Consider the following 56,906-nt stretch of genomic DNA (forward strand, 5'->3'; position numbering starts at 1 on the left):
ACCAGAGGATCACCGGCTTCGACGCCGAGTTCGTTCAGTTGGCTCGTGACGACGTGGCTGTGCGACGTTTGACCAAAATCCCAGGAATTGGAACGATAAACGCTACGGCGCTGGCGGCGGCGGTCGGCGAGGCGCAGGCATTCAAACGTGGGCGAGACATGGCGGCGTGGCTGGGGCTCGTTCCACGGCAAATGACAACGGGAGGAAAACCGCGCCTGCTCGGCATCAGCAAACGCGGCAATCGTTATTTGCGGAAGAACTTGATCCATGGCGCACGAGCGGCGCTGCCTTATCTTGTCGAACGCGATACGCCGTTGGGCCGCTGGGCGCGGGGATTGCTCGATCGAGCTCATAAGAACGTGGTCGTAGTCGCGCTGGCCGCGAAGCTGGCTCGGATCGCATGGGCCGTTTTGGCGCACGGTTGCAATTACGACGCCCAATTCGAAGCGGCGGCTGCGGCCGCATGACGGAATCGCCCGAACAGCGCTCACAGTTGGGCGCGAAAGGGCAGTCGATGTCTGCGTGAGGTGAAAGGAAGATGGCCTGACAGTCGAACGGCGGCTTGAAAACCTGACTCATTGAACGGCCTCCGAGGCCGGCGTGATTATGAGGATCAGGCCGCGCGGATCTCCATCTTGGCCGGGTTCGAAACCCGAGACCGGATACGTTGAAGCAGACTGATTAGAGCCAGATGAAAATCACCCCTTGCGGACGGGGCGGGCCATACGTTCACTGAGGCCCGCCGGCATCGAATGTGCCAAGGTAGGGTCGAATAACCAATCCGATGAAAGGGCCGCCAGATGGAATGCAAGCGGATTTCGATCGACACGTCCAAGCATGCTTTCACGATCCACGCGGTGGACGAGAAAGAACGACCGGTTTTGCGCCACGACCTCCGGCGCGCGCAGATCGAGCGGTTCTTCGCCCGGCTGGCGCCGACCGAGGTGGCGCTCGAAGCCTGTGCCGGGGCGCACCACTGGCGCCGGCGGCTTATCGCCTTGGGCCACCTGGTGAAGCTGATCCCGCCGCAATACGTGAAGCCTTTCGTCAAACGCGGCAAGAATGATCGCAACGATGCTGAGGCCATCAGCGAGGCGGCGTCTCGGCCGACGATGCCGTTGGTGCCGGTGAAGACGGTGGCGGAGCAAGCCGCGGCGGTCATAGTCAAGCATCGAGAAATGCTGGTTGGGCAGCGGACCCAGACGATCAACGTGCTCCGCGGGCACGCGGCGGAGTTCGGTATCGTCGCGGCCAAAGGCAAAGGAAATGTCGAAGCGCTGCTCGCTGCCCTGGCGGCCGAGCCGACGATCCCGGAGATTGCGAAGGCGATGTTCGCTGAAATGGGTCGGCACGTCGCCGATCTTGATGCGAAGATCGTGGCAGTCGACCGACAACTCCTCGAGCAGCACAAGGGAAGTCCGGTCAGCCAGCGACTTTGGGCGATCCCCGGTGTCGGACCGATCACCGCGATCACCATGGCGCTGTCGGTCAACCCGGCGAACTTCGAGAGCGGGCGGCATTTCGCGGCCTGGCTCGGGTTGACGCCACGGGAGCATTCCACGGGGGGCAAACATCGCCTGGGGCGGATTAGTAAAGCCGGCAATGAGAGGTTCCGACAGCTGCTAGTGGTGGGGGCAACGGCATTGATCCGCGTCGCCAAGCCAGGGCGGCGGTCGGCCACCGCTTGGCTGCTGGGACTGCTGGAGCGCAGGCCACGGAAAGTCGCGGCGGTCGCTCTGGCCAACAAAGTCGCCCGGATCATCTGGGCGATGATGGCGCGTGGTGAGGCTTACCGGCATCAGCCGGCCTCGGCCTGATCCACGCACCGGTGCCGGGGTTCAAGGGCGTTAGGAGAAGATGACGATCGGTCGATCCGACGAATGGCACACATCCAGTGCGCGACAAAGGCATCTCAAATGCCGGTTGATTGTTTTGGAATGCCATTCGCGGAACCCATCTGGGCCGGCGGCCGTGATGCCGCATCAAGAGGCCGGACACATTACCGCAGTCGAACCGCCCCCAAATCTTCCCGCCGTCCACTTGAACCCCGCGGGCCGTCCACACATGTCGCGCGACAGAGGCGGTCGTGACTTGGGGCGGGTGGATGGAGGCGTGGTCGCTATTCGGGCTTTCGGAGCATATTGAGCGTCTGAGCAAGACTGGGGACCCGCTGGAGGTTCTGGAGGCGCAGGTCGATTTCTAGCATTTCCGTGGCTGGCTGGTTGAATGGCTGGGTTACGGCGCCGGAGCCACGTGCGGCCGTCCTCCCTTCAATCCTGTTTCGATGTTCAAGGCGCCGATCCTTCGGGACCAGCACAATCTGAGCGATGCCAGGATGGAGTTCATGATCCGTGACCGCCTGTCCTGGACGCGCTTCCTGCGCTTTGATCTTGGCGTACCGACGCCGGATGAGAACACGATCCGGCTGTTCCGTAACAAACTGACCGAGACCGGCACGCTGGAGCGAGTGATGAGGGCGTTCGACTGGCGGTTGCAGAACAAGGGCTACATCCCGATGTCGGGCCAGATCGTCAATGCGTCGCTGGTGCCGATGCAACGGAACACGGACGCGGAGAAGGAAGCGATCAAGGCTGGCAAGACGGCCCGTGAGATCTGGCCGAATGAGCAGAACAAGGCGGCCCAGAAGGACACGGATGCCCGGTGGACGCTGAAAATTGGTGGCAAGATCCGGTATCGGCCGGACGGCACGCCACTGCCCCAGATTGCGCTGCCGGTGTTCGGCTACAAATCCCACATCGCCATCGACCGGCGCTTCGGCTTCATCCACGAGAGTGCTGTGACCTCGGCCGCGCAGCCGGATGGGAGGATGCTGTCATGACTGGTGAGCACACAGAATTCCTCTTCGGAGGTTTGGGCGGACAGTGCCTATCACTACTTTGGCAGAAGTTTGTTGTGATGTCCGATGAGGCTACATCCGCAATGAGGGCAATGCCGCGGCGGTGAGCGAGAAAGACGGTCAAGGATGGCTTGGCGCACTGCTGGCAGGGTGGGTTGGGGAGGCGGACCGGGGACTCTTTTTTTTCCGTCCCGCCTGAGCGAGCCTTCGGGATTGCAAGAAGGCGTAGGCCATCATCGTCATCAGGGCATGGCGGTGGAGGCCAGTCCAGGATCGGCCCTCGAAGTGGTCCAAGCCGAGTTCCTCTTTGAGTTGCTGATGGGCCTGCTCGCAGATCCAGCGCGCCTTGATGGCGCCAGCCAGAGCTCTGATCGGGGTGTCGGCAGGCAGGTTCGAGAGATAGTATTTTCGTTCGCCATTCGAGCGATGCTCACCCACCAGCCAGGCTTCCTCTCCCGGCATGTGCTGGGCACCGGCAGAACCGATTCGCTGGGGCGCGCCATCAGCAATGCGTACCCTCATGGCGGCAAAGCGGGCTGTCAGACGCCCCTTTGTTCCCTTGCGCCAACCGAGCTGCCGCCACTTCGCGCCTTCGAGCATCGCTTGTGCCGCCATGGATTTGACGTCGGGCACATGACGCACCCGTGGGCGACCGCGGCCTGCGACCGGGAAGATCAGCTGCACATCCGCCGGATAGACCTTCTGGTGCCGGGGGATGCCGACAGCCCAGCAAAGGCCGCGTGTACTCAGCGCCTGCCGGAACGGAGCCGACAGCCCGTAACCGGCATCGGCCAGCACACAGCCGAAGCGCACGCCGGCAGCGATGACGCGATCGATCTCCTCGATCGCGATCTCGGGCTTTGTGCGGTATTCCTGGAAACAGGCAGGCACGCCCGCCTTGTCCATGCGCGCGATATCGCTCGTCCAGCTTTCCGGCAGAAATAACCGCAAGCTCAGCATGAGCGGAACTGCGCCCGAAGCCAGCGTCACCGACACCAGCGTCTGACAGTTGGCATTCTTGCCGAGCGCCGTAGCATATTGCGGCGCGACGCCAACCGAGGCCTTACCCTTCTTGGGCAAGGCGGTGTCGTCGATGATCAGCCAGGCTTCATTGCCACCAACCAATTTATCCGCTTGGTCCCACAAGGTCGCTTCCAGTGGCGCGCTGTCCCACAGACCAGCCCCGATGAAATGATGCAGCCGGTCATAGGAAATGGCGTCCGACCGGGCCGCCATGGGCTGGATGCTTTTGCGATCACCCGGCCCGATCAAGCCGGCGATATAAGCCGGGCACATCCGTCGTCGCGTCTTGTTGCCCAGACCTTTCAGATAAGGGGCAAGCCACCGCTCCAGATCTCCCTGCCAGTCCTCGTCCATCGCCAGCCTCCATCAAAGCTGGCTCCCCATGAATCACGCAATCCGTGCCATGGGAATCCTAAAAATCAGATTTCTGCCAAAGTAGTGCTATCGCCCGCAGACAAACGAGAAATGGCTGCCATCACCGATGTTGGGCAGCCGCATTCACCGGCGCAAGCCGGCCGGCAAGCCGATGCCGCGACATGTCGCGCGGGCCAATGGCGCGAAATCGTCGATCCGCGCCCATGTCGAACACGTCTTCGCCCATCAGAAGAACAGATTCGGCCGGTTCATCCGTACCATCACCATCGAAGAAGGGCCGCCACGCCTCGCTTACGAATCACAAGTGATTCAGACGACGCAAGACCCTGCGGCGCATAACCGACTCTGCCGACTCAGTTTGTTTGCGGACGGACACTAAGTAATTTCCGATACTATCAGTGTCGGCGCGAATCATCTATTCTATAAAATTGAACACGCGAGCGATCGCCTTCGAAACGGTGTTTCGGGAGTATCCGCCATGATGACGACGTCGCTTGCGGAATCGGCAGTGTCGACGCTGATGATCAGTCATACAGACGTTGCGGAAACGACCACATCGTAAGCCAGTTGTCCGGCGATCCAACCGCGCACAATCCCGCCAGTGGACCCACCAGGAATTAGACAAGATGCAGCCAAATCTTCAGATTTGTTCCGGTAGGCTACACGGGCCCACAAAGCACATACTGCGATGGCTAAGTGCCCCCGGGACAACCGATCGACACCGTCGAGTAGACCACGCCTACCGCGATCCGCCTGCCTTGTTGCCCCTGATCTGAATTGCGACAAACCCACGCAGCGGTCGACAATTTTTTTGGCACTGAAGCCGAAACAATCGGCGCTACATCTGCGTGCCCACTAGTGCGCTGTCGGCTTAAAACCAGACCGACGAGTAAGTTTTTGTTCCTCAGAACTGGGTGCATACCACCCGCCGACTATCGCAGATACACTTGTGCGTTCGGGGCGGGCATTACGTCAAACAGTGGTTTCGGGGAACCGTCCAATTGCACATCGGGATCCACTCGTCATCTTACGACGGAAAACGGAAAGGATGATCACCATGCAAAAGAGTTTCAGGATTGCACTGGCGCTACTCGTCTTGATAGCCGTAGCGCCCCTGCTTGACGGCTGCCATACGACTGCCGGTGTCGGTAGGGACATCTCTTCGGGAGGCAATGCGCTCACAAGCAGCGCGGTAAAGCACACGCCATGACGGCCCGCACCAAATCAATCCAAATCAAGGCCATAACGCAGATCCTGACCCTGGCAACGATGATCTGCGTGTGTGTAAAGGATCCGCATAACATATAACGCCAAGACGTCGGCCAAAATCTCGATAACGGCGACCGTGTTGCTCGACGACAAGCGAACGTCGGCGTATAGCAATCACGTCCGCAGCGAGACCCATCGGCCTAGCTGCTACCCATTACGAAGAATCCCGATCCATTGCATCGATCATTCTGATACTTCCAATCGTCCTCTTGTAGGGTGGCGACTGTTACTACGGTTACTTTTGCATCTATTATAGCGGTCGTAGCTTTTGAGGGCTACTCGGCCTAACCATCATCGCCTTGGTTCTGATAATGCTATTCGGCGGCATTCATCGCTGGGTCTAATACTGACCGCAGCTAGGTGCCTTTTGGCTTGTGCGAGCACGCTCTGGCAGTGTCCCTGTAGACGTCTCTTTCGAGGGGTGCGCCGTTATTCGTACTTTGCAGTATCAGATCGCTAGGGAGATCATGGGGTAACGGTTGCTGAGATGCCAGGCGGGCCGCTGGCTCCTTAATTGGCTATCAAGCCTACAGCCAACGCGGACGCTCCACCCCGTACTGGCAAGATTGCAATGCGTTTCCTGTAGGATAGGAAAATCGACTGGAGGAGCGCCGTGGTCTCAAATTGAAGGAATGAACTCATGTTAGCCAACGAACAAATGATTGCGCCATTTCCGCCAGGATCAGTGGAAAGAGTCGCCTTGCAATCACAGCAGTATCCGATGCCCAAAGGCTATTATGATCGCAGCCGTAATATGACATGGTTGCAACTTCTCTCGAAGGAATTCGGAAAGGCGGGGATTGATTGGTCAGTAACCCATTCGGATAGAAACGTTACGGTGCGTTTTCGCTCTGATGCCGAGGGTATTCTTTGGACGACGCGCACCTCGTCGGGCGGCTAGCGCGCTCACGGATACACTTAATCCAAACGGCGTACCTCGAACTACCTCGTCCGTGGCGGCACCAGTGCTGCCAGTGCAAGGCACCACGACCACGCAGATCTTACGTTCGACAACAACTCAGTAAGGTCGGGAAGTTAGGTATCAATTGGCTGCATCAACATTTGCTGATTGATCTCGCACCGATCCGGTGCAGCCGGGCATCGGTCACGGTGTAGGCAACACTTGACCAGATTGACCTGCAAAATAGTTTGGAACGGATACGCTCATGGGCCTCATCCTGCTTATATTGGTGCTGATTTTTCTCTTTGGCGGTGGAGGATACTACGGTTACCGGTCGGGTTATTATGGAGGACGCGGCTATGGGGGAATCCTGACCCTGCTCATCGTCATCCTCGTGCTATTCCTGTTGTTTGGTGGCAGCTTTCACGGCCCGATGTCCCATTGATCGGTGTGGTCCGACCCCGTTCGGGTGGATTCCGGACGCCGGATCCGCATCCTGCGAGAGTGCTGGCTACGGCATATTCCGACACGCACTGCCCGCATTCAGCCTGATGCCGGGAAAAATTGGGCTTGCCGGGACGGGTAACCGCCTCGACACCCCGGGCGGGGTGGGTTTTCTCGAGATATAAGGGGAGATGGCCGATTTGATTACGGACCAGAACAGTAAGCCGCAGCAAGGCGAACTGCCGACCACACACATCGACGCGCTGACCAACTCGTTTTCGCAGTTCCTGCGCATCGAAGCCACGAGTGGTGCCGTTCTCCTGTTGGCCACCGTCGTTGCATTGACGCTTTCCAACTCACCCTGGTCCGATGGCTTCAGATCTCTTTGGGAGACACCAATCGGCATTCAGATCGGTGCGTTCCAGTTTCTGCGCTCTTTGCGGGATCTGATCAACGACGGTCTAATGACGCTGTTCTTCTTCATCGTCGCGCTCGAGATCAAGCGCGAAGTGGTGCTTGGTGAACTTCGGAACCCGCGCATGGTGGCTCTCTCGGTCGTAGCTGCGGCAGGAGGCATGCTTGTGCCCATGGGCTTGTATCTGGCGCTGCAGCATGGCCAACCTGGGCAGCATGGTTGGGGCGTCGTGATGCCGACCGACACAGCTTTCGTCATCGGCTGCCTGGCGCTCCTTGGTTCGCGTGTGCCTCCGGGCCTACGCGTCTTCCTGCTATCGCTTGCGGTCGTCGACGACCTTGCCGCCATCCTCGTGGTCGCCGTCGGTTACAGTCGATCAATCGACTGGACTGCCCTTGCGCTCGGCGCCGTCGGACTGGTGATAATTCGGGGGATGGCATTACTCGGCGTTCGTAACATCCGCGTCTACTTTCTGGCTGGGGCAATAATCTGGCTCGCCGTCAATGCGTCCGGCATCCACGCGACGATTGTTGGTGTTATCCTCGGGCTCATGACACCGACGGCTGGCTGGGTGAGCGACCAGCGTCTGGGGGAAATCTTGCGAAAGGTGCTCTCCTATCCCCCGGGAGATCATTGGAGTGGCGATACCGAGGATAACCGGGCGCTGCAGGTTGCCGGTATCGCGGTGCGCGAGACCCGAGTTGGACAGTGGGGTGAGAACGGATGGGGAACGAATGGATATAAGTCATTGATATATAATGGGTGACATTTGGGCGCGAAAAATGTGTAGTAACAACAGTTTTGGCTGAATGGCAGTTTTTTGTTGAATTCGGCATGGCATTGCCGTCACAACATCAGCATGTTCGTCGTCGAGAGAGTCGCCCGCGGCCACAGCTATCTCTACCTCGTCGAAAGCGTGCGCGTGGGCAAATCCGTCCGCCAGCGCACCATCAAACCCCTCGGTCGCAAGGATGTCCTCGCCGCATCCGGCGAACTCGACAGGCTCGTCGCCTCCATCGCACGGCACGCCGAACGTTCCATCATCCTCTCCGATATCGATGCCGGCCGGATCGCCGCCCACAGGATCGGTGGCCCCCTGCTGTTCGGCCGCCTCTGGGACCGGCTCGGCATCGGCGAGGTGCTCAACAACCTCCTCGAGGGCCGCCAGTTCGGCTTTGCCGTCGAGCGCGCCGTCTTCGTCGCCACACTGCACCGGCTGTTCGTCTCGGGCTCCGACCGCTCCTGTGTCGACTGGATGCAGAGCTACGCCATCGATGGCGCGGAGGATCTGGCGCTGCACCACTTCTATCGCGCGATGGCCTGGCTGGGCGAGGAACTCGGCGACAGGCAAGCGGGCGCCCTCGCGCCACGTTGCGTCAAGGACGTGATCGAGGAGCAACTCTTCGAACGCCGGCGCGACCTGTTCACCGATCTCAGCCTGGTGTTCATGGATACGACCTCGCTCTCCTTCTACGGCGAGGGCGGCGAGACGCTGGGCCGGCGTGGCCATTCGAAGGATTATCGCCCCGACCTCGCGCAGATGATCCTGGCCCTGGTGATCGATGCCGAAGGGCGGCCGATCTGCACCGAGATGGTGCCGGGCAACACCGCCGACGTGAAGATCCTGATGCCGGTGGTCACGCGCCTGCGCGAGCGCTTCGGCATCACCCGCGCCTGCGTGGTCGCCGACCGCGGCATGATCAGCGCCGATACCATCGCGGCACTGGAAGCGCTGGGGGTGGAATACATCCTCGGCGCGCGCGAGCGCACCAGCCGGGTGATCCGCGACGTCGTGCTGAAGGACAAGGCCGCGATGGTCCCGCTCGTGCTCGATCGCCAGCATGGCGAGACCCAGCTGTGGGTGAAGGAGGTCCGGATTGGCAAGGGCAAGGCGGCCCAGCGCTACATCGTCACGGTCAATGAGGCCGAGGCGAGAAAGGACAGGGAGGACCGCCAGGCCATCATCGACGGGCTGCAGGCCCAGCTGAAGAAGGGCGACAAGGCGCTGGTCGGCAACTCGGCCTACCGACGTTATCTCCGCAGCCGCGGCAACGCCTTCGAGATCGATCCGGGCAAGCTGGCCGAGGAGGCCCGCTTCGATGGCCTCAGCGTGCTCAGGACCAACGCAAGGGTCACGCCCCTGCAGGCCGTGATCCGGTATCGCGACCTGCTCGAGGTCGAGGCCCTGTTCCGCGCCGCCAAGGCCAGCTTCGATACAAGGCCGATCTTTCACCAGGCTGACGCCGCGATCCGCGGCCACGTTTTCTGTTCCTTCCTGGCCCTGACACTCGCCAAGGAACTGAACCGCCTGTGCGGCGCCAGGGGCTTCCAGCCCGAATGGCAGAAGTTGCTGAACGATCTCGACAGGCTCCAGCAGGCAACCATCGAAAAGGGCGGCAAGGTCATCACCACGAGGACCCACGTCACCGGCCAGGTCGGCAATGTCTTCAAGGCCGCCGGCATCGCGCTGCCCCACAACATCAGCGAGCACCCCGCAGACTGAAGCCGCGGCCACGCACCGCCGACCCAACGCCCCAAAAATGTAGTGGCAACACCCGCACGCGGGCAAATAAACTATTGATATCACCAGACTTTATAAAACCAACTGTCCAAGTGGGGCGAGACGTTGTCGCCCGTCGAGAGGCTCGAGGCCATGCTCCATCCCTGGGTCGCCTTCGGCGTTATGCCGCTTTTCGCGCTTGCAAACGCGGGGGTACCGATCACGATCAAGGGACTTATCAACCCAGTCTCGCTGGCGGTGATGGCGGGCTTCGTCCTCGGCAAGCCGATCGGCGTCACAGCATTCGCATGGCTGGGGGTGCGCACGGGTGTCGCCATTCGGCCGGCGGGGCTCACCTGGGGGGGACTTGTCGGTGGGGCTCTTCTTACCGGTATCGGATTCACCATGGCGCTGTTTATCGCCGGCCAGGCATTTCAAGATGCCACGCTCAACGCAGCGAAGCTGGGTATCCTTGCTGCCTCAGTCGTCTCTTCTGTTGCTGGTCTCACGCTGCTGTGCGCGTTGCCTCGGAGTGACGGAACGCTCGATGCCGATTTCCACTGAACCGGTCGTTGAGCGCCCGGGTCAGCGTCAGACGTTCAGCGCTGCGTCGGCCGTCAACGCCAAGGGCGGGTTCTGGTACTGCACCTATGAGGGCGGCCTGACCGCCGAACTGTTCGTGCATTTGCTGCGTCAGTTGGTGCGCCATCGCGTGCGCCCGGTGCGTAAGCGCTATCTGAATGACGGCCTTGCTTTTGCGAGCAAGCGCTACACGGCGGCTGGCAGAGCAGCCTGAGTTTTCCAGTTCCACGGCATCAGGCTGCCGATTTCGTTGGCCTTGGTGCGTCCGGCGACGATGCGTTGGATTACGTCGGTGAGCCGGGCGAGCGGTTCGACGCCGCTGAGCCTGGCGGACCTGATCAGCGTCGCCATCAGCGCACAGTGCTCTTCGCCGGTGTCCGGTGCGACCTCATGATGCCCGGTCCTTCGAAGCACTCCTACGAGTGCTCGCAGGAGCGGCTCCTATCGCCTCAACCGGCTCCACTTTGAAAATAACAGGAACACAGACGTCGCTCATGCCCACAAACATCAGCCTCAGACGACATTACAGCAATAAAGTCGTCCCCACTGTCGCGCGACGATCAACGTGAGAATCCGGCGTCATATGTGGACGGCCTCGTTGGCAAGACATTTTTTGTGCTGAACAAACTGGTCGGCAGCGGTCATATGTCCGGCCTTCCGGTGCGGTGCATTTGACCGCTGGCCTGTTGATTTCCACCGAGATCTGACCCGGGATTTTCATCGAGAATTGATCCGGGTTGAAGGTATGTCCCGCGTTGCGAGGGACGGTCAAGCTGCTGGTGATTTATCCTTTCTGGCTTTGGGTTTGGTGGCGCTGTCCTTGAAGCGGAAGCTGTCATTGCCGGTCTCGATGATGTGGCAATGATGGGTCAGGCGGTCGAGCAGGGCTGTGGTCATCTTGGCATCCCCGAACACGCCGGCCCATTCGCTGAAGCTGAGGTTGGTGGTGATGATGACGCTGGTGCGTTCGTAAAGCTTGGAGAGCAGGTGGAAGAGCAGTGCACCGCCTGACGGGCTGAACGGCAGGTAGCCGAGTTCATCGAGGATAGCGAGGTCGAGGCGCAGCAGGCGCTCGGCGAGCTGGCCTGCTCTGTTCATTGCCTTTTCCTGTTCAAGAGCATTGACCAGATCGACGGTGGCAAATAACCTGATCTTTTTGCGGTGATGTTCGACCGCCTGGACGCCCAAGGCAGTGGCCATATGGCTTTTGCCAGTTCCGGGGCCGCCGATGAGCACAACATTATCGGCTCCATCCATGAAGTCGCCGCGGTGCAGTTGCCGGATCAGGGCTTCGTTCACCTCGCTGGCGGCAAAATCGAAGCCGGCCAGGTCCTTGTAGGCGGGGAACCGGGCTGCTTTGATCTGGCAGGAGATGGACCTGACCTCGCGCTCGGCCACCTCCGCCTTCAGCAGCTGGGAGAGAATGGGCACAGCCGCATCGAAGGCGGGGGCGCCTTGTTCGATCAGCTCGCCAACGGCCTGGGCCATGCCGAACATATTGAGGCCGCGCAGCATCACCACCACGGCGGCGCTTGCAGGATCATGACGCATGGCGCTGGTCCCTGTCGCGCAGGGCGTCATAGCGCTCGACATTGGCAACCGGCTCGCGTGTCAGACGCAGGACCTGAGGTGCGTCGATGGGGGCTGCCGGCGGTGTCTTCCCGTCCGTCAGCCGGTGCAGAACGTTGATGACATGGATCTTGGTGGCAACGCCCGCCTCGAGCGCCAGTTCCACGGCGCACAGCGCCGCCTGCTCGTCATGCTGAAGCACAAGGGCGAGGATCTCGACCACCTCACGGTCGCCGCCGGGGCGCTTGAGAAGCTGGGTCTGCAATTGCCTGAAGGCTTCCGGCAGCTCAGCGAAGGGCGCGCCATTGCGCAAAGCCCCAGGCTTGCGCTGAAGGACGGCGAGATAATGCCGCCAGTCATAAACCGTTTGCCCGGCAGGTGATGACCGCGCTCTATAATCCGCGGATGCTCGCACAGAATCTGCCCCTCCGCGGCGACAACGATCCGTTCCGGATAGACCCGCAGGCTCACCGGCCGGTTCGCAAAGGATGCCGGCACGCTGTAGCGGTTGCGCTCAAAATGCACGAGGCAGGTCGGTGACACACGTTTGGTGTGCTCAACAAAGCCATCGAAGGAACGCCCCAGCGGCATCAGGCTAGCGCGCTCGGTCTCATGCACGTCGGCGATGGTGCCAGGCAGAGTGCCGTGCTGGATTTGCCCCCATTGCTCGATGCAACATGCCTCAAGCCAGGCGTTGAGCGCAGCCAGGTCAGGGAAGCTGGGCAGAGACTGCCATAGCCGGCGCCGTGCATCCTGCACGTTCTTCTCAACCTGTCCCTTCTCCCACCCCGATGCCGGGTTGCAAAAATCCGTCTCGAACAGATAATGGCTGGCCATGGCGGCAAAGCGTGTAGCGCGACAATCAGGATGAGAAGCGCGACGATCAGGATGAGAAAGTGATCGCGACCTCGGAACGTTAATCGGATTGGTTTGATGCTGGCAAGCGGGTTTCGGCGACTTGATTGTCGTGGCGCGACAATCTGCCGTTTTCGGTGATTGTCGCTCGTGTGGGTGGGCGTCCTGGTCCGGTTCGTCGTTGGATGGCGGTTTTGCGGCGATAGCTTTCGACGTTCATCTCGAAGATGGTGGCGTGGTGGACGAGGCGGTCAACGGCGGCGAGTGTCATGGCGGGATCGGGGAACACCTTTCCCCACTCGCCGAAGGGCTGGTTGGCGGTGATCATCAGGGACCGGCGCTCGTAGCGTGTGCTGATGAGTTCGAAGAGGACTGAGGTTTCGGCCTGATCCTTGGTGACGTAAGCGAGGTCGTCGAGGATCAGCAGGTGGAATTTGTCGAGCTTGGCGATGGTGGCCTCGAGGGCGAGTTCGCGACGTGCGATCTGGAGCTTCTGGACGAGGTCGGAGGTGCGGGTGAACAGCACGCGCCAGCCATTCTCGACGAGGGCGAGGCCGATGGCTGCGGCGAGATGGGACTTTCCTCCGCCGGGTGGGCCGAAGGCGAGGAGATTGGCGCCGGTATCGAGCCATCCGTCGCCGGAGCAGAGGGCGAGGACCTGGGCCTTGGAGATCATCGGCACGGCCTCGAAGGCGAAAGTGGCGATGGTCTTTCCGGGCGGCAGCCTGGCTTCGAGGAGGTGGCGCTCGATGCGCCTGCGGTCGCGCTCGGCGACCTCGTGCTCGGCGAGCGTGGCGAGGAGGCGTGCGGCGGGCCATGCTTCCTTGTCGGCGCGGGCGGCGAAGTCGGGCCAGACCTGCTTGATGGCGGGGAGCCTGAGCTCGTTGAGCAGCAGGGTAAGGCGCTGGGCGTCGACGGTGCGTGCGGTCTCGCTCATGCGGCTGCTCCCTGGAGCAGGATGTCATAGCTGGCGAGCGGCATGGTCGGGATGGTGAGTGCGGGCAGGCTGGCGGGATCGGGTGCGAAGCGCTGGCGGATGGCATTGAGGTCGGGCTGTCGGCCGGCGTTGCTATCGGCGGCGAGGACGCTGGCGAGTTCAGCCTCGCAGGCACGCTCATGGGCGATGGCGAGGAGTTCGACCATGATCCTGCACGCGTCCCTGGGCGGTGTCTGCTCGAGCAGGTGCTCGAAGGTCTGGCGATAGGCATCGCGCGGGAAGAGCTGGTGGCGATAGACGAGATTGAGCAGCGCCATCGGTTTGCGGCGCAGGCTGTGGATGACGTGGCGGTAGTCGACGACGTGGCCGTGTCTGCCATCCGGTTGTGGCCGGCCGCGGGGGAGTGTCATCAGCGGGGTGGCGGCGAGGAACAGCTCGAGCCGGTTGTCATAGAGGCGGACGCGGAGCCGCTGGCCGATCAGGCGGGAGGGGACGGTGTAGAAGACCTTCCTGAGGGTGAAGCCGCCGGAGGAGGTGATGGTGACGACGGTCTCCTCGTAATCGGCGGTGCGCTGCTCGGGGAGTTTCTGCAGGGCGGCGCGCTCGGCGTCGATGCGCTCGGCGTGGCGCCGGTTCTGGCGGCCGACGATCTCGGCGATGAAGCGGCGATAGGCTTCGAGATCGACGAAGACTGTGCTGCCACGCAGGAGAAGGGCGTCGCGGACCACGCGCTTGAGATGGCCGTGGGGGCTTTCGATGGCGCCGTTCTCATGAGCGACACCGCGATTGTTGCGCGACGGGGTCATGCCGTAATGGGCGCAGAGCGCGTCATATCGGCGGGTCAGGTCGGCGACGTTCTCGGCGGCCAGGTTGCGGAAGGCGGCGGAGAGGCTGTCGCTGCGATGTTCGCGCGGGGCGCCGCCCAGAAGCCAGAGGGCGTTCTGCAGCCCCTCGGCGAGGGCGACGTAGCTCTCGCCGCCCAGGATGACATGGGCGTGCTCGAAGCCGGACCAGACCAGGCGGAAGTGATAGAGCCGGTGGTCGAGCGGGGCGCCGGCGACGATGATGCCGAGCTCGTTCATGTCGGTGAAGTCGGACAGGCCCATCGCGCCCGGCTCATGGGTCTGGCGAAAGATGACCTCCTGCTCCGGCCCGTGCAGCGCGCGCCAGGTGCGGATACGCCGCTCGAGCGTCCGCCGGACACCCGGGGCGAGATCGGGATGCCGCCGGCACATCTCCTCGAAGATCGCCACGGCCCTGAGGCCGGGCGCGGCTTCCAGCAGCGGCACCACCTCAGCGTCGAAGATCGCCGCCAGCGGATCCGGGCGGCGCCGGCCGCGTGGCGGCTTCGCCGATGATGGCAGGTGCCGCTTCTGCTCCAGCCGGTAGCCCGCGGCCGTGCTGAAGCCGGCCCTGGCGGCCGCCAGGGCAACGCCGTCTGTCTGTCGATATCTCATGAAAAGCCTCTTCTGGTGGTCGTTGATGTGGCGGCCGGGCACGAAGGTCTCCCCGTTGCGAGGAGGCATCCTCCGCGACCCGGCCGGCCGCGACCACGGCGGCGCCCTGGCAAGGACGCCGCCCGGCTGGGGAGGCACCGGCTCCGGGCTACGCCCTTCGCCGGTGCCTCCCCAGCCGTCTTCTCATCCTGATTGACGCCGGATTCTCACGTTGATCGTCGCGCGACACCGGGGTGCATAACCCCGCCGTGAAAGCGGCGATGACCGACAACGTGAACATGCGGCTGCCAGTGCCGGTGCGGATCGTTCATGCGGCGATTTATCAGCGCGACTATAATGACCTCGGCTTCGTGTGCGGGCAGGTAAAGCACGGGCAGTGGCAGTTTTACGTGGTGGATATGAGCCTAGTGCAGGTAGGAAAATATGCCCAAACGGTGCGCCGGCTGCCATGAGACTTGTGCGCGGATAGGCGACGATACTGGAAAATGTGAGGAGTGCGCCGGGCTCCGTCAGGTTGCCGAGTCTTGGTGTGGCACCTACCCCGGGTCTTGATGATCGACATCGAAGCCCCGCCGCTCAAAGGGTACCGCTTCCCGGGGTCATGTGTGGAACGGCCCTGGATTCAAGATCGACGGTGCGAGAATTTGGCGGCGGCACGAATGCGGTCATGTGTCCGGCCTGTTGGCGCGGCATCATGGCCGCTGGCCCAGATGGGTTCCGCGAATGACGTCCAAACACTTCTGCGGCACGAGGGCGTAGAAGCCGATAATCACCGCGTCAGCCTGATCGAACTGGGCTTCGAGGAGGGACAGGGCGGCTTGTTCGCGACGCCGATGAGTGGTGACGCACTGCACGACTGGCTTCGGGGTGAGGGCGATGCGTGAGGACGGCGATGATCAGGGTCTCGGGGTTGGAGCCGACCGAGCGTCCTCAGCCGGGATCGAATTGCTGCGACGGATCCGGAAGGAGCAATCCCACCTCGCTCGGCTACGTCTTCGGGGTCGACCGGCGCCTGCCGTCTTGGAGGCCGTCCTCACAGCCCAATAAAGCGACAACATCGCAGCCTCGCGGCCACAACAACCTTTGGCTCGTCAGGCTATTTGCACCAAAGCCACCTAAATTTCAGTTACGGGCAAAGTCAAGGCAATTCACATCCGATGCCGTGGGCCGTCCCACCTCAATACTTTTCAGTGGCAATCAGAAGACGATCATCAACACGCGATCAATGTCCCCTTATGTCAGCAGTATATGGCGCAATTGAGCAAGTCCGGAGTCCTGCCACAAAAATGGTGCCGCCCATCCGAAGGATGTTCCGGCCAGCGAGAGCAATACCCAGGCTGCTCGTTCGCCGTGTCGCAGGCTCGCTGTGGCGGTCCAACTGGCGACCGCAGCCAGGCTGCATGCAACGACGACCATTGGTGCGTTGAGGTGCCAGAAATATGTCGCCAAGGCGCCCGAAATCGGTGGCAGCAACAGGGCCGCAAGCGCCGTGGCCGGTTGGGTTTGTTCCCGCTGGTTGAGCCCGAGGCGCCAGATGATCAGCCAGCTTCTTGGCGCGATAGTTGCGCACATCAGCGCCAGCGCAACAAACGCTGCCGCGAACTGGCCGCCAAACGAGGCCAGCCAGGCGCTGTGAAGGACTTCCTGTGGAGCCGCCCCGTGCAGGATCGCGTTCCATACAGCGATCGCTTCGGCGGGCGGGCGCCCAAACATCGCACCGCTTAATATCATCGATGATACAACAATGAAGCCTGGTAGAAGTACAATTGTGAATAGTGCGACTGCAGCGGAAATGCTGTTCATTTCACGAGAGGCAAGTGGCAAGACGATTAATGTGGGCGCTACCCAGTAGATTGCATTTGGCCAAAGGACGAACATCGCGGCGACGCCAACTCCGAGCAGTATAAGTGCCCGCGTATCGGCGATCGCTTCGACGCGATCGATCGCCAGAATCAGGAGGCCCACCACGATCGTGTAAAATATCATTGTGCCTGCGCGGTCGCCGGCACCGACTGGCATCCCCATGTCGCCGCCATCATTCAGGTCGAGCGCGCAATCGCCACCCGCAATCCCGAAACCGGCCTGCTCAAGCTGACACACGACACCGCCTTCTACGTCGCCAACACATCCCTCACCGCCGCCATCGCCGCCAAGGCCATCCGCGCACATTGGGGCATCGAAAATTCCTCCCACTATGTCCGAGACGTCACCTTCGCAGAGGATCGATCCCGGATCCGAACCAACCCTGGCGTCATCGCCCGATTGCGCAGCTTCGCCTTCAACATCCTGATGAACAGCAAACCCAGCGCCAGCACCCTCAGCCAGGACCGCTACCGCGCCGCGCTTGCCGACCTCTACCACATCCTCGCTCTCAATCACTATCCCAAAGCGTTGAACAGCCATGGAGTCTATTATGGGCCAAAGGTATACTTGGCAGCTTCGGATCAATTCGTTGTTATTTTGGTTGAGACAGCGTATTGGTTGAGTAATTGATCCGGAACAGGAGTATCGGCGCCATGAAACCGCCGCAGCCTGCCGCCCGGCAAACGCGCCATCAGGCGGTAACAGATATAGCAGCCATGACAACGCCGGGGCGATTCCTTGTCGTGGGCATTGGCGCGTCCGCAGGCGGACTCGATGCATGCCGCAAGTTGCTCGACGCGATGCCCGATGGGTCCGGGATGGCGCTGATCGTCGTCCAGCATCTCGATCCCAACCATCCGAGCATGATGGCCGATCTGCTGTCGGGGCATACCGGCATGATGGTGCGCGAGGCGGCGGACGGATTGCCGGTCGAGTCTGAAACCGTCTATCTCATACCACCCGGCACGTATTTGGCGGTTGACAGCGGTGTGCTGCGCCTGTCGCAACCTCTGGCCCACCACGGGGCACGCCTGCCGTTTGATTTCCTGTTGCCCTCGCTGGCCACCTGCTATGGGACGCAGGCGGCGGCGGTCGTGCTCTCGGGCACCGGCGCGGATGGCAGCATCGGCATCCGTTCGATCCGCGAACATGCCGGGCTCGTCATCGCCCAGCATCCGGGCGAGGCCGCGTATGATGGCATGCCGTCCAATGCGATCGCGACCGGCATGGTCGACGCCGTATTGTCGCTTGCCGAAATCCCCGCCCGCCTGATCAGCTACGCTCGTTCCCTCGATAGATCGTCCGAACGTGAACCCACCCCCGATCAGCCGCCGTTCGAGGCCATCATCGCGATGGTGCTTGGCAGCACCGGGCATGATTTCACGCCCTACAAGAGGGGCACCCTGCAGCGACGGATCGAGCGGCGGATGGCGCTCGCCGCCATAGATCCCGGCAACTTGCAGGCCTATCTCGACATGCTGCGCGGCAATGCGGCCGAACTCGACCTGCTGGCAAAGGACTTGCTGATCAACGTCACCAGTTTTTTCCGCGATCCGGAGATCTTCAAGACCCTGGAGGAGCAGGTGATCCCGGATCTGATCGCCCGCCACCCCCAAGACCTGCCGATCCGCATCTGGGTCGCCGGGTGCAGCACGGGCGAGGAAGCCTATTCCCTGGCAATGCTGTTTCGTGAGGCGCTGGACCGCGCGAAATCGCAAAGCCAGATTCAGGTCTTCGCCTCCGACATCGATGCCGAAGCCGTTGCTGCTGCGCGCGAGGGTCTTTATCCGCCGAGGATCGAAGCCGAGGTCACGGCAGATCGGCTCGGCCGCTTCTTCATCCGCGAAGGCGACAGCTATCGCATCGTGCCCGAGTTGCGTTCGCTCGTGGTGTTCACCGTCCAGGACCTGCTGACCGACCCGCCGTTCTCCCGGCTGGATTTTGTTTCGTGCCGCAACCTGCTGATCTATCTGCGGCCGGAGGCACAGGCGAAGGTCATGTCCCTGTGCCGCTTCGCACTGCGTAATGGCGGCATCCTCCTGCTAGGCACTTCGGAGACGACCGGCCGCGCCGACCACGGTTTCTCGGTCATCTCCAAGAAGGAGCGAATCTATCAGCGCGACGGCCCGCTCATGCCGGGCGATCTGGGGTTCTCGATCGGGATCGGCGATACGCTACGGCTACCGCCGCTGCGCCGCCCTCCTGACGGTCCGCCACGCCCGGCGAGCCTCGCCGAACTTTGCGGCAGACTCGTGCTCCACCTTTATGCGCCGGCCGCTGTGCTGATCAATGCGCGTCGCGAAACCCTGTTCTCACTGGGGCCGACCGAGCGCTTTCTCAAGGTGCCGCCAGGTCCTCCATCCCATGACCTGTTGGCTATGGTCGACCCCGGGGTCCGTGCCAGGCTGCGCGGGGCGATCCAGCGCGCCACAGAGGGCGGTGGGCGCGTCGTGGTCGCGGGCGGCACCGTGGAGACCCTGAGTAGCAGCATGGCGTTCGACATCGAGGTCTGGCCGGTTCCGGAGACCGGGGAAGCGGCGCTGCTGGTCTGTTTCATCGAACGCCAGCCGGACAAACCGCGCGCGCAAGGCAAGACCGGCGAGGAGAATGCCCCGCGGGTTGTCGAACTGGAGGGCGAACTTGCCGCCACCAAGACCGAGCTGCTCGGGGTGATTCGCGAACTGGAGAGAGCCGGCGAAGATCAGCGCGCGGTCAACGAGGAAGCGCTGTCGATCAACGAGGAGTTCCAGTCTACCAATGAGGAGTTGCTTATCTCCAAGGAGGAGCTGCAATCGCTGAACGAGGAACTGATCGCACTGAACGGCCAGCTGCAGGAAACCCTCGAACGCGAGCGAAACGCCTCCAATGACCTTGAGAACGTGCTTTACAGCACCAACGTGGCAACGCTGTTCCTCGACCCGGCGCTCAATATAAGGCTGTTCACACCGGCCACGCGGGAACTGTTCAATATCCTTCGCGGCGATATTGGTCGGCCGCTCGCCGATCTGACCGGGGTTGCAGGCATCGAAACCCTGGCTGACGATGCTGCTGCGGTCTTGCAGACTGCAATTCCGGCGGCGCGCGAGATCGAGGCGCCAGCAGGCCGCTGGCTGACACGTCGAATCCTGCCGTATCGCAACCATGACGGCGGGGTTGACGGCATCGTTGTCACCTTCGCCGACGTCACCGAACAGAAGCTTGCGGCAAGCGCCCTGGAGGCCGCCCGACAGCAGGCTGAGCAGGCGACGCTCGCGAAATCGCGATTCCTCGCTGCGGTAAGCCACGATCTGCGCCAGCCTCTGCAAACGATAGCGCTCCTGCAGGAACTACTGACGGAAACGACAAGTGGCAAAGCCGCGCTGGGGCTGATCCAGCAGATCAAGCAGACCACCTCAGTGATGGCCGGCATGTTGAACACCCTGCTCGACATCAATCAGATCGAGGCCGGCACCGTGAAGGTTACGGTTTCGACGTTCGCAGTCGACGAGATCCTGCGCGATCTTCACGATGAATTTCATTTTCAGGCGGAGGAGCGGAACGTCCAACTGCGCGTCGTAGACAGCACCGTGGTGATCGCGAGCGACCGTGCGCTGCTCAAGCAGATGCTGCGCAACCTGCTGTCGAACGCCATCAAGTACACGCAATCCGGCAGGATCCTGCTCGGCTGTCGGCGTCGGCACGGCGGACTCAGCATAGAGGTCTGGGACACCGGCGTCGGCATTCCCGAACCCGAATGGACTGCTATTTTCGACGAACATTATCAGATCGACAATCCGGCCCGCGAACGTGGCCGCGGCCTCGGGCTCGGGCTTGCGATCGTCCGGCGCGTTGGTGAGTTGCTCGGACACCCGATCGAACTGCGTTCGCGCATGGGCAGGGGGTCGATGTTCGCGGTCCAGGTGCCGTTGGCCCCAGCTGTGTCGGCCGCGGCACAGGCGGAAGCCCAGACCTCCCGAGCCGTCGCACTGGCGTGGCGTCCCAAGGCAATTCTCTTGATCGAAGACGATCCCGATCTGCGCCGACTCCTCGTGCAGTTTCTCGAAGGCATGGGGCACCGGATTGAGGCAGTGCCAGACGGACCAGCAGCAATGGCGCGGGTCGCTACCAGCGACTTCCGACCCGACCTCATTCTTACTGACTACAATTTGCCGAGTGGCATGTCGGGCACCGAGGCGGTGACGGCGTTGCGCAAGCGGCTGGACGCGCCGGTCGCCAGCCTGATCCTGACCGGCGAAATTTCCAGTGAGACGTTGGCCGAGATCGAGCAACACGGGGCCGTCCGGCTCAATAAGCCGATCCTGCCCGGCGAATTGGCCGCGGCGATCAGGAAGATAGAAACCGGCGAGCGGTCGCCGACGAATCCCATGCACGGCGAGGCGTGCGTCGGCATCATCGATGACGACAAGCCTATTCGTGACAGCCTGTCCGCCCTGCTCGGCAAACACGGATGGCAGGTTGCCGCTTACGTCAGCGCTGAGGATTTCCTGCGCGACGGCTGCCAGCTTTCCCATGCCTGTCTGCTACTCGACGCGCGCCTGCCCGGCATGTCGGGCATCGACCTTCTGAAACTGTTGCGCAAGGAAGCGAACGAGACGCCGGTCATTATCATGACCGGCCAGGGTAATGTCCAGCAGGCAGTCATGGCGCTTCATGCGGGCGCTGCGGATTTCATCGAAAAGCCCATTGCGGTTGCAGATCTACTGGCGGGTATAGACGCCGCGATCGAACTGAACTCGAACCAGGTCCGCCGGGCCCAGGCGCGCGACGATGCGCGGCAGCGCCTGGGCATGCTGACAGACCGGCAACGCGAAATCATGATGCGTGTGCTTGCCGGCCACCCGAGCAAGAACATCGCTTCCGATCTTGGCATCAGCCAGCGGACCGTCGAGGCGCATCGCGCCGCGATCATGAAGAGGACTGGTGTAAGGTCACTCCCTGCCCTGACACGGCTGGTGCTGTTGACGGACATGTTCCATGATAAACAGGCATAGATCGATCCTGATCGGAAAACGCTTGCTGATTCCGGGCTCAATTCGCCCGGGATTCCGAGATTAACTCGCCCGGGATTTCGGGAATTATTCGCCCACCTGTTCCGACTTTTATTCGCCCAGGCGGGCGGGGTTGGCCGGATCGGATTGAGGTCTCTGCTGGCTGGTTCAGGTTCCCTCCCTTTGGCTGATCGAGGGAGCGGACGAATGCCAGTGGAGCGGATTGCGATGCGCGATGTGCGCCAAATATTCTGACGACGGACAGGAAATGTCTTCAAGGCCGCCGGTATCGCGCTGCCCCACAACATTAGCGAACACCCCGCAGACTGAAGCCGCGGCCACGCACCGCCGACCCAACACTCCAAAAATTTATTGATGGGGTGGACGCCCCCCGACGGCATCTATGTGCCAAGGTAGGTGTCAACACACCTGCAGGAGGAGGCGTCCGTGGCCGAGGTTACTACAATTGGACTCGATATCGCAAAGCACGTTTTCCAGGCGCATGGCGTTGATGCCGATGGCCACAAGGTCTTCAGCCGGCGGCTCACGCGGGCAAAAGTGCTGGAGTTCTTCTCTGCGCAGCCTCGCAGCCTGGTGGCGCTGGAGGCCTGCGGCGGCGCACACCACTGGGTTCGCGAACTTGCGAAACTGGGGCATGATGTCCGTTTAATCCCGCCAGCTTACGTCAAGCCGTTTGTCAAGCGCAACCAGAAGAACGACGCAAATGATGCCGAAGCAATCAGCGAAGCCGCGCAGCGGCCGAACATGCGTTTTGTCGCGGTCAAGAGCGAGGAGCAGCAGGCCTCGGCGCTGGTTTTCCGTACCCGAGATCTTCTGGTGCGGCAGCGCACGCAACTGATCAACGCGATCCGCGGTCACATGGCCGAATACGGCTGGGTTGCTCCGAAGGGCCGGATGTGGATGGCGTCGCTGCGCGAGGTGATCGATAGCGACAACTCGCTGCCGGTAGCAGCCCGCGACATGCTCCGGGTCATGCTGGTCATGCTCGATGGGCTCGATGGGCTCGATGGGCTCGATTTTCAGATCGCTGATCTCGACAAGGAAATCGCCCGGCGAGCTCGCGAGGACGAGGATGTGCGGCGCCTAATGACGATCCCGGGCATCGGCCCGATCGCGGCGACGGCTATTTGCGCTCTGGCGCCACCCGCGGAGACTTTCGCGCGAGGGCGGGACTTTGCCGCCTGGGTAGGGCTCACACCATTGCAAAAATCGACTGGCGGCAAGCCCAGGCAGCGGCGGACAACGAAGATGGGCGAGCGAACCTTGCGGCGTTTGCTGATTATCGGCGCGAGTACCTTGATCCGACACGCTAGCAAGAAAGGCCCGACCGAAGGAGGCTGGCTTGCTTCGATGCTGACACGCAAGCCGCGAATGTTGGTCACGGTTGCACAGGCCAACAAGACCGCACGCATTGTGTGGGCCGTGCTCACAAAGAAAGAGGATTATCGAGCTTCGGTAGCTGCAGCAGTATAAACTGCCAAGCTACTGAGGCTGGCGGAGAAGGTAGGCGATCGAAGGAGAGTATGACACAACCGTCGGCGAGACGGGGTCGGAAAACCAGTTGTTACCAATGTGCGCGAGCACGCTGTAGTGTTTTGGATCCGATCCGCGAACTCCCATACAGGCCCGCAGAACATCTCTGCACCCAGAGGCCGGACAGATGGCAGCATCCGACACCTGTGCACCCTCAAATTTGCGCTTGCTTTCCGCGGGGCGTCCACAGATGCCGCCTCGATGTCGCGGTGGCGGGCGATCATCGCATCCGCCGCCTCGGTGAGGGCGGCGCTGCCGGCGCGGGGCATGCGCGCGAGGGCGGCCATTTCGATCAGTTCGCGCATGTCGGCCACCTCGGCGGCGAAACCGTCATGGAATTCCCGCAGGATCCAGCCGCCGCGCGGCTGCTTGGCGATGAGCCCGAAGCGGGAGAAGCCGATCAGGAATTCGCGGACGGAAACGGTGCTGGCATTGCTGTCGCGCGCCAGTTCGGCTTCGGAGAAGGTGTGCCCGGGCCGCCAGTCGCCAAGGAGGACGCGCTGCATGAAGACGCGTTCGATATGCTCTTGCGGCCCGTCGGTTTCCGACTCGGTGTAATAATCCGTGCGTTTGGGGCGGCGCATGACGCGGGGGCGGGCCGGCCCGCGCTCGAGAATCCCGCTCGCGATCATGGTTTCGATGGCGGCGCGCACCGTAGTGCGGCTCACCCCGAACTGACGGGCAAGCACGCTCTCCGACCCGAATGCGCCTGGCTCTGCCGAAAGGCCCCTGATGTAGTCGAGCAGGGCGTTATTCGTTCGCTTCAGCAACGTGTTCGGCTTTGCCATTCCTTCTGCTCGGCGCGGTTCAGGGGACAAGAAAAAGGCGGCCACATGTCGAGAACCGCCAGGAAAGGGAAATGTTTTTCACGGGTGTATGACAGAAAAGCGTAACCAAGGCCCCTTCTCCCAATATCGACATTGCGCCTGACTCGCCGCGCCTTCAAGGGCCAAAGAGCTACCTCGTCCACAATACCTCTGGATCGTGCCCCGGCACGCTCGTCTGGGGCAGACCTGAGGGGCAGGAGGGGGACGAGAAAAAGGCGACCCGGGTCCGATCCGCCTTATCAGGTTCTATTGCGCAAGAATGGATAAGGCAGATCCCATGACGCCTTCGTCCAAGAGGGTCACATTGTGACCGCCCCGTCGGGTCTTCAAGCGGGATCGATGTTTTGTGTTGTGCTGGGGGGAGGTTGCGGGAGGGAGCGGGATCTCCCCATGTCCTTTTCCGAATTTTCGGTAGTGTCCGGGGTCGTGGTGGACTTTTGGGCCCTGTAACGGTGTAGTTTGAGGTGGCCATCGGATCAGTCGGCTATGGTGGAGTTGCGAGACTTCAACCTGAAGCCTGGAGAACCCGATGACCGAAGATAGATTACCACTGGCTGAGCTACTGGCCAAAGCCGGGGACGGCGATTTTCTGCGCAGCGTTGCGGAGGCGGTGGTTCAACTGCTGATGGAGACGGATGTGGATGGGCTGATCGGCGCCAGCCGCTACGAGCGCAGCGGCGAGCGCGCGACCTATCGCAACGGCTACCGGGAACGCGCATTGGACACGCGGCTTGGCAGCTTGCAGCTTCGGATCCCGAAGCTGCGGCAGGGGAGCTACTTCCCGCCGTTCCTGGAAGCTCGCCGGACCTCGGAGAAGGCGCTGGCCGCGGTCATCCAGGAAGCCTGGATTGGCGGCGTCTCGACCCGGCGGGTAGACGAGCTGGTGCAGGCCATGGGGCTGACGGGGATCAGCAAGAGCACGGTCTCGAAACTGTGCAAGGACATCGATGAGAGGGTGAACGCCTTCCTCGACCGGCCACTTGCCGGCGAGTGGCCGTATCTGTGGTTGGATGCGACCTATCTCAAGCAGCGCGAAGGTGGGCGGATCGTCTCAGTTGCAGCGATAATCGCAGTGGCGGTGAACACCGACGGTCGGCGCGAGATCGTCGGCCTGCACATCGGCCCGTCCGAGGCGGAGACCTTCTGGTCGACCTTTCTCAAGAGCTTGGTCCGCCGTGGGTTGCGTGAGGTGAAACTGGTGATCTCCGATGCTCATGAAGGGTTGAAGGCGGCGATCCGCCGGGTGATGGGGGCATCCTGGCAAAGATGCCGCGTTCACTGGATGCGCAACGCCTTGTCCTATGTGCCGAAGGGGCAGCAGAGCATGGTGTCTGCAGCGTTGCGTCAGGCGTTTATCCAGCCGGATCGCGTCAGTGCCAGCCAGACCCTGCGCCATGTGGCCGACCAGCTCCGGGGCAAATGGCCAAAACTTGGCGCGTTCATCGACGACAGTGAAACCGACGTGCTGGCGCACATGGACTTTCCCGCCCAGCACCGAACCAAAATTCACTCGACGAACCCGCTCGAACGCCTGAACAAGGAGGTCAAGCGCCGCGCCGATGTCGTCGGCATCTTTCCCAATGAAGGTTCGATCATCCGCCTGATCGGGGCCGTGCTGCTCGAGGCCAACGACGAATGGCAGACACAGAACCGCTATATGCAGATCGAGGGAATGGTCGAACTCATGGCACCCGCCATCGATGCCGATACACCACGAATTTCCACCGTCGCCGCGTGACCATTGGCCGCTTCAGCTACACCAGAATTTCCACCACATTGACGGACGCTATCTGGTATCGGGACCGCCGGTCGGTAACCCCTATATCCCCAAATAATCAGTTCGCACCGCGGTGTTTCGCATCGGACTCACCCCGGCTCAGAAAATAGCGTTGAACAGCCCCGGGGAATCTCCCGCGAGTCAGTATCATTGCGCAAGATTATTATATGACACGCAATACGAGAACGATAATCACAACCAGCACTACCAGTCCCAGAAGTCCACCGCCGATATACATGGCTTCAATCCCTTTCTGATATCCCATAGTGATTTTTCGACAATGCAACACGGGTGCCGGGTGTGCCCCGCATTTGCTGGATCGTGGCCGCCCCTTCCACAGGCCGTTGGCCACAATTATTTTGAAACGCAGAGAATAGAGTGGAACATTTATCGGGCATGTATGGCGGCGCGGGGAGAGTCGGAAACTACTCAATGGCGGCGGTACTCGGGATGATGCGCAAGCTTGAGCTTCCCCGCCTGCTGGGCCGGAGGGCGTCGCGCGAGCGCAATCTCGCCCTGGCGCTGATTGCGGGCCGTGGGGATTGTCAGGTTGATCGAACGAGGTGTGATTTGACCGAGACGCGATCGATCAGGCGGCGAGATTGGCGGCGTAGTCGGTCCAGAGCAAAAATGCATCGGCTCTTGCGTGGCGGTAGGATCTGGCGGAGAGGCGATGGCGTTTTGGGCGGAACAGGGTGGTGATCTGGTCGTGGGTGGCGAGAAATCTCTGGGCATGACCTGGGGATTTGAACCGACCCATGATCTTTTCTCGTCGCCTGGTGTGACGATGGGATGCTTCGATCCGGTTGTTCAGCCGCTTGTGCGATCGGTGATCGGCGCTGCGGCAATCCGTGCGAAGGGCAACGTCGTAGCTCCGTAGCTTATCGGTCACCACGACGCGCGGCTGACCCCATCGGCGCATCAGCTTGCGGAGAAAACGCCGGGCGGCTCGGGCATCTCGCCGCTTCTGGACCAGGATTTCCAGCACGTCACCGCGATGATCAACTGCCCGCCAAAGCCAATGCTTCTCGCCGCCAATGGTGATCACCATTTCATCGAGGTGCCATTTGTCGCCGGCCGGCAGCCGATCGCGACGGATTTGCGCGGCGATCTGCGGGCCAAACCGATCGACCCAGACGCGGATCGTCTCGTAGCATACTATCACGCCGCGAGCGGCCAGAAGATCCTCAACGTCCCGCAGGCTGAGATTGAACCGGTAATAGCTCCAGACCGCATACGCGATCACCGATCGAGGGAAGCGATATCCCTTCAAACGTGCAGGCAGAGTCAAAGCCATCATCCGAAATCGCTACGGGCACACGATCACCACGTCAACCTGACAATGCTCGCCAAGCCATCCTTGACCGTCTTGCTGCAACAATGGCGACCCGTTGGCGGAGCCCAATCCTTGTCCATGTCAACATCGACTATGCCCTATCGTAAAGATGCTTTTGACGCCTGCGCTTACGTCAGGGATGAACTTGTCTATCATCTTTATATGAAGATATTCATAATATCTAAAATCTTGTCACGAAATCGAAAATCTACGGCTGATGGTCCTGCGATCTACCTGAAGCGTGTCCCTAAGGAATGATTGGCTCCCAGAACCGGCATTACGGCCCGTCCCGGAAGTAGCAGGGGGTGGCGTCAGATAGTCACCGCACAGGCCGCCGGCGAACCCCAGAGCCCGCCCCATAGACTGTCAAAACACCCCGCCACAAGCTCGCCAGGATGGCAGGCACGAATCCTTTCTCACGGCTCTTTCGCCGGCCGCGTGATTGATGGCCCCTGATCGCCTTTCGCCGCGGGGAGTGTCGCGTCTGGTGTGGTGCAGACAAGAAAAAGGGGACCCCATGGCCGGGGTCGCCGAGTGGCAGATCGCTAAACGCTGAGACGATTGGAAAGGCAACCCAAAAGCCTTGTCCAAGCTTGGAGGTGCGTTTTCCAGCCTTGGTTTCAAGGCGAGATTACGCTCTCGTGTCATGGCGGCAGACTGACCGGCGTGCCACATCACATCTTAAAACACGCATATTGCGGCCCCGCCAAACCGGGCCATATCTGACCGTGAAGCGGAAAGCGATCTCCGCTGAGGTTCCCTCCCAATCTCTTAACTTGGCGGCCTCTAAGGCCGCCATTTTCCTTTTTGGCATTCGTCACGGTCGGTCCTGGGCTTCGTGCCAGATACGGAGAATCCGCACCGTATCGGATGACGTATCGACCTCATACACGATCAGATACGGCCACACCGCCACCAGTTCCCGGGTGCCGGCGGCCAAGCCCACGCGGCCCCGGGTGGGAAACAGCGCCAGGCTGTCGCCGGCGAGAACCAGTCCACGCAGAACGCTTGAGGCTGCGTTCGGGTTGAGCAGTTCGAGATAAGCAACAATGACATCACGATCTTCCAGGGCAAGCTGATGCCATTCGACCTGCATGCTCAGTGACCGGCGATCGCCAGGTTCAGCCGCTTGATCTCGCGCAGGAGATCGGCGCGCACCTGCTCATGCGGCACAGCCGGGCGGAGATCGGTCCGGGCTTCAGCGACGGCAGCTTCGAGGAGCCGCCGCTCGGCCTCGAGTTCAAGATCGATCTGGGGAACGGTCCGGTTCATAACGATAGTGTGATAACCTATCCTGGAACTTCAGGGGCAACTCCTTTGTTCGTTTTATGTTCTGATCTTGTCTGTGTCGATACTTTCCTAATGGAGAGGGAAGGTTACACCAAAGGATAGTGAAGGCGGCCCGAAGTATACAGGTGGTGGCGCATATACCACCGGCGGCGGAGGAGGAGGCGGTGGCGGCGGCACATATACGACTGGCGGGGGAGCATAATACACAACAGGCGGTGGAGGGGGCGGTGGTGGCCCTGGAGACCACCATCCCCAAGGCCTGTGCGGGCCGTGCGCCCAGGGTGGTGGTCCGGGTGGGTGGCCCCAGCCTGGAGGTGGAGGACCATGAGGACCGCCGGCCCATGGTGGCGGTCCTGCTATCGCGATGCATGTAGAACCAGCGATGGCTAGGGTGAAGAGGCCGACAATGAGTCCAAGGTGCTTGGCTTTCATGATTTTCATCCCCTGCTGGAGGCAGCTTGCACATGAATTATGGCGTGTTTTTGGTGGGCATAAACGCCCGATCCGATGGTGCTGGCGTCGGCGCTCGCGGACGCCGCCGCCGCCATCGCCCGGCTCGACCAGGCCCTCGCCAGTCATTCCCTGGCCCAGGCTTTTCTCCACCGTGCCCGCCTCGAGGCGGTCCGCCGGCAGGCCGCGGTCGACGGCCAACTCATCAACCCCTGGCATCTTGCCGCGACGATAGAAGACCTGCGCCTGCGCATGGATCCTTACTTGCGCATCATCGACCGCGGCGACATCCTCGACAAAGCAAAGTTCGCCCTCACCCTGTACCAGTGGCTCGTCGCGCCTGATTTCGATCAAGAGGGCGAGGTCCAACGCGCTGAGGCGATGCTGGCAATGCAGCCGACTGCCCTGCCGCCGCTGATCGCCGCGGCGCGGGGTTTGCGGGACTGGATCGAGACGGGCGAAACCCGTCCGGCTATGCGCGCGGCGATGATCCGCTTCTGGCGCCAGCGCGGCCTACTACGCCTGCCCGTCCCACTCACCGGCGCCGCAGCGCTCAGGGCCGAACAAAGCTGGGACCGCGACGTTTGGTTGCCGGCTTTCCTGAAGGCGATCGCGCGTGAAGTGGCGGATGGTCTCGACTTGCTCTACACCATGGAGCGTGCCTGGTTCGATGCCCGGCGCAGCATCGCCGGTCGCCGCAAGGACTCTTACATCGCTCCCGCCGTTGATCTGCTGGCGGCGGCGGCGCCGGTGCTCTCCGCGACCACGCTCGCCCGCGCCCTCGGCATCGCAGTGAGGAACGCCATACGCATCCTCACCGAACTGATTGCGGCCGAAATCGCGGTCGAGGACACGCACCGCACCAAGCGGCGCCTGTTCGGGCTCAAGGGCCTGGCGCCGCTGCGCGAGGTGGTGCGCCCACCCTATCGGTCGGATCCGACCCGTAGCCGCGGCCGTCCCCGCCAACCCATCGAGGAGGAGGAGGCCGAGGTTGCGCCGCCTCCATTATCGCCCCTCACGCCAATCGAGCGCCACGAATTCGATTACACCGCGCTCGAGGAAGCGATGGCTGAACTCGATACCGCGATCCGCCATGCCCGCCTGGCGCTTCAGGCCCGGCCGGAGCCAAACCCGCCGGCGCCGTCCCGCCCCGTTTTACCCGAGGGTGGGGCTGCTCAATAATGCACCGCGGTTTGGCAAACGCCGGTCGGACCTTCTGGCGGCAGGGTCGCCGAGCTGATAGATTCGCTTGATTGTTTGCCGATACCACGGGAGCGCGCCGATGCCCGAGCCAGTTCAGCTTTCGCTTTTCCCCGAACGGGCGAGCCTGGTGCGCATCCGCCCCGAGCGCAATGAATGGCGCTTCTACCGCCTCGAAATCCTCCCCGATCTCTTTGGCTACACCCTGCTCGCCCGGCACTGGGGCAGGATCGGCACCAAGGGCCGCATCCGCCTCGACCCGCATCTGGATTTTGGCGCCGCCCTCAACGCCCTCGCCGCTTTGACCCGCCGCAAGCGCCGCCGCGGCTATCACGAGCGGGCAGGGTGGTAACTTCCGCCTGAAAGAAAGCATGGAGAGTGACTTCACCCGGCGAAACGCCAGGGCGGTTCACTTCATGCCGGACAGGCGAACGGAATTTCCCCGACCCGGTCGCCGGGAGTTTCGGCTGGCCGTCACCTGCCAAGCGTGGGAGAGTGTCGGCGAGATATCGCGGAGGTGCCCGTCATTGCCGGAATTGAGAGCATGAACAGCCGACCTGTGATGGCGCGTGACAGGGCTGGCGCCGCAGCCCGCGCTTGTCAGGCCGCGTGCCACTGGTGCGCGCCATGACGGTAATCGCAACCGATCTTGCCGCCCTGCTCGGCACGGTGCGGCGCCCCGGCGATTTCTACGTGGCCGGCGAGATCGCGTTTTCGCCCCCGTCGCTGGATGTCGCGAGTGTCGGCCCGGTTGCCCTGCCGCTGCTGCCCATCCAGGCCCGGCAACTGATCGACGCCGCGGAACCGGCGCCCTTTGGCCGCGGCGAACAGACCATCATCGACCCGACGGTGCGGCGCTGTGGCCAGATCGGCCCGGATCGCGTGCGGCTCGGCGGCCGACATTGGGCCAGGACGCTGGAAGATATACTGGCCCGGGTCAGCGACGGCCTCGGCGTGGACGAGCCGATCGACGCCGAATTCTACAAGCTGCTGATCTACGACCAAGGCGGCTTCTTCGTCAGCCACCGCGATACCGAGAAGGTGGCCGGCATGTTCGCCACCCTCACGGTGGTATTGCCGTCGCATTTCAGCGGCGGCGACCTGATCATCCGACACAAGGGGCGGGAAGCGTGCCTTGCTCTGCACACCGGCGACCCAGGAGATGTGGCATTCGCTGCCTTCTATGCCGACTGCGTACACGAGATTCTGCCGGTCAGCGAAGGCTGCCGCCTGGCCCTGATCTACAACCTCCTGCGCCGGAGTCGCTCTGGCCGCGGTCGCGCGCTGCACCCCCCGGACTACACGGCGGAACAGGCCCGCATCGCGGCCCTGCTGCGGCGCTGGACGGACACCGCCGGCCCCGACGCTGCCCTGCCGGCCAAGCTGGTCTATCCGCTGGAACATGCCTACACGCCGGCCGAACTCGGTTTCGCGTCGCTGAAAGGTGCTGATGCGGCGGTTGGCGGTGTGCTGACGGGCGCGGCGCGGGACGCCGGGTGCGATCTGCACCTGGCGTTGCTGACCATCGAGGAAAGCGGTGCGGCGGAGTATGCTGATACCTATGGATCGCGACGCGGCCGGTGGGACACGGCGGATGCCTTCGAGGCCGGCGAGGTTTTCGAGCGCAGCGTGGCGCTGTCCGACTGGCGACGGCCTGACGGCACGAGGTCCGATCTGGGCGAAATTCCCGTTGAGGAGGACGAGATTGCGCCACCCGGCGCCTGCGACGATCTAGCGCCGGACGAGGAGCAGTTCCACGAGGCGACCGGCAACGAAGGTGCTTCCTTCGAGCGCAGCTACCGCCGTGCCGCCCTGGTGCTCTGGCCGCGGGCTCGTCTGTTCGCCGTGTTGAGCCAGGCTGGACTGGGTGCGACACTGCCATATCTCGGCGATCTCGTCCGGCGCTGGGCCGCTGCCGATCCCGATTGTCGCGCCGCGCTCTGGCGCGATGCGCAAGACCTCGCCGAACACATGGTCGGACGCTGGCCAAAGCATGATTGGCGGGACACCGAGCGCAAGGAACCGAGCGAAGCCGGACAAATACTCGGCCTGCTCGCCGAGCTCGGCGACACGGCCACGATCGAAACCGTTCTGACCGGGATCATCGCCGGGGGCTTCGGCAAGGCGGACACGGACGCGATCATGGCGGCGCTCGGCCAACTCGCGCCGCTCCGGCGCGTGGCGCTGATCGAGTTGATCGTCGCGGAGTCGGCAGCCGGCTCCCTCGGCGCCTGCGCCAATCTGCTGGCCCGCGCGGCAGTCGCCTGGGCCACATCGGGTAATTGCGATCTGACCGGCGCCGCAACGCGCCTGCTGACGGCACTGCCGTCAGGTGCGGCGCGCGCGACGCCATCGTCGGGATGGCAACAGAGCGGTCGCGCCGTGGTTGCCGGCGTCGTCGCCGACCTGGTGCTTGGCTTCGGCGCGATCGATCCGGTTCTGGCCGAGCGGGCGATCGACCATGTCCTGGCTTGGCCGAAGGTCTACGGAATGGACGCCGTGCTGGTCCCCGCAGCCCGGTGCTTGTGCCAGCGGCAGTTGGTGCGGGGGACGGCGGCGCTGGCGCGGCTGCGAACCGCCTGCCTCGCCCATCTGCGACGCCGGATGGCCGAAAAGCTGGCCGCCCCGACGGACTGGCGCCGTGACAGCAAGATCCCGTGCCGCTGCCCACGCTGTGCCGATCTCGCGAGATTTCTGGCGAATCCGGACGCCAGTACCTGGGTTCTGAAGGCCGCCGAAGCCGAGCGCGCGCATGTCCAGCACAGCATACGACAGGCGGGCAGCGACGTGGACACGACGATCGACCGCTCCGGCCGCCCCTATCGGCTGGTCTGCACCAAGAACCAGGCCAGCCATGAGCGCCGCCTGCGTCAGCGCCAGCGCGATCTGGAGGCCGTGGCCGAGCTTACGTTATGAAGACGCGTGCAGCCCCGACATACGCCATGTAGCGGAAGCTGGCCCACGAGGTCCGGCTGGTTTTTACACCGCCACCCCGGCCTGGTTTTGATCCGCCGTTGACAAGCCGCCTATCCGGCGGGGAGGGCCTATCAGGCGGGCGCGGGTTGTTCGTCGCAGCCAGCCGGCTTGCTCGCCCTCATTGGCGATCAGAGCTGGCACCAAATGGATTTCGTCGAGAGAGGGACCAGAGCACCTGAGGGGATGATCGCGGGAAGCTGCGCGGACATGTCAAGCACCTTTGCTCGGCGTGCGCGCGCCCCTGAAGGTGATTGTCACAGGATTGCGCGACATGCCTCATGAAACAGCCCAAGGGTTGATGAGAGTGAGGCCGCAATCCTCAAAGCCGCCTGTGTCGCGCGTCACCACGCTCGCGCCATGGGAGCGTGCGACCGCAGCAATCATTAGATCGAGTGCCGCTGTCGGTCGGCCTCCGCGCCTTCGGGCCGCGAAGATATCGGCGTAAGCAGCGGCGGCCTCCATGTCGAAGGGCAGGACACGTCCTTCGAAGTCCTCCGAAAACATTGCCGCTGCTGCCGCTTCAAGATCATGACGACGGCGGCCGTCTGGCATGATCGCGAGGCCCGACAAAATTTCGGCCTGAGTGATCGATGTCGTGAAAAGAAGCTCTTCTGGCTGGCCCTCTATCCAAGCCGTCACCTCTGGCGACGGCCGAAGGCTCATCATGGCGGACAGGATGTTGGTATCGAGGACGAACATCACTCGAAGCTCGGCGGCTCGCGTGCGTTGTCTCGCGGCGGCAACTCAAGATCAACGCCGCCAAGCGCGGCGAAGCGCGCGTGGATCCGCTCGGCCAGACTACGTCCCGAGCGCGACGCGTCCTTGGTGAGCGCCGTCTGAAGGATGCGCCTGGCTTCAGCCTCCATGGAGTGCCCGTGTTCCGCTGCGCGAACGCGAAGACGCTCCTTCACCGCCGCATCAATGTTGCGGATGGTCAGGGTAGCCATTGGTGTCAATGTCCCAGTGCGCTGCATGCCTGCATCGTAATCGATGCGTTCATTGAATGCAACGCATAATGCCCACCCCGTTCTCTGATATCAAACATGATAAAGGACGTTATCATGCGCGACCGTCAACTCGCAGCGTTCCGTAATTGAAGATTTCCGGCTGGTTTTTACACCGCCACCCTGGCCTGGGGTTACGCATGAAAGATGCTGATCGCAGCTTGAGTATGGAAAACGGTAGTCGGTCGAATATTTCCAATTCTGTCCGTTTGCTTGAATGGGAGTGGTTTTGGCCCGGGCCGCCGGCTCATCAACGTCCTCAATCCGCTCTTCAAAAATGCCGCTATCGAGCATATCATTGAAAAATATAGATAAAATTTCATGCGTAGCCCCTGCGCGGTTCAAGGAGGCGTTCGAGCCTTCGAATGTTTCAGAACCACGATGCCAAGCGGCGAAGAAAGCCTCGCGCGCCGCTTATGATGACTGGCGTCTTGCCGTCCGTCACCGGCTTGCCTAGCGCTGCATCTTCCTGGATACGCCGCCACTCGGCTGGGGCATTGACGATCACAGGGGGTCCGGAAACGCGATTGAGTCCGGCTTGCAGGTCGTGTGGCACGGGACCCGCCGCCTGCAGGAGCGCTTTCGGCCCGGGCGTCATGCGTGGATCCTGGCTGTCGAGAACGGATTGTGGATCGAGCAAGGCTTCCGCTGCTTGAGCACTCTCGGTCCGCTGGGTTGGGGGGGCACCCCAGGGCTGTTCAACGCTGATTTCCGAGCTGGTGTCATCAGGCAATACCGAGGAAAACGGCCAAGCTGCGGGTCACTGACATCATGGTTTCGTCATCCAGATGACCGAACGTGGAGCCGATCTTGTCCCGCTGGGTTGTGCTGGCCTTGTCGATCATGATCTGAGACCGTTTCCGCAAGCCATTGGTCTCGGAGGGGGCCACCGGCAACCTCAGTAGGGGGGGCCTCCGCGAGGGCACCTGTGATGGGTAAAATCGTCACTGTGGCGGTTTCATCAAAGCGGTCTGCATGTATGACCAGGGCTGGGCGCGGTTTGCCGAAATCGCCTTGCAGGGCGACGGTCACGAGATCTCCGCGCTTCACTCCCAGCCATCCAGATCCGCGATGGCGGCATCGAGGAAGGCGGCAAGCTTGGCATCCTGCCGGTCAGCTTCAGCAACAAGGCGCGCCTGGCGGCGGCATTCTTCGTCAAATCCCCTGGCGCGGGTATCCGGTACCCAGATTTGAACGGGCCGTAAGCCAGCTCGTCGCAGGGCATCGCGGCGCTTTTGAACACGCACGGCAACAGGTGTCATGATCTGTCTCCTTTGTGTTACATGTGACATGTAGGAGCCAAAAAGTCCTGTAGAATGGGGGCGTCAATTCGGGAGGCCGCTGGCTTTGGCCAGCGCCGGAAGATATGCAACCTTTCGGTGGCGATATGTGCCATGATTAGCTATGGCCAAGAACAGCAGGGACGGGAATCGATTGCGTGCTGCCCGGCGCCGGGCGGCGCTCGCCGAGCGCGGTATCAAGCAAGTTCTGCTTATGGCCCCGGAGCAGGCGCACCCGTTGCTGAAGCAGGCGGCGACTCTGATGACCCGCGACGATGACCCCCTGGAGCCACTGGCGGCGCTGCGTCGGGCTGGTGGGGCGAATGAGCCGGAGCCCGTCGGGGCATCACCCGACCTGGGTGCGGAACTGGAAGCCACCAAAGCCAGGATCGCGGAAATCGAGCGTCAGGCAGAGGCGCGACTGGCGATGGTGATTGAGGCAGCGGAGCGCCGGAGGCGAGCGCTGGAGGCTGAGCAGGAGAAAGCGCGGGCGAACGCCGTGGAGGCACAGAAGGCCGCCAAGTCCGCCCAGGTAGCCGCAGGACGGGCGGAAGAGGCGCTACGGCGCGCGGAGAAGGCGGAGGCCACGGATCCAGCAGGCCAAGGCGATGCCGGGCCTCAAAGGCCGGCTGGTGCGCTTTCTGGCCGGCGATGTGCTGAAATAGCAGGAGGCCGCTGCGCCGGACTTCTGCAATGGAAAGCCCCGTTTGCGCCCTGTGAGGCGAGTATGGCGCGAAAATTCGATAGCGTCCGTCAATGTGGTGGAAATTCTGGTGTAGCTGAAGCGGCCAATGGTCACGCGGCGACGGTGGAAATTCGTGGTGTATCGGCATCGATGGCGGGTGCCATGAGTTCGACCATTCCCTCGATCTGCATATAGCGGTTCTGTGTCTGCCATTCGTCGTTGGCCTCGAGCAGCACGGCCCCGATCAGGCGGATGATCGAACCTTCATTGGGAAAGATGCCGACGACATCGGCGCGGCGCTTGACCTCCTTGTTCAGGCGTTCGAGCGGGTTCGTCGAGTGAATTTTGGTTCGGTGCTGGGCGGGAAAGTCCATGTGCGCCAGCACGTCGGTTTCACTGTCGTCGATGAACGCGCCAAGTTTTGGCCATTTGCCCCGGAGCTGGTCGGCCACATGGCGCAGGGTCTGGCTGGCACTGACGCGATCCGGCTGGATAAACGCCTGACGCAACGCTGCAGACACCATGCTCTGCTGCCCCTTCGGCACATAGGACAAGGCGTTGCGCATCCAGTGAACGCGGCATCTTTGCCAGGATGCCCCCATCACCCGGCGGATCGCCGCCTTCAACCCTTCATGAGCATCGGAGATCACCAGTTTCACCTCACGCAACCCACGGCGGACCAAGCTCTTGAGAAAGGTCGACCAGAAGGTCTCCGCCTCGGACGGGCCGATGTGCAGGCCGACGATCTCGCGCCGACCGTCGGTGTTCACCGCCACTGCGATTATCGCTGCAACTGAGACGATCCGCCCACCTTCGCGCTGCTTGAGATAGGTCGCATCCAACCACAGATACGGCCACTCGCCGGCAAGTGGCCGGTCGAGGAAGGCGTTCACCCTCTCATCGATGTCCTTGCACAGTTTCGAGACCGTGCTCTTGCTGATCCCCGTCAGCCCCATGGCCTGCACCAGCTCGTCTACCCGCCGGGTCGAGACGCCGCCAATCCAGGCTTCCTGGATGACCGCGGCCAGCGCCTTCTCCGAGGTCCGGCGAGCTTCCAGGAACGGCGGGAAGTAGCTCCCCTGCCGCAGCTTCGGGATCCGAAGCTGCAAGCTGCCAAGCCGCGTGTCCAATGCGCGTTCCCGGTAGCCGTTGCGATAGGTCGCGCGCTCGCCGCTGCGCTCGTAGCGGCTGGCGCCGATCAGCCCATCCACATCCGTCTCCATCAGCAGTTGAACCACCGCCTCCGCAACGCTGCGCAGAAAATCGCCGTCCCCGGCTTTGGCCAGTAGCTCAGCCAGTGGTAATCTATCTTCGGTCATCGGGTTCTCCAGGCTTCAGGTTGAAGTCTCGCAACTCCACCATAGCCGACTGATCCGATGGCCACCTCAAACTACACCGTTACAGGGCCCAAAAGTCCACCACGACCCCGGACACTACCGGACGAACTGCGCCAAAGTTTCGGCTTCGTGTGCGTCAGTCTTGTTCCGCTGCAACGCTGTCGCCACGCGTGCATGGCGCGCATCGAGGCAGATCACCGGAAAACCGAGGTCCTTGAGCGAATGGTAGAGCCACGGCGCCAACTGTCCGGTCTCGAGCCCGACCCGAACGAGTTCGGGCGCATGCCGGCGCAGGGCCGCGGCGAGCACCTCCGGCTCGCTGGCCCTCTTGCCCCGCCAGACCAGCTTCCCGTTGTCGTCCACAACGTGAATGGCGGTGTCTTTGTCCGAAATGTCCAGTCCTGCGTAGTGCGCCATGATTGCCTCCCTCGGCTCCAACAAGCGGACCACCCGCTCGCTTCGCGCCCCCGGTTTGACAGATCAAACCGCTGGATCGCGATCACCGCATGGGGAACGCATCATTGCCTGGTCGAACCGATGCCGGGCCTGAGCATGGATTGGGAGGGCCTCAACCGAACCAACGCCCTGGCATTCATCCTCTGGGCCTCAATTCGGCTGATGCTACGAAGGCACTGTAAGAATAGAATATCATCTTGGACCGAATCTAAGTGTGACGTCGGATAGTTGGCGATGTAAGTATTTCCCGATCCTACCGGGCAATGCGATGGTCTGATATCTTGAGTTTGTTCTTGGGCAAGCTATCATATGCCTCCCATGAACGGTAACCTTGGACCATTTCTGGAGAAATCACATGACAATAGCGAATCCCGCCGCGGTCAGCCCCGGCACCCACCAATCGGCCCCCAATCATCCGGCGGCCGCCGTGCATATCGCTGCGGCATCGCATCACGCCGTAGCAGAACACCATCACCTCGAGGCCGCACACCATCTCAACATGGGTGAGCACGAACCCGCCAGGCTGCATGCTGCCGCGGCCATGGCGCATTCCGAGAAGGCCCATTCCAAGACGGTTGAAGCGGCCAAACCACCTGCCAGATAGGTCTTGGTATAGCTTAAGACTTTTCCGAGTGGCCGGTCTTTCCTGAATTACCTGATCTGGCAATTCTCGGTATCATGTTTTTCGGAGCGGGCTTGCGGTGCTGGGACAGTCGATGCGGACAATAACAGGAACGATCGGCACAGGAACTTGGGATTGCATAGAGGGTGTCTGTCTAACACATGCATATCGCATATTCACACAGGTCGTGAATATGCGGCTGCGGATGCAACGTGACGATCAACTGGGTAGGCAGCCTCAACCGGACTCTTACTTAACAGTCTGTAATAGGCTACACTGGCGGTAGGGCTGTTCAACGCTGGTTTCTGAGTTGGGGTGGGTCGGATGCGCAACACTGTGGGGGCGAACTGACTTTCTGGGTGGGGGCGAACTGACTTTCTGGGGAATATGGGGATTCCCGACCGGCGGGATTTGGGATTCTTGGGAAGGCAACCGATACGGAGGTTGTCATGGCCGCGTTCAGCTCGTTGCTCGATATCCTGGCAGAGGTTCCCGATCCGCGGCGCGCGGAAGGCAAGCTCTACAAGCTGCCGCATGTCCTGCTGTTCTCGATCCTGGCGATCATCAGCGGCAGCAACTCGTATCGCGGCATCGTCACCTTCATCGACGTCCATCGCCGCCGGTTGAACCGCAGCTTCGGCCTGAAATGGCGCCGGGCGCCCTCGCACACGGCGATCCGCTACATCCTCCAGGGGCTCGATCCGGGCGCGGTGGAGGCCGCGTTCCGACGCCACGCGGCACTGCTGCAGGCGGCCAGGACCAAGCCCGGCACGGCCAGCATTGCGCTCGACGGCAAGACCCTGCGCGGCAGTTTCGACAGGTTCCATGACCGCACCGCGGCTCATGTGCTCAGCGCCTTCGCCACCGACACCAAGCTGGTGCTCGCTCATGTCGAGATCGGCGAGAAATCCAGCGAGATCCCCGCCGCCCAGGCGCTGCTCGCCGAACTGGGCATCGCCAAGGACACACTCGTCACCCTGGATGCCCTGCACTGCCAAAAAAAGCCTTCAACGTCGCCCAGGCGGGCAACATCAGCCTCATCGTCCAGGTCAAGGACAATCAACCGACGCTGAAGCAGGCGATCCACCATATCGCCACATCGAGCGCCCCATACGACGTCTTCCGGACCCGCGACCGCGGCCGCAATCGTGACGAAACCCGCACCGTCTCCGCCTTCAATCCCGCCTGCGCGCTCGCCGGCACCGACTGGCATCCCCATGTCACCGCCATCATTCAGGTCGAGCGCGCAATCGCCACCCGCAATCCCGAAACCGGCCTGCTCAAGCTGACACACGACACCGCCTTCTACGTCGCCAACACATCCCTCACCGCCGCCATCGCCGCCAAGGCCATCCGCGCACATTGGGGCATCGAAAATTCCTCCCACTATGTCCGAGACGTCACCTTCGCAGAGGATCGATCCCGGATCCGAACCAACCCTGGCGTCATCGCCCGATTGCGCAGCTTCGCCTTCAACATCCTGATGAACAGCAAACCCAGCGCCAGCACCCTCAGCCAGGACCGCTACCGCGCCGCGCTTGCCGACCTCTACCACATCCTCGCTCTCAATCACTATCCCAAAGCGTTGAACAGCCATGACACTGGGGGCGAGGAAGAATGAGCGCACGAGTGCAGGTACTCGCTTGATGGCGGCGAGTTGGGCGTCGATCTTATCACGCAGCTTCTCACCCTTGCGCAGCGGATTCCTGGCCACGCCGGTGCGCTTCACATGGCTCCAGACCAACTTGTCCGGGTTCAGTTCCGGCGCGCAGCCTGGAAGGAAATGCAGCGTCAGACGCCCCGCGGTCGAGGCCACGTAGTCCTTGACCAGGCGCGTCTTGTGGGCAGAGCCTCGGAGAACCTCCTGCCTCAATGCATCTTAATCTCGTCGCCTGACCTCGTCAGGCTCCCCAAACCAGAGACGCCGCCACAGGCAATTTCCACACAATCCAAGACGCCAACGTTCTCGGCGAAGGTGACGTCTTGGACATAGTGGGAGGAATTTTCGACTGCGCCCACGGCGCACGCTGAGAAGGGCCCACTCCAAGACCGTCGAGGTGGACAAGACTCCGGCCAAATAGCCCACAATGCCGCGCCCCGGCTTTGCAAGGCTCGGTATCGCGCGCGCTCGGAAGCCTCGGCCACATTGGCGAGATCGGATTTCTTCCACTGGGAACTACGTAGATTCCGGTCCTGCATGATCGTTTCGCGGGTCGCCATGTTGAGCAGTGCGACTATCTCGGCATGCGCGTCAAACACCCGCCTACCGGCCAACACAGAGGTGCTGCGGACCCGACGCGCGACCATGGCGCGTCCATCAGGAGCTTTAGCATGAGATCGTATAGACTGGCTTGGTTCACCGTTGCCGCCGGAGCCGGGTTGCTACTCGGCGGCTGCGGCTATTCGCCGGGAGGCCGTGCCCTGTCCGGTGCTGCGATCGGCGCAGGGACGGGCGCGGTTGTCGGTTCGGTGACCGGCATCGGGCCGGGTGGTGGCGCGCTGATCGGCGGTGGCGTGGGTGCAGCCGTCGGCGGTCTCACCAGTCCGAGCACGATCAACCTCTCGCCCCGTTAACCGGAACCCGCCCAGGTGACGTTTAAACACCCTGAAAGCAGGAAAGAATCCATGAACCGCATTCAGGTTATCACGCCGCTCGGCGCCGGCCTCGCTCTGGCGACGGCTGGCGCGAACGCGCAGACGACGACCACAACATCCACCGCCCATACGCTACAGCCTACCGCGATGACGTGGACGCCGGTCATGCCGTCGCCGAGCGGCACGCTGAGCACGACCGAAACCAGCCGCAGCGTCGATGCGGCCGGGAATACGTCGCAATCGCGGAAGACGACCTATGGCAGCGAAGACGGTGCGGTCAGCCAGTCCACCAGCACCACCACGATTACACCTGTGCCACACACTAGCACCACGACCGACACAACGTCTCCATACTCGACCACGAAATGAACCGGAGGACATCATGCGATCGAACAAGACCACCGCGGCACGCATTCTGCTTGCCACGTGGATGAGCGGGGCCGTCCTGGTCCTCGCCGGCTGCGGTGGCGGTTCGCCGGACACCGCGACGACGACGACGACGCAACATACGAGCACCTCGACCACAGCGACCGCGGCGGCGCCGCCAATGCTGGGCGCGCCCGTGACCACGACCACGCAGACCACGCGCTCGACGACGATGGAGTAGCGCGATGGCGTGCGCCGCCACCGCGCTGCATGAGTAATTTCCGAGGCTGTCCGGCGAGCGGTCGGGTCTGCCAGATTGTAGGCTCGACCGCTCGCTTCGCGCGTGCCGTCAATAGGTGGGGTATGGAACATGGATGACAGAACAGGCCGTCCGCGCAACATAGTGTCATTGCAGGTCGCATCTCTCGACGCCCATATCGGCGGTCAGATCACGGCACGGCGCGCGGAAATTGGACTCTCTCGCCGGCAACTGGCGATGACACTGCGCGTGCCAGTGAGAGGGATCGCCGCCTACGAGCGCGGCATACAGCATGTCGCACCAGCGGACCTGTTCCGGTTAGCGCAGGCGCTCGGCGTGGACCTCGCCTATTTCTACACGGATTCGGCGTCCTCGCCGCAGGCGCCAAAGGCCGAAACCGGGTGTCCGGTCGGCGGTCGCGCCGCGGGCGGCGTCGGGCAGGCCGCCGTGGACATGCGCCAATATGACGATATCGACCAGATCGCCGATAGATTCAGTCGGATTCGGAATCCGGCAATTCGGCGATGCGTTACCCGGATGCTGGACAGCCTTGCCGAGCATGAGGTATCGAGTGTCACGGTCGGAGATGTCCGGACCGAGCCACTGATCTCCGCGTTCGAAGAGCTCGCCGAGTTGGCATATGCGCCGCCCTCGGCATCGCGCGGATGAGCGCGTCGCGCCGGCGCGCGTGCGCGTGAAGGCATGCCGAACCGGACGCCCGCCACGCGCCCTTCGCGGAACGCTCGGGCCGTGGCCTGGCGGGCCTCTCGCGGGCGTCGGAGCGTATATGTGTGCCCTACATTGGAGCCGCAGGTGGCGGCTGAGCTGGTCGCCGCGCCGGGGTATGCCGCGACCGCATCGTCGAACGCTTTGATGAAGTGTGATAAGCCTCCTCGAGACGCCCGCCCTGGCGCGGCCTCCACGGGGCGAGTACGCAGAGCCGGAGATGCGTAGTTTCCGAGCCTTCTATGGGAAGTGAGGCCCTGCTAATTATTGAGGCCTCGGCAGGCCGGATCACACGATCCAGTATAGCGATCGACAGCGAACGAGCCGCACCGGGTTTCGTGCAAAGCCTTAGCAGAGATCGTAACGGGAGCCGGCTGATGGACAAGGATCGCGTAGCTGGATTGGCGAAAGAGATCAAGGGCGCCGTGAAAGAGGCCGTCGGTAAACTCGTCGGCGATGCCAAGCTGCAAGCCGAAGGACGTGCCGGCAAGACCGAGGGCAGGGTGCAGAATACGGTCGGCGGTCTGAAGGATTCCGTCCGGAAATAGCATTCCGCACGCGCGCTACTATGTGGGACGGCTGCGTTCACATCCGCAGCGCGCGCTTGAGTGCCCCACCCGATGTCTGGCGCGACGCCAAGGCAGATCCATCGGCGCTCGGCGGTGGTTGATCGCAACCTGCCCAAGCGTGCCCATGTCTGAGAACATCACAGATACATTCGCTTCAAGAGCAACAGCCGATCGGATTGAAGCATATGATCGGATGATAGTCACGCTATCAGACAGCTCACGCGGTGAGACAGACAGTGCACCAAGCCGGCCGTTGGTGCGGACAAGAAGGTGTTGCAGACGTGAGGTGAGTGTCTTGTCGAAAAGGTTGACTGGAAAGACCCCATTCATGCGCATGTGGCTGGGTGGGGCGAACGCTATCGCACGCCACTCCCGCGCCACCAAAGTCGCGCGGCGGCAGGCCGCGGCGCTGGTAAAGGATGCCGCCCGCGTCTGGAAGCGGGCGTTGGTGGATCGGCCGGTGTCGGCGGCTCGCATGTCGGCAGGTTGCGTGTCGGAAGTCGTCGGGTTCGGCTCCAATCCCGGCGCATTGAGGATGCTGGTTCATGCCCGCGCCCGGCTGCCCGCGGGCCGGCCGCTGGTCGTCGTCCTGCACGGCTGCGGCCAGGATGCCGCAGCCTTTGCCAACGCGTCCGGCTGGCTCGCGCTGGCGGACGAGTTGGGGTTCGCGCTGCTGGTGCCCGAACAGGTTCACGCGAACAACCGTGGCCGCTGCTTCAACTGGTTCCGCCCTGATGACGTCCGCCGGAGCGGCGGCGAGGCGATGTCGATTCGCCAGATGCTGAGAGTCGCGGTCGCACGCTATGGGTCCGACCCAAGACGAATCTACATTGTCGGATTTTCTGCCGGCGGCGGCATGGCCGCTGCGATGCTCGCCGCATACCCTGCGGTGTTCGCTGCGGGGGGCATTGTCGCGGGCATGCCGGTCGGCTGCGCGCAAACCCAGGTCGCAGCGATGCTTCACATGCGACGGGCAAACATGTCGCGGTCGCGGCAGGCGCTCGCTGGCGACGTCCGTGCAGTGACGCAGGCCCGTTCACGACGGTCGTGGCCACGCGTCTCGATCTGGCAAGGCGGCCGAGATCGCACGGTTGATCCGGCGAACGCCGAAATACTCGCGGCGCAATGGGGCGAGTTGCATGGCCAGGATACGGCGCCGAGGACCGACAACGTGGCATCGGGGCATCGGCATCGGACCTGGGGCCGGCCCGATCGACCGCCCGCCGTCGAGATCTGGACGCTGCCCGCGATCGGGCATGGCTTTCCCGTCGATGCCAGCCTGCCCGGGAGCGGCCGCACCAGCCCGTATCTGGCGCGCGCGGATCTGTCCGCCGCGCGCCAGATCGCGACGTTCTGGCTTCTGAACAATGACCACGCCAAACGCGCGGCCTTGCACCGCTGAATGGGTTCGCCGATGCTCGTAACACCAGTACCACGGCTACGTTGATGATAGATCTGTCGCCGCCACGGGCGCGACCGGGCACGCCAGCCGCGATCAATGACACCTCGGGGCTGATGACGCTGATCAGCGTGGTGGTGGCGGTCGCCACGCTGTCGATCGCCCGCGACGTGCTGATCCCGATCACGCTGGCGGTGCTGCTGTCGTTCCTGCTCGCCCCGCTGGTAAATCTGCTCCGCCGCACCGGGCTGGGGCGGGTGCCGGGGGTAGTACTCGCAGTGCTGTTGGCGCTCGGCGTCATCCTCGGCACCGCCGGCCTGATCGGCACCCAGGTCGCCGATCTTGCCGACGACATCCCGCGTTATACGGACACCATCCAGCAGAAGGTCGATGCCGTTCAGAGCGCGACGTTTGGCCGCCTCTCCGCTTTCGTCGGGAGCATGGGCAGCCAAATCAATCGCGACAGCCACGCGTCGGCCGGCGCGCCGGCGAGCGCCGGCACGACCGTCAGTGCAGCGTCCGCCGCGGCACCCACCAACGCGGCCGCGAAGCCGATACCGGTGGAGGTCCATCAGCCGGAACCGTCGCTGATGAAGCTGGCGAGGCGCGTCCTCACGCCGATCCTATCGCCGTTGATGACTACGGCCATCGTCGTGGTTGTGGCGATCTTCATTCTGCTGCGGCCCGAGGATCTGCGCGACCGACTCATCCGCATGCTCGGCACCGGCGATCTGCACCGGACGATGACCGCGATGGATGAGGCCGGGCACCGCCTGAGCCGGTACTTCCTGACCCTGCTGGCATTGAACACTGCATTCGGCAGCATGATCGGCCTCGGTCTGTTCGTCATCGGCGTGCCGAGCGCGGTGCTGTGGGGCATCATGGCGATCCTCATGCGCTTCATTCCGTATATCGGCCCGTGGCTCGCGGCCGCGCTACCGCTTGCGCTTGCCGCGGCAGTCGATCCGGGTTGGTCGATGCTGCTGTGGACGGGGACCCTGTTCGTGGTTAGCGAGGGCGTGATGGGCCAGGTGATCGAGCCGATGGCATATGGGCACAGCACCGGATTGTCGCCGCTGTCCGTCGTGGTCGCGGCGATCTTCTGGAGCTGGCTGTGGGGGCCGGTCGGGCTGATCCTGTCGATGCCGCTCACACTCTGTCTGGTCATTCTGGGCCGCCATGTGGATCGATTGAAGTTCCTCGACGTGCTGCTCGGCGACCGTTCAGCGTTGACGCCGGTAGAGAGCTTCTACAACCGGATGCTGGCAGGCCGACTGGACGAAGTGCAAGACGACGCCGAGCAGCTGCTGAAGTCGTGTACGCTGTCGGCATACTACGATGAGGTCGCGATCCCCGGCTTGCGACTGGCCACAATCGACATCGAGCGCGGGGTGCTGACCGAGGCGCAGACCATTCGGATCATCGCCGGGGTGCAGGGACTGCTGGAGGAAATCGGCGACCATGACGACAGCGATACGCTTCTGACTGCCGCGGGACCGGCGAGGCTGCCGTCAGATCGGCAGGCAACGCCGGAATCGCGCGAGCCCGGGCCGCCTGCCGGGCTGGGCGAGCCGGTCGGCCTGTCGCCGGACTGGCAGGCCCCTTCCGCGGTGCTGTGCGTGGCCGGCCGCGGCCCGCTCGATGATCTGGCGTCGGCGATGCTCGCTCAGCTGCTCGGCAAGCGCGGGATCGGCGCCAGCGTCGTGACGCATGAAGCCGTTAGCCTGCGTGCGGCCGACACGCTCGACATCGTGGGCGTGCAGATGGTCTGCCTGACCTATTCCGGCATTGCCGGCACATCCTCCGATCTGCGCTACACCGTGCGTCGGCTGCGGGCACGCAGCCCGTCGGTTTGCATTCTTGTCGGATTTTGGCCCTCCAACATGGTGAGTGACGACAGGCTGCGTGCTGCCGTGGCCGCCGATATCTATGCAGGTTCGCTGCACGACATGGTCGTCGCCTGCCTCGCGGAGGCGCTTGGCCCGGCAAGCGACAGAGTGCGTCAGTTGGCACCTGTCCCCGAGCCGTAGCCGGACGACGGCGTGCGCCCGATGGCAGCAGGGCCCGCCACCGTCACATTCACCGCGTCATAGCAATCGACTGACCATCCCCGAGGGTCGATCGACGATCATTCCGACGCGGCTTGCCGGGCACCGTCTTGCCTGACGCGAGGCTAATCGTCTGCTTCCGACAACGCGACCAGTGCCAGCCGGGCCAGGGCTGGCCGCGATTTCGCGCCGTTTCACTCCATGATCTCGGTGCGAGGGTTCTCGACGGTGCGCTGACTGATCTTCAGTTCGTAGGCGATGTTCTTGTTCGGATGCCGGTGACCACCAGTTCCATGACCACACGGTGACGTGCAGTGAACCGCGCCGGAAATCCCGCGCTCCACCTTGAAGCCGCCGATGCCGGGTCCCTGGCCGGCCCGCGGATCCACCACCACGACCAGCCGCTTGCGCGGGTCGGCAATCATCCCCGGCGGTGGCGTGATGCGCAGCAGCGAATAGTTCATCGGGAGCAGCAGTGCGCTGTCGCTCATCACCATTTCATGGTCGAACCGCAACGCCGTCGACATCAGCCACGCGGTGCTCGCGATCTCCTCGTTGACACGCTGCTGCAGCAGCTCAAGGAACAAGACGCCGCGCTGGAACGCGTCGATCATGTATTCGGGCCAAGCGGAGGCAAGCTGGGCCGCTGCAGAGCTGGCGGCGCCGGCGACTGCCGCCGGTCCGTGCCCTGCCCAGCGTCGGCTTGTGTCGCGCTCCGAAGTCAATGGTCATCCCGATCTCCCAGGGCCGTCGCTCGGGCCCGGATGCGATTGCCACGTAACCACCGCATCGCACGGCGGCCACCAGGGCGGTTTCGTTTCTTGCAACCATCGGCCTGCTGCACGTCCTGGCCGGGCGGCAGCGTCAACCGAATGCCAGAAGCGGCATGGATACCGCGTTCAGACATATCCTTCCCCTACGCGGCGACAGACAGACTCGGAAACCATCGATCCGTCTGCGCCGTCCCGCCGGACGCCCGGCTTCCACCAGCGGACGTCCTCGCTTCATTTAATGCTGGGGCCAGCCTTCCATTGCGGCCAGATGGTCCAAGCTCCGCAAGATCGAGGGATCATTGCGAAGGCTCGCACAGGCATCCGGTGTCGTCCGGGCGGCGGCAAGTCGGATCCGCTGCAGCGATCGCCCATCTTCTCGAAATGAACCAGGGCGGTCAGCGACAAGTACTTGCCCTGCATCCCCCACAGAGCACCGGCCTGGGTATAAGCCTCGATCATCGATGCCCCTTGAATCAGCGCGTTCCACCGCCGACTTCGCAACTTGCACGACGCGGCGCGCGAAGCGACCGCCACGATACTGCTCATCGGCTGCATCTGCGCCTGATACGCTGGGGCCTTCTCTTCGGGCTGCGCCGCACCGGCAACGATCGGTGCCATAACCAGTGCGATCACCGCAACGGCCCTTATCATCAAGATCCTCCGTTGCCATCAATGCGGTAAGGTGATCGATCGGGTCGCCGGTCCTGCAGCACCGGGCACGTCGGTGTGCGGAATCGCATGGCCGCCATCCTCCGCTTCAGTCATGGAAGTCTCGCGCCCGTCGGTCGGGCCTTTCGGCGTGGTAGTCGACGTGCCGACAGCCGCCGTGGCATCAGTAACTCCCGCGTGTCCGACCCGATTGGGCAGGAGGGCCAGCACCTCGGTCGCGATGGAGGCTGGCTCCGCTGCAGGGGCGACCAGTTCGGCAGATCGGCGATCATCGCGGCAAGGCGCGTCTGCACAGCTTCCTGCCACGGCTCGAAATCGAGCCTGGCCAGTGCGGAGAGGACGCTGCCGACCAGGCCTTTGCTGTCCTCGCCCATGGTTGCGAACAGGAACGCGTCGAAGGGCGAGCGAGCATTCAGTTGCGGGCGGGTCATTTCGGCTCCCGACTTTTATGATCGCTGCAATGGGCGGATCATGATCGACCCCCACGAGGCTGAACGATCATGCGACCATAGGACAATTTCGAAATTAGCGTCAGGGTCGGAAACTACCGGCCTCTGCGCGCCGGGGCGGCGACCTCCGGGACTACGTGTACAGGTCCGCGCACGCATCGCCCCGATCTGCTCGTTTCGGATCAATGATGAGCGCGGTATGACTTGCCGATTATTCGGATATAGAAACACCTATACTCGTGAATGGCATCGGATAGCTATAGAGGTAAGTACTTCCCGATTGACATTCAGTTGCGGCCGCCCCTCACCAATGAGTAATTTCCGAGTCTGCCGCGGAAGTGCGGCCGCGCGTAGTCTGCCTTGCATTCCAAAATCGGCCCGGTGCGTTCCGACGTGACCGGCCGGACGGCGTGCCGACCGAGCATTTGGCAGATCCCCATCTACCGCGCTGAATGTCTTCCGCTAGTGTCCTGCCCCTGAAATTCGTGGGTGAATTTCAGGGATAAGGAGGTCATTAAGTTACTGATTTTCTAATGTCCCGAATATAAAATCCATCAGATTTCAGATTCGGGACACTAGGTCGGAAAGGAGCAGTGCCTTGTTTCTTTATGTCGTCCCGGTCCTGGTTCTGGCTGCGCTTGTTGTTCTCGCCGCCACGGTGAAAATTCTGCGTGAGTATGAGCGCGCCGTGGTCTTTACCCTTGGGCGCTTTCAAAGGGTGCGGGGTCCAGGCCTTGTGCTGCTTCTCCCCTTCTTCCAGGAAATGGTTCGGGTCGATCTGCGCATTCGCGTCATCGAGATCCCCAGCCAGGACGTGATCTCGCATGACAACGTGTCGATGAAGGTCGACGCCGTATTGTATTTCAACGTCGTCGATCCAGAGAAGGCGATTATCCACGTCCAAAACTATCTGCCAGCCACCAACATGCTCGCACAGACCACGTTACGTGCCGTGCTCGGGCAGCATGAGCTCGATGAGATGCTGTCCGAGCGAAAGAAGCTCAGCGCCGATGTCCAGAGCATTCTCGACGCGCAGACCGAAACCTGGGGCATCAAGGTCAGCAACGTCGAGATCAGAACGGTAGAACTGACTGACAACATGGTGCGGGCCATCGCCAAACAGGCGGAAGCGGAACGCGACCGGCGTGCCAAGATCATTCACGCGGAAGCCGAGTTCCAGGCATCCCAAACCTTGGTCAACGCCGCGCAGATCCTGGGAAGCGTCCCAGCCGCAATGCAGTTGCGCTATCTGCAAACGCTGACGGAGATCGGCGCCGAACAGAATTCGACGGTCGTTTTCCCGATGCCAATCGACATTATCAAACCGTTCCTCGAGCTGCTTGATAAGGCCGGCAAACCGGCTGGCGCAAACGGCGCCGATCGCGCGTTGCCCCTGAAAGGCGTCCCGCTGAGTGTGCCAGATGCGAATGCGTGACCACACTGTCACCTGCTCTGTAGGGAGAAACGGCTCCGATCCAGCCGATCCGGCCCGCGGGGTATGGGATGTCGTGCGGCGCTTGATGTCTTGGGCATGACCATCTCCGTTTATCCATCTATAGACCCATATCCATATCGGGATTTAGTCTATAGATGTTAGCACTACTTTGGCAGAAATCTGATTTTTAGGATTCCCATGGCACGGATTGCGTGATTCATGGGGAGCCAGCTTTGATGGAGGCTGGCGATGGACGAGGACTGGCAGGGAGATCTGGAGCGGTGGCTTGCCCCTTATCTGAAAGGTCTGGGCAACAAGACGCGACGACGGATGTGCCCGGCTTATATCGCCGGCTTGATCGGGCCGGGTGATCGCAAAAGCATCCAGCCCATGGCGGCCCGGTCGGACGCCATTTCCTATGACCGGCTGCATCATTTCATCGGGGCTGGTCTGTGGGACAGCGCGCCACTGGAAGCGACCTTGTGGGACCAAGCGGATAAATTGGTTGGTGGCAATGAAGCCTGGCTGATCATCGACGACACCGCCTTGCCCAAGAAGGGTAAGGCCTCGGTTGGCGTCGCGCCGCAATATGCTACGGCGCTCGGCAAGAATGCCAACTGTCAGACGCTGGTGTCGGTGACGCTGGCTTCGGGCGCAGTTCCGCTCATGCTGAGCTTGCGGTTATTTCTGCCGGAAAGCTGGACGAGCGATATCGCGCGCATGGACAAGGCGGGCGTGCCTGCCTGTTTCCAGGAATACCGCACAAAGCCCGAGATCGCGATCGAGGAGATCGATCGCGTCATCGCTGCCGGCGTGCGCTTCGGCTGTGTGCTGGCCGATGCCGGTTACGGGCTGTCGGCTCCGTTCCGGCAGGCGCTGAGTACACGCGGCCTTTGCTGGGCTGTCGGCATCCCCCGGCACCAGAAGGTCTATCCGGCGGATGTGCAGCTGATCTTCCCGGTCGCAGGCCGCGGTCGCCCACGGGTGCGTCATGTGCCCGACGTCAAATCCATGGCGGCACAAGCGATGCTCGAAGGCGCGAAGTGGCGGCAGCTCGGTTGGCGCAAGGGAACAAAGGGGCGTCTGACAGCCCGCTTTGCCGCCATGAGGGTACGCATTGCTGATGGCGCGCCCCAGCGAATCGGTTCTGCCGGTGCCCAGCACATGCCGGGAGAGGAAGCCTGGCTGGTGGGTGAGCATCGCTCGAATGGCGAACGAAAATACTATCTCTCGAACCTGCCTGCCGACACCCCGATCAGAGCTCTGGCTGGCGCCATCAAGGCGCGCTGGATCTGCGAGCAGGCCCATCAGCAACTCAAAGAGGAACTCGGCTTGGACCACTTCGAGGGCCGATCCTGGACTGGCCTCCACCGCCATGCCCTGATGACGATGATGGCCTACGCCTTCTTGCAATCCCGAAGGCTCGCTCAGGCGGGACGGAAAAAAAAGAGTCCCCGGTCCGCCTCCCCAACCCACCCTGCCAGCAGTGCGCCAAGCCATCCTTGACCGTCTTTCTCGCTCACCGCCGCGGCATTGCCCTCATTGCGGATGTAGCCTCATCGGACATCACAACAAACTTCTGCCAAAGTAGTGTTAGGGGTGCAGGGAGCGATCAAGTTCTGATCAGCTTTGGATCCGCTCGAAGCCGCACGCCGACACAACGCCCTGAGCAGCGAGGCGCACGGCGATTGTAGTGGGTTACGCCATCGATAGCGCGGAGGATCTGGCGCTACACCACTTCTATCGCGTGATGGCCTGGCTGGGCGAGGAACTCGGCGACAGGCAAGCGGGCGCCCTCGCGCCACGTTGCGTCAAGGACGTGATCGAGGAGCAACTCTTCGAACGCCGGCGCGACCTGTTCACCGATCTCAGCCTGGTGTTCATGGATACGACCTCGCTCTGCTTCTACGGCGAGGGCGGCGAGACGCTGGGCCGGCGTGGCCATTCGAAGGACTATCGCCCCGACCTCGCGCAGATGATCCTGGCCCTGGTGATCGATGCCGAAGGGCGGCCAATCTGCACCGAGATGGTGCCGGGCAACACCGCCGACGTGAAGATCCTGATGCCGGTGGTCACGCGCCTGCGCGAGCGCTTCGGCATCACCCGCGCCTGCGTGGTCGCTGACCGCGGCATGATCAGCGCCGATACCATCGCGGCACTGGAAGCGCTGGGGATGGAATACATCCTCGGCGCGCGCGAGCGCACCAGCCGGGTGATCCGCGACGTCGTGCTGAAGGACAAGGCCGCGATGGTCCCGCTCGTGCTCGATCGCCAGCATGGCGAGACCCAGCTGTGGGTGAAGGAGGTGCGCATGGGCAAGGGCAAGGCGGCCCAGCGCTACATCGTCACGGTGAATGAGGCAGAGGCGAAAAAGGACAGGGAGAACCGCCAGGCCATCATCGATGGGCTGCAGGCCCAGCTGAAGAAAGGCGACAAGGCGCTGGTCGGCAACTCGGCCTACCGGCGTTATCTCCGCAGCCGCGGCAACGCCTTCGAGATCGATCCGGGCAAGCTGGCCGAGGAGGCCCGCTTCGATGGCGTCAGCGTGCTCAGGACCAACGCAAGGATCACGCCCCTGCAGGCCGTGATCCGGTATCGCGACCTGCTCGAGGTCGAGGCCCTGTTCCGCGCCGCCAAGGCCAGCTTCGATACAAGGCCGATCTTTCACCAGGCTGACGCCGCGATCCGCGGCCACGTTTTCTGTTCCTTCCTGGCCCTGACCCTCGCCAAGGAACTGAAACGCCTGTGCGGCGCCAGGGGCTTCCAGCCCGAATGGCAGAAGTTGCTGAACGATCTCGACAGGCTCCAGCAGGCAACCATCGAAAAGGGCGGCAAGGTCATCACCACGAGGACCCACGTCACCGGCCAGGTCGGCAATGTCTTCAAGGCCGCCGGCATCGCGCTGCCCCACAACATCAGCGAGCACCCCGCAGACTGAAGCCGCGGCCACGCACCGCCGACACAACGCCCCAAAAATGTAGTGATGGCAACACCCGCACGCGGGCAAATAAAATATTGATATCGCCAGTATTTATTAAACCCACTGCCCAAGTGGGGCTTGATTCCATGCGGAGTGATCTGAATATTACGTATTATTTATAAATAACCTGATGCCGATTGCGGCAGCTCGCATGGATTTGCAGATATAGTGATTGACGTCCGGGCGCGCACAGCCCGTAGATTCCGACCCTGACGCGGATTTCGGAACTGTCCTATGGTCACCGCATCGCTCAGCCTAGTGGCGGTCGACCATGACCCGCCCATTGCAGCGATCATGAAAGGCGGTAGCCGAAATGGCCCGCGCGCAATTCAATACCCGCTCACCCTTTGATGCGTTCCTATTCGCACCCATCGGCGAGGACAGCAAAGGCCTGATCGTCAGCGTGCTCTCTGCGCTGGCCAGGCTCGATTTCGACCCCTGGCAGGAAGCGGCCGTGTTCGCGCGGCTGCCGAAGGAAGCCGCTCAGGCGCGGCTGACTAGGATGATCGCCGATCTGCCGAATACATCGCCCTTGCAAATGGAGCCGGGCACCATCGCGACACAGGTGCTTGCCCTCCTGCCCGATCGGCCCGAACCCACAGTAGTTCCCGATGCCACGGCGACCGTCCGGAATTCGACGACCGTGCTGCGCCCGGCCGGGCTGCTGGTCGCCTTGGGTCCGATCGTGCTGCTGATTGCATCGGCGGTCGTCTTCGCCCTGTGGTCGGCCTCGATCATCACGATGGCGAGCCAGCGGGTCCCGACGGCGAAGGCGAGTCAGGTCGATATACGCGGCGGCAATCGACCCGACGCCGCCCGCGTACCGCTCTCGGCCGCAACCGGCATCGCGGCGACCGCCGGTGCCGGGCGCGCGACCGACGGCCGAGGGACGTCCACGACTGAAACTGGAGATGGCGGAGATGCTCATGCTCGAACCGACATGCCGGCTGCTTCGGGACCGGCGACCCGGTCGATCATCTCGCCGCATTGATGGCAAGGAGGATCGCGATGATGCGGGCAATTGCGATGATCGCACTGGTTATGGCGCCGATCGTCGCCGGAGCGGCGCAAACCGAAGAGAAGGCCGCGGCGTATCAGGCGCAGATGCAGCCGATGAGCAGGATCGTCGCGGTCGCCGCGCGCGCCGCCTCGTGCGAGGTGCGAAGTCGGCAGTGGAACGCGCTGATTCAGGGCGCATCTGTGATCCAGGCCTATGCCCTGGCCGGCGCTCTGTGGGGGATGCAGGGCAAGTACCTGTCGCCTGCCGGCCTGGTTCATTTCGAGAAGATGGGCGATGCGCTGCAGCAGATCCGACTTGCCGCAGCCCGGAAGACACCGGATGCCTGCGCAAGTCTTCGCAACGATCCCTCGATCATGCGCAGCCTGGACCATCTGGCCGCAATGGAGGGCTGGCCAGAGCATTGAATGAAGCGCGGCCGGCCGCTGGTGGCAGCCGGGCGTCCGGCGGAATGGCGCAGACGGATCGATCGTTGCCGAACCTGTCTGTCGCCGCGTCGGGTAACGCCATGACTCAACGCAGGATCAGCGCCATTTCGGGCATCCGGATGGCGCTGCCGCCGGGCTGGGACGTGCAGCCGCGCCGTGCAGCGGGCCGATGGCCGCAAGCAACCAAACCACCTTGGCGGCCGCCGCGCGTTGCGGCGGTGGCGTGGCAATCGCATCCGGGCCCGAGCGACGGCCCTGGGAGATCGAGATGACCATTGATTTCGCAGCGCGACACAAGCCGGCGCCGGGCAGGGCCGGGCGCGGACCGGCGATAGCCGCCGGCAACGCCGGCCCTGCGGCGGTCCAGCTTGCCACCGCCTGGCCCAACTACATGATCGACGCGTTCCAGCGCAGCGTTCTGTTCCTCGAGCTGTTGCGGCAGCGTGGCAACGACGAGATCGCGATCACCGCACGGCCGGTAGCGACGGTGTTGCGGTTCGACCATGACCTGGTGATGAGCGGCCAAGCGCTGCCGCGGCCGATGAACTACTCGCTGCTGCGCATCACGCCACCGCCAGGGGTGATCACCGACCTACGCAAGCGGCCGGTCGTGGTGGTGGACCCGCGGGCCGGCCAGGGTCCCGGCATCGGCGGCTTCAAGGCGGAGAGCGAGATCGGCGACGCCCTGGACGCCGGGCATCCGGTCTACTTCATCAGCTTCGCGGCGACGCCCGAACCCGGCCAGCAGTTCCTCGACGTCGTCGAAGGTCAGGTGGCGTTCTTCGAGCGCGTCGTCGCGCTGCATCCCGGCGCACCGCGTCCGTTCGCGATCGGCAACTGCCAGGCGGGCTACCAGACCCTGATGGTGGCGATGCTGCGGCCGGACCTGTTCGGGCCGTGCCTCGTCGCCGGCTCGCCGATGTCGTACTGGCAAGGCGTGCACGGCAAGTATCCGATGCGCTATGCCGGCGGTCTGCTCGGCGGCAGCTGGCTGACCGCGATGAGCAGCGATCTCGGCCGCGGCAGGTTCGACGGCACCGCGCTGGTGATGAACTTCGACAGCCTGAACCCGGCGAACTGGCTGTGGGGCAAGCAGTACGACGTCTATACCCATATCGACACCGGAGGCGCGCGCTACCTCGCATTCGAGAAGTGGTGGGGCGACTTCATCCAGCTCAACGGCGATGAATTGCAGTTCCTCGTCGACAATTTGTTCATCGGCGATAAATTGACGCGCGGTCAGTTGGCGTCGAGCGATGGCAGGATCTTCGATCTTCGCAACATCAGATCGCCGATCATCGCTTTCGCCTCGACCGCCGACAACATCAGCCCGCCGCCGCAGTCGCTTGGCTGGATTCTCGATCTGTATCGCAACGTCGATGAGATCCGTGCCGCCGATCAGACGATCGTCTATTGTCTGGACCACAAGATCGGGCATCTCGCCATCTTCGTCTCCACCAAGGTGGGCGCCGAGCAGGACGAGGAGTTCGTACAGATGATAGATGTCATCGACTGTCTGCCGCCGGGTCTGCATGAAATGATCATTTCGCCGCGGCCAGCCGAAACGCCGCGTGGCGGCTTCGTAACCGGCGATTGGATCGCCCGCTTCGAGACCCGCTCACTCGACGACATCCGTGCGCTTGGCCGCAACAGCCCCGAGGACGATCGCGCCTTCGCCGCCGTCGCGCGCCTGTCGGCCCTCAACCTCGCGGCCTATCGCAGGATCCTCCAGCCGCTGGTGCGCGCGCTCGCGAACCAGCCGATGGCCGACCTCACCCGCGCCCTGAATCCGCTGCGGCTGAGCTACACGATCTTTGCCGACCGCAATCCATGGATGCAGGTTGTGCGGACGATGGCCGCCGGCGTGGACGCGGCGCGCCGACCGGTGGCGGCCGACAATCCGTTCCTCGCGCTGCAGACGCAGGTTTCCGACCAGATCATCGCCGGACTGGATGCCTACCGCGCCGCGCGGGACGTGATGGCCGAGCAGGTCTTCTTCGGTGTCTATGGCTCGCCGTTCGTGCAAGCGCTGCTCGGCATCACAGACAGGACCGAAGCAAGGCCAACGCCCGGCCCGTCCCCCGAACAACGGGCGCTGCAGGAGGTCCATGCAAAGGTATACGCCGCCAAGCTCAAGTCCGGCGGCTTCGACGAAGCGCTGACCAGGGCGGTGCTCTACGTACTCGCGGCCGACCACGTGCTCGACCAGCGCTGCGCGCTCGCGCTCAACGCCGCGCGTTGGACGATCATGCACCTGTCGCTTGCCGCGTTCAAGGCGGTGGTGCGGGATCAGGCATTCCTGCTGCTGCTCGAGCGCGAGCAGGCGATAGCGGCGCTCGCTGTGCTGGTGCCTGAGGCGGACG

At 62.7% G+C, this 56,906-nt stretch carries 48 protein-coding genes and 10 pseudogenes (2 of these 58 cut by a window edge); 37 read left to right on the top strand and 21 right to left on the bottom strand.

Annotated elements, in window-relative coordinates; all coding sequences use genetic code 11:
* The 3 genes and pseudogenes from ACRY_RS00215 to ACRY_RS00225 all read left to right on the top strand — a co-directional run.
* A protein-coding gene (locus tag ACRY_RS00215) for an IS110 family transposase (protein ID WP_011930539.1) crosses the window boundary here: on the top strand, positions 1 to 467 show its 3' portion. 574 nt of this gene lie to the left of the window's left edge; only the last 467 of its 1,041 coding nucleotides appear in the window; its start codon lies beyond the left edge, outside the window; its stop codon occupies positions 465 to 467.
* 333 nt (positions 468 to 800) lie between these two features.
* On the top strand, positions 801 to 1,817 hold the full coding sequence (locus ACRY_RS00220) for an IS110 family transposase (protein WP_011930538.1): 1,017 nt from the start codon (positions 801 to 803) through the stop codon (positions 1,815 to 1,817).
* Positions 1,818 to 2,104: 287 nt separating this feature from the next.
* Positions 2,105 to 2,836, top strand: a pseudogene (locus tag ACRY_RS00225) (transposase); the annotation flags it as partial.
* A 141-nt stretch (positions 2,837 to 2,977) separates the two neighbouring features.
* Here the strand turns inward: ACRY_RS00225 and ACRY_RS00230 are convergent.
* Positions 2,978 to 4,234, bottom strand: a complete 1,257-nt coding sequence (locus ACRY_RS00230) for an IS701 family transposase (RefSeq protein ID WP_011930501.1) — start codon at positions 4,232 to 4,234, stop codon at positions 2,978 to 2,980.
* Positions 4,235 to 4,322: 88 nt separating this feature from the next.
* Between ACRY_RS00230 and ACRY_RS19325 the strand changes: the two are divergent.
* The 8 genes and pseudogenes from ACRY_RS19325 to ACRY_RS00260 all read left to right on the top strand — a co-directional run.
* A pseudogene (locus ACRY_RS19325) lies at positions 4,323 to 4,517 on the top strand (IS5/IS1182 family transposase); the annotation flags it as partial.
* 795 nt (positions 4,518 to 5,312) lie between these two features.
* Positions 5,313 to 5,465 (top strand): entericidin A/B family lipoprotein, encoded by a 153-nt coding sequence (locus tag ACRY_RS18225; protein WP_155856291.1) that lies wholly within the window; start codon positions 5,313 to 5,315, stop codon positions 5,463 to 5,465.
* A gap of 699 nt (positions 5,466 to 6,164) precedes the next feature.
* Positions 6,165 to 6,425, top strand: a complete 261-nt coding sequence (locus tag ACRY_RS19330; protein ID WP_155856278.1) for a hypothetical protein — start codon at positions 6,165 to 6,167, stop codon at positions 6,423 to 6,425.
* A gap of 265 nt (positions 6,426 to 6,690) precedes the next feature.
* A complete protein-coding gene (locus ACRY_RS00240) occupies positions 6,691 to 6,870 on the top strand; it encodes a DUF3309 family protein (protein WP_043508774.1) in 180 nt (59 codons plus the stop codon).
* Between the two features lie 199 nt (positions 6,871 to 7,069).
* Positions 7,070 to 7,981: pseudogene (locus tag ACRY_RS00245) on the top strand (Na+/H+ antiporter NhaA); the annotation flags it as partial.
* A gap of 162 nt (positions 7,982 to 8,143) precedes the next feature.
* Positions 8,144 to 9,787 (top strand): IS1634 family transposase, encoded by a 1,644-nt coding sequence (locus ACRY_RS00250; protein WP_011930535.1) that lies wholly within the window; start codon positions 8,144 to 8,146, stop codon positions 9,785 to 9,787.
* 117 nt (positions 9,788 to 9,904) lie between these two features.
* Positions 9,905 to 10,348, top strand: a pseudogene (locus ACRY_RS00255) (Na+/H+ antiporter NhaA); the annotation flags it as partial.
* Positions 10,332 to 10,580, top strand: coding sequence for a transposase (locus tag ACRY_RS00260; protein WP_011930533.1), 249 nt, complete (start codon positions 10,332 to 10,334; stop codon positions 10,578 to 10,580). The pseudogene ACRY_RS00255 and the gene ACRY_RS00260, both read left to right, overlap by 17 nt.
* On the opposite strand, the gene ACRY_RS18230 is transcribed toward ACRY_RS00260, so the two are convergent.
* The 5 genes and pseudogenes from ACRY_RS18230 to istA all read right to left on the bottom strand — a co-directional run bounded on the left by ACRY_RS18230 (position 10,553) and on the right by istA (position 15,226).
* Positions 10,553 to 10,717 carry a transposase domain-containing protein gene (locus tag ACRY_RS18230; RefSeq protein WP_231295204.1) on the bottom strand — a complete coding sequence of 55 codons (165 nt, stop codon included), beginning with the start codon at positions 10,715 to 10,717 and terminating at the stop codon, positions 10,553 to 10,555. The genes ACRY_RS00260 and ACRY_RS18230 overlap by 28 nt on opposite strands.
* Positions 10,718 to 11,134: 417 nt before the next feature.
* Positions 11,135 to 11,917, bottom strand: coding sequence for an IS21-like element helper ATPase IstB (istB, locus tag ACRY_RS00265; protein WP_011930532.1), 783 nt, complete (start codon positions 11,915 to 11,917; stop codon positions 11,135 to 11,137).
* A pseudogene (locus ACRY_RS18235) lies at positions 11,907 to 12,784 on the bottom strand (Mu transposase domain-containing protein); the annotation flags it as partial. The pseudogene ACRY_RS18235 and the gene istB (ACRY_RS00265), both read right to left, overlap by 11 nt.
* A gap of 67 nt (positions 12,785 to 12,851) precedes the next feature.
* The gene (istB, locus tag ACRY_RS00275) at positions 12,852 to 13,727 is read right to left on the bottom strand and encodes an IS21-like element helper ATPase IstB (protein ID WP_011930482.1); all 876 of its coding nucleotides are present in this window, start codon (positions 13,725 to 13,727) and stop codon (positions 12,852 to 12,854) included.
* Entirely contained in the window at positions 13,724 to 15,226 is a 1,503-nt protein-coding gene (gene istA / locus ACRY_RS00280) for an IS21 family transposase (protein WP_419465237.1), read from the bottom strand. Before istA ends, istB (ACRY_RS00275) begins: the two co-directional genes overlap by 4 nt.
* Positions 15,227 to 15,444: 218 nt before the next feature.
* On the opposite strand from istA, the gene ACRY_RS00285 reads away from it, so the two are divergent.
* From ACRY_RS00285 to ACRY_RS00305, 5 genes and pseudogenes are all read left to right on the top strand, one after another.
* Positions 15,445 to 15,636 (top strand): hypothetical protein, encoded by a 192-nt coding sequence (locus ACRY_RS00285; RefSeq protein ID WP_043508777.1) that lies wholly within the window; start codon positions 15,445 to 15,447, stop codon positions 15,634 to 15,636.
* Between the two features lie 99 nt (positions 15,637 to 15,735).
* Positions 15,736 to 16,068, top strand: a complete 333-nt coding sequence (locus ACRY_RS19335) for a hypothetical protein (RefSeq protein ID WP_155856279.1) — start codon at positions 15,736 to 15,738, stop codon at positions 16,066 to 16,068.
* A gap of 1,054 nt (positions 16,069 to 17,122) precedes the next feature.
* Positions 17,123 to 17,423, top strand: a pseudogene (locus ACRY_RS20510) (hypothetical protein); the annotation flags it as partial.
* A 277-nt stretch (positions 17,424 to 17,700) separates the two neighbouring features.
* Positions 17,701 to 22,038, top strand: a complete 4,338-nt coding sequence (locus tag ACRY_RS00300) for a chemotaxis protein CheB (RefSeq protein ID WP_011930530.1) — start codon at positions 17,701 to 17,703, stop codon at positions 22,036 to 22,038.
* Between the two features lie 444 nt (positions 22,039 to 22,482).
* Entirely contained in the window at positions 22,483 to 23,529 is a 1,047-nt protein-coding gene (locus ACRY_RS00305) for an IS110 family transposase (RefSeq protein WP_011930529.1), read from the top strand.
* On the opposite strand, the gene ACRY_RS00310 is transcribed toward ACRY_RS00305, so the two are convergent.
* Positions 23,499 to 24,377 (bottom strand): GntR family transcriptional regulator, encoded by an 879-nt coding sequence (locus ACRY_RS00310; protein WP_011930528.1) that lies wholly within the window; start codon positions 24,375 to 24,377, stop codon positions 23,499 to 23,501. The two genes, ACRY_RS00305 and ACRY_RS00310, sit on opposite strands and share 31 nt — an antisense overlap.
* 568 nt (positions 24,378 to 24,945) lie before the next feature.
* Here ACRY_RS00310 and ACRY_RS00315 point away from each other — a divergent pair.
* A complete protein-coding gene (locus ACRY_RS00315; RefSeq protein ID WP_011930484.1) occupies positions 24,946 to 26,154 on the top strand; it encodes an IS256 family transposase in 1,209 nt (402 codons plus the stop codon).
* 628 nt (positions 26,155 to 26,782) lie between these two features.
* On the opposite strand, the gene ACRY_RS00320 is transcribed toward ACRY_RS00315, so the two are convergent.
* The 3 genes from ACRY_RS00320 to ACRY_RS19350 all read right to left on the bottom strand — a co-directional run bounded on the left by ACRY_RS00320 (position 26,783) and on the right by ACRY_RS19350 (position 28,801).
* Positions 26,783 to 27,493 carry an IS6 family transposase gene (locus tag ACRY_RS00320; RefSeq protein WP_011930527.1) on the bottom strand — a complete coding sequence of 237 codons (711 nt, stop codon included), beginning with the start codon at positions 27,491 to 27,493 and terminating at the stop codon, positions 26,783 to 26,785.
* An 853-nt stretch (positions 27,494 to 28,346) separates the two neighbouring features.
* Positions 28,347 to 28,625, bottom strand: a complete 279-nt coding sequence (locus ACRY_RS00325) for a type II toxin-antitoxin system RelE/ParE family toxin (RefSeq protein ID WP_011930526.1) — start codon at positions 28,623 to 28,625, stop codon at positions 28,347 to 28,349.
* A gap of 2 nt (positions 28,626 to 28,627) precedes the next feature.
* Positions 28,628 to 28,801, bottom strand: coding sequence for a hypothetical protein (locus tag ACRY_RS19350; RefSeq protein WP_155856281.1), 174 nt, complete (start codon positions 28,799 to 28,801; stop codon positions 28,628 to 28,630).
* Between the two features lie 525 nt (positions 28,802 to 29,326).
* On the opposite strand from ACRY_RS19350, the gene ACRY_RS00335 reads away from it, so the two are divergent.
* From ACRY_RS00335 to ACRY_RS00345, 3 genes are all read left to right on the top strand, one after another.
* A complete protein-coding gene (locus ACRY_RS00335; RefSeq protein ID WP_011930523.1) occupies positions 29,327 to 30,451 on the top strand; it encodes a hypothetical protein in 1,125 nt (374 codons plus the stop codon).
* Positions 30,452 to 30,551: 100 nt separating this feature from the next.
* Entirely contained in the window at positions 30,552 to 30,821 is a 270-nt protein-coding gene (locus ACRY_RS00340) for a WGR domain-containing protein (RefSeq protein WP_011930522.1), read from the top strand.
* A 275-nt stretch (positions 30,822 to 31,096) separates the two neighbouring features.
* Positions 31,097 to 33,385, top strand: coding sequence for a 2OG-Fe(II) oxygenase (locus ACRY_RS00345; protein WP_011930521.1), 2,289 nt, complete (start codon positions 31,097 to 31,099; stop codon positions 33,383 to 33,385).
* Between the two features lie 336 nt (positions 33,386 to 33,721).
* Here ACRY_RS00345 and ACRY_RS00350 read toward each other — a convergent pair whose 3' ends face one another.
* From ACRY_RS00350 to ACRY_RS18265, 6 genes and pseudogenes are all read right to left on the bottom strand, one after another.
* A complete protein-coding gene (locus tag ACRY_RS00350) occupies positions 33,722 to 34,144 on the bottom strand; it encodes a type II toxin-antitoxin system VapC family toxin (protein ID WP_043508780.1) in 423 nt (140 codons plus the stop codon).
* Positions 34,144 to 34,392 (bottom strand): FitA-like ribbon-helix-helix domain-containing protein, encoded by a 249-nt coding sequence (locus ACRY_RS00355; RefSeq protein ID WP_043508781.1) that lies wholly within the window; start codon positions 34,390 to 34,392, stop codon positions 34,144 to 34,146. The genes ACRY_RS00350 and ACRY_RS00355 overlap by 1 nt, the downstream gene beginning before the upstream one ends.
* Before the next feature lie 90 nt (positions 34,393 to 34,482).
* Positions 34,483 to 34,794 (bottom strand): hypothetical protein, encoded by a 312-nt coding sequence (locus ACRY_RS19355; protein ID WP_155856282.1) that lies wholly within the window; start codon positions 34,792 to 34,794, stop codon positions 34,483 to 34,485.
* Positions 34,795 to 34,819: 25 nt separating this feature from the next.
* Positions 34,820 to 35,047 carry a hypothetical protein gene (locus ACRY_RS19840; protein ID WP_196796255.1) on the bottom strand — a complete coding sequence of 76 codons (228 nt, stop codon included), beginning with the start codon at positions 35,045 to 35,047 and terminating at the stop codon, positions 34,820 to 34,822.
* A gap of 127 nt (positions 35,048 to 35,174) precedes the next feature.
* Positions 35,175 to 35,499: pseudogene (locus ACRY_RS00360) on the bottom strand (type II toxin-antitoxin system PemK/MazF family toxin).
* Entirely contained in the window at positions 35,496 to 35,711 is a 216-nt protein-coding gene (locus ACRY_RS18265) for an antitoxin MazE family protein (protein WP_011930518.1), read from the bottom strand. The pseudogene ACRY_RS00360 and the gene ACRY_RS18265 overlap by 4 nt, the downstream one beginning before the upstream one ends.
* Before the next feature lie 142 nt (positions 35,712 to 35,853).
* Between ACRY_RS18265 and ACRY_RS18270 the strand changes: the two genes are divergently transcribed.
* Positions 35,854 to 36,609 carry a hypothetical protein gene (locus tag ACRY_RS18270; protein WP_011930517.1) on the top strand — a complete coding sequence of 252 codons (756 nt, stop codon included), beginning with the start codon at positions 35,854 to 35,856 and terminating at the stop codon, positions 36,607 to 36,609.
* Here the strand turns inward: ACRY_RS18270 and ACRY_RS00365 are convergent.
* Both ACRY_RS00365 and ACRY_RS00370 read right to left on the bottom strand, forming a co-directional pair.
* Complete coding sequence (locus tag ACRY_RS00365; protein ID WP_011930484.1) at positions 36,525 to 37,733, bottom strand: IS256 family transposase; 1,209 nt, start codon at positions 37,731 to 37,733, stop codon at positions 36,525 to 36,527. The two genes, ACRY_RS18270 and ACRY_RS00365, sit on opposite strands and share 85 nt — an antisense overlap.
* Positions 37,734 to 37,850: 117 nt before the next feature.
* Positions 37,851 to 38,168: pseudogene (locus tag ACRY_RS00370) on the bottom strand (IS110 family transposase); the annotation flags it as partial.
* Positions 38,169 to 38,562: 394 nt separating this feature from the next.
* Between ACRY_RS00370 and ACRY_RS18275 the strand changes: the two are divergent.
* The 3 genes from ACRY_RS18275 to ACRY_RS20515 all read left to right on the top strand — a co-directional run bounded on the left by ACRY_RS18275 (position 38,563) and on the right by ACRY_RS20515 (position 40,450).
* The gene (locus tag ACRY_RS18275) at positions 38,563 to 38,811 is read left to right on the top strand and encodes a hypothetical protein (RefSeq protein ID WP_231295205.1); all 249 of its coding nucleotides are present in this window, start codon (positions 38,563 to 38,565) and stop codon (positions 38,809 to 38,811) included.
* A 467-nt stretch (positions 38,812 to 39,278) separates the two neighbouring features.
* Positions 39,279 to 39,902: an ISAs1 family transposase gene (locus tag ACRY_RS00380; RefSeq protein WP_011930514.1), complete on the top strand. Its 624-nt coding sequence runs from the start codon at positions 39,279 to 39,281 to the stop codon at positions 39,900 to 39,902.
* Between the two features lie 17 nt (positions 39,903 to 39,919).
* Positions 39,920 to 40,450, top strand: coding sequence for an ISAs1 family transposase (locus ACRY_RS20515; protein ID WP_419465239.1), 531 nt, complete (start codon positions 39,920 to 39,922; stop codon positions 40,448 to 40,450).
* Here ACRY_RS20515 and ACRY_RS19365 read toward each other — a convergent pair.
* Positions 40,427 to 40,675, bottom strand: a pseudogene (locus ACRY_RS19365) (transposase); the annotation flags it as partial. The gene ACRY_RS20515 and the pseudogene ACRY_RS19365 overlap by 24 nt on opposite strands.
* A gap of 485 nt (positions 40,676 to 41,160) precedes the next feature.
* Here ACRY_RS19365 and ACRY_RS19370 point away from each other — a divergent pair.
* The 7 genes from ACRY_RS19370 to ACRY_RS00415 all read left to right on the top strand — a co-directional run bounded on the left by ACRY_RS19370 (position 41,161) and on the right by ACRY_RS00415 (position 46,773).
* Positions 41,161 to 41,403 (top strand): YMGG-like glycine zipper-containing protein, encoded by a 243-nt coding sequence (locus ACRY_RS19370; protein ID WP_043508773.1) that lies wholly within the window; start codon positions 41,161 to 41,163, stop codon positions 41,401 to 41,403.
* A gap of 51 nt (positions 41,404 to 41,454) precedes the next feature.
* On the top strand, positions 41,455 to 41,793 hold the full coding sequence (locus tag ACRY_RS00390; protein ID WP_011930511.1) for a hypothetical protein: 339 nt from the start codon (positions 41,455 to 41,457) through the stop codon (positions 41,791 to 41,793).
* A gap of 13 nt (positions 41,794 to 41,806) precedes the next feature.
* On the top strand, positions 41,807 to 42,031 hold the full coding sequence (locus ACRY_RS19375; protein ID WP_043508772.1) for a hypothetical protein: 225 nt from the start codon (positions 41,807 to 41,809) through the stop codon (positions 42,029 to 42,031).
* 129 nt (positions 42,032 to 42,160) lie between these two features.
* Positions 42,161 to 42,718 carry a helix-turn-helix domain-containing protein gene (locus ACRY_RS00400; protein WP_011930509.1) on the top strand — a complete coding sequence of 186 codons (558 nt, stop codon included), beginning with the start codon at positions 42,161 to 42,163 and terminating at the stop codon, positions 42,716 to 42,718.
* A gap of 434 nt (positions 42,719 to 43,152) precedes the next feature.
* Complete coding sequence (locus tag ACRY_RS19380) at positions 43,153 to 43,323, top strand: CsbD family protein (RefSeq protein ID WP_011930545.1); 171 nt, start codon at positions 43,153 to 43,155, stop codon at positions 43,321 to 43,323.
* 349 nt (positions 43,324 to 43,672) lie between these two features.
* On the top strand, positions 43,673 to 44,746 hold the full coding sequence (locus ACRY_RS00410) for an alpha/beta hydrolase family esterase (protein WP_050751056.1): 1,074 nt from the start codon (positions 43,673 to 43,675) through the stop codon (positions 44,744 to 44,746).
* Positions 44,747 to 44,790: 44 nt separating this feature from the next.
* Positions 44,791 to 46,773, top strand: coding sequence for an AI-2E family transporter (locus ACRY_RS00415; protein ID WP_011930506.1), 1,983 nt, complete (start codon positions 44,791 to 44,793; stop codon positions 46,771 to 46,773).
* Between the two features lie 212 nt (positions 46,774 to 46,985).
* On the opposite strand, the gene ACRY_RS00420 is transcribed toward ACRY_RS00415, so the two are convergent.
* Together ACRY_RS00420 and ACRY_RS19385 are read right to left on the bottom strand one after the other, a co-directional pair.
* Positions 46,986 to 47,405 carry a DUF3141 domain-containing protein gene (locus tag ACRY_RS00420; protein WP_043508783.1) on the bottom strand — a complete coding sequence of 140 codons (420 nt, stop codon included), beginning with the start codon at positions 47,403 to 47,405 and terminating at the stop codon, positions 46,986 to 46,988.
* Between the two features lie 390 nt (positions 47,406 to 47,795).
* Positions 47,796 to 48,215: a hypothetical protein gene (locus tag ACRY_RS19385; protein WP_043508784.1), complete on the bottom strand. Its 420-nt coding sequence runs from the start codon at positions 48,213 to 48,215 to the stop codon at positions 47,796 to 47,798.
* A gap of 1,065 nt (positions 48,216 to 49,280) precedes the next feature.
* Here ACRY_RS19385 and ACRY_RS00430 point away from each other — a divergent pair.
* The 6 genes and pseudogenes from ACRY_RS00430 to ACRY_RS00455 all read left to right on the top strand — a co-directional run.
* Positions 49,281 to 50,117, top strand: a complete 837-nt coding sequence (locus tag ACRY_RS00430; protein WP_011930502.1) for a slipin family protein — start codon at positions 49,281 to 49,283, stop codon at positions 50,115 to 50,117.
* A gap of 249 nt (positions 50,118 to 50,366) precedes the next feature.
* Positions 50,367 to 51,623, top strand: a complete 1,257-nt coding sequence (locus ACRY_RS00435; protein WP_011930501.1) for an IS701 family transposase — start codon at positions 50,367 to 50,369, stop codon at positions 51,621 to 51,623.
* A 193-nt stretch (positions 51,624 to 51,816) separates the two neighbouring features.
* Positions 51,817 to 53,055 (top strand): annotated as a pseudogene (locus ACRY_RS00440) (IS1634 family transposase); the annotation flags it as partial.
* 355 nt (positions 53,056 to 53,410) lie between these two features.
* Complete coding sequence (locus tag ACRY_RS00445) at positions 53,411 to 54,088, top strand: hypothetical protein (RefSeq protein WP_011930499.1); 678 nt, start codon at positions 53,411 to 53,413, stop codon at positions 54,086 to 54,088.
* A 17-nt stretch (positions 54,089 to 54,105) separates the two neighbouring features.
* Entirely contained in the window at positions 54,106 to 54,522 is a 417-nt protein-coding gene (locus tag ACRY_RS00450) for a hypothetical protein (RefSeq protein WP_011930498.1), read from the top strand.
* Positions 54,523 to 54,811: 289 nt separating this feature from the next.
* Positions 54,812 to 56,906, top strand: partial view of a DUF3141 domain-containing protein gene (locus ACRY_RS00455; RefSeq protein WP_011930497.1) — the 5' portion only. The gene runs 170 nt beyond the window's last position; only the first 2,095 of its 2,265 coding nucleotides appear in the window; the start codon lies at positions 54,812 to 54,814; the stop codon falls past the right edge of the window.

Source organism: Acidiphilium cryptum JF-5 (assembly GCF_000016725.1).
Classification (GTDB): domain Bacteria; phylum Pseudomonadota; class Alphaproteobacteria; order Acetobacterales; family Acetobacteraceae; genus Acidiphilium; species Acidiphilium multivorum.

What these genes read in the sequence shown, in the direction of transcription:
- ACRY_RS00220 (WP_011930538.1), top strand. Translation starts at nt 801, where the DNA reads ATGGAATGCAAGCGGATTTCGATCGACACGTCCAAGCATGCTTTCACG.
- ACRY_RS00230 (WP_011930501.1), bottom strand. Translation starts at nt 4,234, where the DNA reads ATGGACGAGGACTGGCAGGGAGATCTGGAGCGGTGGCTTGCCCCTTAT.
- ACRY_RS18225 (WP_155856291.1), top strand. Translation starts at nt 5,313, where the DNA reads ATGCAAAAGAGTTTCAGGATTGCACTGGCGCTACTCGTCTTGATAGCC.
- ACRY_RS19330 (WP_155856278.1), top strand. Translation starts at nt 6,165, where the DNA reads ATGTTAGCCAACGAACAAATGATTGCGCCATTTCCGCCAGGATCAGTG.
- ACRY_RS00240 (WP_043508774.1), top strand. Translation starts at nt 6,691, where the DNA reads ATGGGCCTCATCCTGCTTATATTGGTGCTGATTTTTCTCTTTGGCGGT.
- ACRY_RS00250 (WP_011930535.1), top strand. Translation starts at nt 8,144, where the DNA reads ATGTTCGTCGTCGAGAGAGTCGCCCGCGGCCACAGCTATCTCTACCTC.
- ACRY_RS00260 (WP_011930533.1), top strand. Translation starts at nt 10,332, where the DNA reads ATGCCGATTTCCACTGAACCGGTCGTTGAGCGCCCGGGTCAGCGTCAG.
- ACRY_RS18230 (WP_231295204.1), bottom strand. Translation starts at nt 10,717, where the DNA reads ATGGCGACGCTGATCAGGTCCGCCAGGCTCAGCGGCGTCGAACCGCTC.
- istB (WP_011930532.1), bottom strand. Translation starts at nt 11,917, where the DNA reads ATGCGTCATGATCCTGCAAGCGCCGCCGTGGTGGTGATGCTGCGCGGC.
- istB (WP_011930482.1), bottom strand. Translation starts at nt 13,727, where the DNA reads ATGAGCGAGACCGCACGCACCGTCGACGCCCAGCGCCTTACCCTGCTG.
- ACRY_RS00285 (WP_043508777.1), top strand. Translation starts at nt 15,445, where the DNA reads ATGACCGACAACGTGAACATGCGGCTGCCAGTGCCGGTGCGGATCGTT.
- ACRY_RS19335 (WP_155856279.1), top strand. Translation starts at nt 15,736, where the DNA reads ATGATCGACATCGAAGCCCCGCCGCTCAAAGGGTACCGCTTCCCGGGG.
- ACRY_RS00300 (WP_011930530.1), top strand. Translation starts at nt 17,701, where the DNA reads ATGAAACCGCCGCAGCCTGCCGCCCGGCAAACGCGCCATCAGGCGGTA.
- ACRY_RS00310 (WP_011930528.1), bottom strand. Translation starts at nt 24,377, where the DNA reads ATGGCAAAGCCGAACACGTTGCTGAAGCGAACGAATAACGCCCTGCTC.
- ACRY_RS00315 (WP_011930484.1), top strand. Translation starts at nt 24,946, where the DNA reads ATGACCGAAGATAGATTACCACTGGCTGAGCTACTGGCCAAAGCCGGG.
- ACRY_RS00320 (WP_011930527.1), bottom strand. Translation starts at nt 27,493, where the DNA reads ATGATGGCTTTGACTCTGCCTGCACGTTTGAAGGGATATCGCTTCCCT.
- ACRY_RS00325 (WP_011930526.1), bottom strand. Translation starts at nt 28,625, where the DNA reads ATGCAGGTCGAATGGCATCAGCTTGCCCTGGAAGATCGTGATGTCATT.
- ACRY_RS19350 (WP_155856281.1), bottom strand. Translation starts at nt 28,801, where the DNA reads ATGAACCGGACCGTTCCCCAGATCGATCTTGAACTCGAGGCCGAGCGG.
- ACRY_RS00335 (WP_011930523.1), top strand. Translation starts at nt 29,327, where the DNA reads ATGGTGCTGGCGTCGGCGCTCGCGGACGCCGCCGCCGCCATCGCCCGG.
- ACRY_RS00340 (WP_011930522.1), top strand. Translation starts at nt 30,552, where the DNA reads ATGCCCGAGCCAGTTCAGCTTTCGCTTTTCCCCGAACGGGCGAGCCTG.
- ACRY_RS00345 (WP_011930521.1), top strand. Translation starts at nt 31,097, where the DNA reads ATGACGGTAATCGCAACCGATCTTGCCGCCCTGCTCGGCACGGTGCGG.
- ACRY_RS00350 (WP_043508780.1), bottom strand. Translation starts at nt 34,144, where the DNA reads ATGTTCGTCCTCGATACCAACATCCTGTCCGCCATGATGAGCCTTCGG.
- ACRY_RS00355 (WP_043508781.1), bottom strand. Translation starts at nt 34,392, where the DNA reads ATGGCTACCCTGACCATCCGCAACATTGATGCGGCGGTGAAGGAGCGT.
- ACRY_RS19840 (WP_196796255.1), bottom strand. Translation starts at nt 35,047, where the DNA reads ATGACGCCCGGGCCGAAAGCGCTCCTGCAGGCGGCGGGTCCCGTGCCA.
- ACRY_RS18265 (WP_011930518.1), bottom strand. Translation starts at nt 35,711, where the DNA reads ATGACACCTGTTGCCGTGCGTGTTCAAAAGCGCCGCGATGCCCTGCGA.
- ACRY_RS18270 (WP_011930517.1), top strand. Translation starts at nt 35,854, where the DNA reads ATGGCCAAGAACAGCAGGGACGGGAATCGATTGCGTGCTGCCCGGCGC.
- ACRY_RS00365 (WP_011930484.1), bottom strand. Translation starts at nt 37,733, where the DNA reads ATGACCGAAGATAGATTACCACTGGCTGAGCTACTGGCCAAAGCCGGG.
- ACRY_RS18275 (WP_231295205.1), top strand. Translation starts at nt 38,563, where the DNA reads ATGACAATAGCGAATCCCGCCGCGGTCAGCCCCGGCACCCACCAATCG.
- ACRY_RS00380 (WP_011930514.1), top strand. Translation starts at nt 39,279, where the DNA reads ATGGCCGCGTTCAGCTCGTTGCTCGATATCCTGGCAGAGGTTCCCGAT.
- ACRY_RS19370 (WP_043508773.1), top strand. Translation starts at nt 41,161, where the DNA reads ATGAGATCGTATAGACTGGCTTGGTTCACCGTTGCCGCCGGAGCCGGG.
- ACRY_RS00390 (WP_011930511.1), top strand. Translation starts at nt 41,455, where the DNA reads ATGAACCGCATTCAGGTTATCACGCCGCTCGGCGCCGGCCTCGCTCTG.
- ACRY_RS19375 (WP_043508772.1), top strand. Translation starts at nt 41,807, where the DNA reads ATGCGATCGAACAAGACCACCGCGGCACGCATTCTGCTTGCCACGTGG.
- ACRY_RS00400 (WP_011930509.1), top strand. Translation starts at nt 42,161, where the DNA reads ATGGATGACAGAACAGGCCGTCCGCGCAACATAGTGTCATTGCAGGTC.
- ACRY_RS19380 (WP_011930545.1), top strand. Translation starts at nt 43,153, where the DNA reads ATGGACAAGGATCGCGTAGCTGGATTGGCGAAAGAGATCAAGGGCGCC.
- ACRY_RS00410 (WP_050751056.1), top strand. Translation starts at nt 43,673, where the DNA reads ATGCGCATGTGGCTGGGTGGGGCGAACGCTATCGCACGCCACTCCCGC.
- ACRY_RS00415 (WP_011930506.1), top strand. Translation starts at nt 44,791, where the DNA reads ATGATAGATCTGTCGCCGCCACGGGCGCGACCGGGCACGCCAGCCGCG.
- ACRY_RS00420 (WP_043508783.1), bottom strand. Translation starts at nt 47,405, where the DNA reads ATGATCGACGCGTTCCAGCGCGGCGTCTTGTTCCTTGAGCTGCTGCAG.
- ACRY_RS19385 (WP_043508784.1), bottom strand. Translation starts at nt 48,215, where the DNA reads ATGATAAGGGCCGTTGCGGTGATCGCACTGGTTATGGCACCGATCGTT.
- ACRY_RS00435 (WP_011930501.1), top strand. Translation starts at nt 50,367, where the DNA reads ATGGACGAGGACTGGCAGGGAGATCTGGAGCGGTGGCTTGCCCCTTAT.
- ACRY_RS00445 (WP_011930499.1), top strand. Translation starts at nt 53,411, where the DNA reads ATGGCCCGCGCGCAATTCAATACCCGCTCACCCTTTGATGCGTTCCTA.
- ACRY_RS00450 (WP_011930498.1), top strand. Translation starts at nt 54,106, where the DNA reads ATGATGCGGGCAATTGCGATGATCGCACTGGTTATGGCGCCGATCGTC.